Here is a 56,102-nt window from a genome sequence, read left to right on the forward strand (position 1 = left end):
GGGCTTGCCGTCGACGTCGAGGGAGCAGAACTTCTCGACCGTGTACCGGGCCAGCTCCGTCATGGTCTTCGAGGGGTTCGTCTGGAAGACCAGGCCCGGGGCGTGCGAGCTGGAGCCCCCGGTGGCCGGCAGGGGGCCCTGGTCGACCACGGTCACCTCGGTCCAGCCGCGTGCGGAGATCTCGTCCGCGAGGGCCGCTCCCACGACGCCCGCTCCGATGATGACCACTCGGGGTCCCGCCATCGCCCAACCTCCGAACTTGAGACCGGTTCAGTTGCTTGTTGCGCAACTTGACTCAGGTTGCGCAACTCAATGTGCCCGTCGGCATGGAGGGTGTCAAGGGGTCGGTGACGTCGGAAAACGGCCCGGAACACGGCAATGCCCGGCGGGCGGTGCGCACAGCTGCACACCGCCCGCCGGGCGTCACGACCGGCCTGTTCCCGACCCGTCCTATTTCAGCCAGGCGTCGACCTTGTCGCGGTGCGCGTCGACCCACTTCTTGGCCGCCGCGTCGTCCGACATCTTGTCCACGGCGATGTACTTGGCCACGGTGTTCTGGTCGTCGTTCGTCCAGTTGAACTTCTTCACCAGGTTGTAGGCGGGACCACCGGACTTGGCGAACCGGGCACTGACGATCTTGTCCAGGTCGTAGACGGGGTAGTCGCAGGCGACCTTCGCCGCGTCGGCGTCGCAGCCCGTCGTGTACTTGGGCAGGTTGACCTTCACCAGCGGTACTTCCGACATGAACCACTGCGGTTCGTAGAAGTAGCCGATCATCCATTGCTTGTTCTTCTCGGCGGTGCGGTAGGCCTGGATGAGCGCCGTCTCGCTGCCCGCGTACACCACCTTGAAGTTCAGCTTCAGGTTCTTGACCAGGGCGGCGTCGTTGGTGACGTACGACGGGTCGCCGTCGAGCAGCTGGCCCTTGCCGCCCGACTCGGACGTCTTGAATTTATCGGCGTACTTGTTGAGGTTCTTGAAGTCGGTGATGTCCGGGTGCGCCTTGGCCAGCCACGGCGGCACAAACCAGCCGATGACGCCCTTGTTGCCGGTCGAGCCCGCCTCCACGGCGGTCTTCTGCCCGGTGATGTACTTCTTCTTCAGATCGTCGTGGCCCCAGTTCTCCAGGACGGCGTCGACCTCGCCGGTCCCGAAGCCCTGCCAGGCGATCTCCTCCTTCAGGTCCTTCTTCTGGACCGTACAGCCGAGGTCGTGCTGCGCCACGTACGCGACGACCGCCGCGTCCGCCTCGTAGCCGACCCACGGGTTGACGGCCAGATTGAAGGTGCCGCACTTGCCGCCCGAGGACTTCGAGCCTCCGGAGGTGCTGTCGCCGACCTTCGCCCCTCCGCACGCCGTGAGGGTGAGGCCGAGGACGGCCAGGCCGGCAGCGCCGGCTCGCCAGTGTCTTGCCATGGTGTCGTGCTCCTTATGCCTGGTGCGTCTTATGCCCGGGTGCGTCGCGCCGCAGCCTGCGTGATCCGGTCGAACATGACTCCGAGCAGTACGATGGCGAGCCCCGCCGCCAGCCCCTTTCCGTACAGCTGTCCCTGCGAGAATCCGGCCACGACGTCGTAGCCGAGGGCGCCTGCCCCTACCAGGCCGCCCACCACAACCATCGACAGCACATAGATCAGACCCTGGTTGGTCGCGAGGGTCAGGGCACTGCGTGCCATCGGCAGTTGGACCTTGGTGATGATCTGCCAGGTGTTGCACCCGGACGAGGTGGCCGCCTCCACCGTGGACTCGGACACGTTCCGCACCCCGTCCGCGATGATCTTGATGGCGACGGGCGCCGCGTAGACGACGGCGGCGACGATCGCGGTGAACCGGGTGGCGCCGAAGAGGGCCAGGAACGGCACCAGATAGACGAACGGCGGCATGACCTGTGCGGCGTCCAGGGTGGGCCGCACCAGCCGGTCCACGAGCCGGCTGCGCCCCATCCAGACGCCGAAGACGACACCCAGCAGCATCACCAGAACCGTGGCCACGGCGGTCGAGGCGAGGGTCGTCATGCCGTCCGACCACACGCCCGTGCCGACCAGCAGCCCGACACACACGGCGGCGATCGCCCCGGCGCGCCAACCGCCGAGCACCACGCCGAGCCCGGCCAGGACGGCGCCGACCAGCCACCACGGGGAGTCGGTGAGCAGCGTCTGGAACGGGTTGAGCAGACCGGTGGTGATGACGTCCCGCAGGCCGTTGGTCAGGCCGGAGAGGTGGTCCTGCAGCCAGGTGGTCGTCGTGTCGGCGGCCCTGGCGATGTGACTGCCGGTGCTGCCGCTGCCGGGGAACTCGGCCGCCCAGACGTAGGTGTGGGAGAGGTAGACGAGGACGGCGGCGCCGATCCCGCCCGCCGCCAGCAGCGGGCGGCGCCACTTCGTCAGGCGGCCACCGCTGCGCCGGGCCGCGTCGGCGCGTCCGGCCGCCGCCGTGGTGACCCGGTCGAGCACGATGGCCATGACGACGATGGCGAGGCCGGCGTTGAAGGCCGTACCGACGTCGAGGGACTGCAGGGCCTGGACGACGGTCTTGCCGAGGCCGGGCGCGTCGATCAGGGCGGCGATCGTCACCATGGCCAGGGCGGCCATGATGGTCTGGTTGACGCCCATGACCACCGTCCGCTTCGACATCGGCAGCAGTACCTTCAGCAACTGCTGCGTCCGCGTGGTGCCGAGCGAGCCGGCCGCCTCGACGGTGGTCTCGGGCACGGAGCGGATGGCGTGCGCGGTGATGCGGATCGCGGGCGGTGCCGCGTAGATCACCGTGGTGATCACGGCGGAGGCCCCGCCGATGAGGAAGATCAGGGTCAGCGGGGCGAGGTAGACGAAGGTCGGCATCGTCTGCATGAAGTCCAGGAAGGGCGTCATGATCCGGTTGAACCGGTCGGAGAGACCGGCCCACACACCGAGCGGGATGCCGATGAGCAGCGCCACGAGGACCGCCGACAGGGTCAGCGCCAGCGTGTCCATGCTCTCCTGCCACAGGCCCTGGAGCCCGAAGAAGGTGAAACCGGCCACGGCCAGCAGGGCGACCCGCCAGTTGCCCACGGCCCAGGAGACGTAGCCGGTGAGTCCGACGACGCCGAGCCAGCCGATCTGCGGGACCGGGCGGGAGCCGGTGGGCTGGGAGATCAGGGACTGGACGAAGGTCACCAGGTTGTCGATGGCCAGCCGGATCTCGTTGAAGAAGTACAGGAAGAGCGGGTTGGAGTTGCGGTTGGCGCCGATGGTGTCGTTGACGTCGTTCAGCCAGCGGTGCAGGCCGGTGAGGTCGGCGGCGGCGAGGGTCAGCGTCTGCCGCCCGCGCAGCACGGCGAAGAGCACCAGCCAGGCGATCAGGATGGCCGCCACCACCAGGGGGCGGCTGACCTTCTTACGTATCGTCGCGACCGGCGCGGTCGCGTCGGCGACGACGGCCATCACGCACCGCCTTCCTGTCCGGCGACGACCGCGAGGATCTCCTCGTCGCCGACGATGCCGAGCAGCTTGCCGTCCTCGACGACCTTGACCGGCTTCTCGGCGGCCAGTACCGCCCGGGTGGCCTCGCGCACCACGACGTCCGGTCCCAACTCGGGCCCGTCGAGGGCGTCTTCTGGCTCCACCGGACGCATGATCCAGCGCAGGGTGAGGACATCGCCGCGCGGCACGTCCTTCACGAAGTCGCGTACGTAGTCGTCGGCCGGGGCGCCGACCAGTTCGTCGCCGGTGCCGCACTGGACCATCTTGCCGTCGCGCATGATCAGGATGCGGTCGCCCAGCTTCAGGGCCTCGGACAGGTCGTGGGTGATGAACACCATCGTCTTGCCGACCTCGTGGTGCAGGCGGATGACCTCGCTCTGCATGTCGCGGCGGATCAGCGGGTCGAGGGCGGAGAACGGCTCGTCGAAGAAGAGGACGTCGGGGTCGCCGGCGAGGGCGCGGGCGAGGCCGACGCGCTGCTGCATACCGCCGGAGAGCTGGTCGGGGTAGGAGTTCTCGTATCCGGCCAGGCCCACCAGTTCGACGGTCTCCAGCGCGCGCTTGATGCGCTGGGCCTTGCCCATGCCCCGTATCTCCAGGCCGAACGCCACGTTGTCGACGACCCTGCGGTGCGGCAGCAGACCGAAGTGCTGGAAGACCATGGAGAACTTGCTGCGCCTGAGCTCGCGCAGCCGCCTGGCGTCGGCGCCGCGGATGTCCTCGCCCTCGAAGACGACCTCACCGGCGGTGGGTTCGATCAGCCGGGTCAGACATCGCACCAGGGTGGACTTGCCGGAGCCGGACAGGCCCATGACGACGAAGACCTCGCCGGGTGACACCTCGAAGTTGACGTCACGGACGGCGGCGGTGCATCCGGTGCGGTCCATCAGCTCGCGGCGGGTGAGTCCGCACAGCTCCTCGGAGCCCGGCACCTCCTCGGCCTTCGGCCCGAACACCTTCCACAGCCGGCGCACGGAGATGACCGGGGTGCGATCCTTGGGGTCCTGGGACGTGTCGCGCGGCTGCGACACCTCGGTCTGTGCTGGGGTCATGTTCGACCTCTTTCGGCGTTCAGCCGCGGAACCAGTGCTGCGGCCGGGGTTGGATGTTCTGCCAGACGTGCTTGGGCTCTCGGTATTCGTCTAGGCCGGTCGGTCCCAGCTCACGGCCGACGCCCGAGTGCCCGAAACCGCCCCATTCCGCTTGCGGCACATAGGGGTGGTAGTCGTTGATCCACACGGTGCCGTGGCGCAGCCTGCGGGCCACCCGCTGGGCCTTGCCCGCGTCCTCGGTCCAGACGGCTCCGGCGAGGCCGTACTCGGTGTCGTTGGCGATGCGGACGGCGTCGTCCTCGTCGTGGAAGCGCTCGACGGTGAGCACGGGTCCGAAGGACTCCTCGTGCACCACGCGCATGTCCTGCCGGCACTCGTCGAGGACGGTGGGCGGGTAGTAGAAGCCGCCTGCGAGCGCGGGGTCGTCGGGGCGTTCGCCGCCACAGCGCAGTACGGCGCCCTCGGCGAGCCCCGTGGCGACGTACGCCTCGACCTTCTCGCGGTGCTGTGCGGAGATCAGCGCACCGGTCTCGGCCTCGGGGTCGAAAGGCCCGCCCAGGCGGATCCGCCGGGCGCGGCGTACGACCTCGTCGACGAAGGCGTCGTGGATCGAGTCCTCGACGACGAGGCGGGCGCCGGCCGAGCAGACCTGCCCGGAGTGCAGGAAGACGGCGGTGAGCGCGAAGTCGACGGCCGTCTCGAAGTCGGCGTCGGCGAAGACCACGTTCGGGTTCTTGCCGCCGAGTTCCAGCGCGACCTTCTTCACCGTCGCCGCGGCGGTGGCCATGATGCGCCGCCCGGTCTCCAGTCCTCCGGTGAAGGACACCATGTCGACGGCCGGGTGCTCGGCGAGCGGCGCGCCCGCCTCGGCTCCGGCGCCCAGCACCAGATTGGCGGCGCCGGCCGGAAGCCCTGCCTCTTCGAGCGCCTTCATCAGCAGGATCGAGGTGGAGGGAGTGAGTTCGCTGGGCTTGAGGACGACGGTGTTGCCCGCGAGGAGGGCGGGGGCGACCTTCCAACTGGCCTGCAGCAGCGGGTAGTTCCAGGGGGTGATCAGTCCGCACACCCCGACCGGCTCGTAGGTGACCCGGCTCAGCGCGTCGTCGCGGCCCGTGTCGACCACCCGCCCCGCGCTGGTGCCGGCGATGCCGCCGTAGTAGCGGAAGCAGGAGACGACGTCGGCGACGTCGTACTCGCTCTCGACCAGGCGCTTGCCGGTGTCGAGCGACTCGGCGCGGGCAATGTCCTTGGCGTCGCGCTCGAGGATGTCGGCGGTGCGCAGCAGCAGTGCGCCGCGCTCACGCTCGGGGGTACGGGGCCAGGGGCCCTCGTCGAAAGCGCGGCGCGCGGCGGCGATCGCCGCCTCGGTGTCGGGGCGGGTCGCCTCCGAGACCGTGGCGACCGGCGTGCCGTCCGCCGGACAGCGGATCTCCCGGTGACCGCCGGCCACCGGTGCGCGCCATTCCCCGTCCACGTACAGATCTGTCACGGCCGCGCCCTTCGAATGAATTCGTTGCGCATTGTGCATTCAATTGCTTGTGGTGGAACACCCTGGCTGACTGGGCCGACGCCCGTCAAGGGGTCGGCGGATCCCGATTTCAGGCGCCCAGCCGGTCCAGAAGGGCACGGCGCCAACGCTCCGTCTCGGCGATCTGGTTGAAGGTGAACAGGTGCAGCCCGGCCACCGCCGCCTCGGGCCCGGCGAACGCCTCGGCGCCGCGGGTGAGCAGTCGCCCGGGGTCGTATCCACCAGGGGTCGCGAAGCGCAGGAACCAGGAGGGGTGCCGGGTGAGAAAGCGCGTCGACTCCCCCACTCCGATCTTCGTCGCCATGGACAGCAGCTTCGCCCGCTGGACGGGCCCGGCGACGCCCACGTACACGGGCAGGGTGACGTCCCGGCGCCGGATCCGGGCGATCCAGTCGCCGAGGACGCGCGGGTCGAAACACAGATTGCTGACGATGTACGTGGCGTGCGTCCGCTTGTCCCACATCGACTGGATGGTGATGTCGTCGTGGATGAGCGGATGGCTCTCCGGGTAGCCGGTGATGCCCAGGTCGGCGAAGGGGCTGCCCAGGTCGCTCAGCCCGCGCAGCACCGGCAGTGCTCCGCGGTACGGCCCGGCCGGCGGATCGGCGTCACCCGCCGGCACGAAGACGTCCTCGACGTGCGCCGCGCGCAGCCGTTCGGCGACGTCCTTCAGGTGCGTGTCGTCCCGCAGCAGCCGTGCGGGCACGTGCGGGACGACGCGGTAACCGTGTGCCGCGAGCCGTTCGGTGAGGCCGAGCGTCGGCTCCAGGCCCTTGACCGGCGACGCCGTGACCGTGACCACGACCTCGCGGGGCACATGGGCGAGGACCTTCTCCTCGGTCGCCTTCGCCGGCAGCACCTCGTAGCGGACGCGGGTGAGCAGCGCCCGCAGGGCGTCGGCGCCCATGGCTCACCCGGCCTGCTTCTGGGCGTCCCGGTGCCGGTAGTAGGCGGCCTTGGAGGGCGCCGCCGGCTCCTTGCCGAGGATGAGGTCGGCCGCCTTCTCGGCGATCATCATCACCGGTGCGTAGATGTTGCCGTTGGTGACGTACGGCATCACCGAGGCGTCCACCACGCGCAGCCCTTCCAGCCCGTGCACCCGCATGGTGAGCGGGTCGACGACGGACATCTCGTCGGTGCCCATCTTGCAGGTGCACGAGGGATGCAGGGCGGTCTCGCCCTCCTTGGCGACCCAGGCGAGGATCTCCTCGTCGCTCTCGACGGAGGGTCCGGGCGATATCTCGCCGGCGTTGTAGGGGGCGAGGGCGGGCTGGTTGAGGATCCTGCGGGCGACGCGGATCGCCTCGACCCACTCCCGGCGGTCCTGCTCGGTGGAGAGGTAGTTGAAGCGCAGCGCGGGCTTGACCCGCGGGTCCCTGCTCCTGATCTTCACCGATCCGATGGCGTCCGAGTACATGGGCCCGACGTGCACCTGGTACCCGTGGCCGCCGGACGGCGAGGAGCCGTCGTAGCGGACGGCGACCGGCAGGAAGTGGAACATCAGGTTGGGGTAGTCCACGTCCTCGTTGCTGCGGGCGAAGCCGCCCGCCTCGAAGTGGTTGGTGGCCGCGGGACCCTTGCGGAACAGCCACTGCAGTCCGATGAAGGGGGCGCGCCACTTCGCCATGTACGGCTGCATGGAGACGGGCTGCTTGCAGCCGTACTGGACGTAGACCTCCAGGTGGTCCTGCATGTTCTCGCCGACACCCGGCAGGTCGTGGACGACGTCGACACCCAGGGCGCGCAGCTCTTCGGCGTTGCCGACGCCGGAGAGCTGCAGCAGCTGCGGGGAGTTGATCGCGCCGCCGCACAGGATGACCTCGCCGGCGCGGACCTGCTGGGGAGCGCCCCTGCCACGCCGGTACTCGACGCCTACGGCCCGCTTGCCCTCGAACAGCACCCGGGTGACGAGCGCACGCGTCTTCACCGTGAGGTTCGGCCGCTTCATCGCCGGCTTGAGGTACGCCTTCGAGGCCGAGAGCCGGCGCCCGCGGTGGACGTTGCGGTCGAACTTGGCGAATCCCTCCTGCCGGTAGCCGTTGACATCGTCCGTCGGCGCGTAGCCCGCCTCCTGGGTGGCCTGGAGGAAGGCGGTGAAGAGCGGGTTGGTCGCGGGACCGCGTTCGAGGACGAGGGGGCCGTCATGGCCGCGGAACTCGTCGTCGGGGTCGGCCGCGAGACAGTTCTCCATCCGGCGGAAGTACGGCAGACAGTGGGCGTAGTCCCAGGTCTCCATGCCGGGCTCGGCCGCCCAGCGCTCGTAGTCCAGGGGGTTGCCGCGCTGGAAGATCATGCCGTTGATGCTGCTGGAACCGCCGAGCACCTTGCCCCGGGCGTGGTAGATGCGCCGGCCGCCCATGTGCGGCTCGGGCTCGGACTCGTACTTCCAGTCGTAGAAGCGGCTGCCTATGGGATAGGTCAGCGCCGCGGGCATGTGGATGAAGACGTCCCAGGGGTAGTCGGAGCGGCCCGCCTCCAGGACGAGCACCCGGTTGCCGGGATCGGCGGAGAGCCGGTTCGCCAGTGCGCTGCCGGCGGATCCACCGCCGACGATGACGAAGTCGTACTGCAAGGGAGCCATGGTGCCTCGTCTCGCTCGCGCCGTTGATGTGCGGGCATGCTAATACGGGTATCGCTATGCGCACTAGGTTGCGGACGGCGCAACTTGTAAGATCTTTGTTCACACCGCGTTACTTGCCCGTGTGTTGTTTACCGTGCGTATAGTTCCGCTATGAGCAACTACAGTCCGGATAGCGAAACGAACGGTTCACCACCCGGCGGGGTGCAGTCCGTGGACCGCGCCATCAGCGTCCTCGAGATCCTGGCCCAGCGTGGCGAGGCAGGCGTGAGCGAGGTGGCCGCCGAGATCGATGTGCACAAGTCGACCGCGTTCCGTCTGCTCGGCGCCCTGGAGGCGCGCGGGCTGGTGGAGCAGTCGGGCGAGCGCGGAAAGTACCGGCTCGGCTTCGGCATCGTACGACTGGCGGGCGCTGTCACGGGGCGTATCGACATCACCCAGCAGGGTCGTCCGGTGTGTGAGCGCCTGGCCGAGGAGATCGGCGAGACGGTCAACATCGCCGTGATGCAGGAGCACTACGCGATCAACCTCTACCAGGTGCGCGGCACGGCCGCCGTCACCGCGCACAACTGGGTCGGCCAGCTGACCCCGGTGCACGCCACCTCCAGCGGCAAGATCATGCTGGCTCACCTGGCCGCCAAGGAACGCGCCGCGCTGCTCACGGAGGCCGGCCTGAAGAAGCTGACCCCCCACACGATCTCCTCGAAGGCGAAGCTCGAGAAGAACCTCGCCGAGGCCCGGGAGCGCGGTTACGCCTGGACGCTGGAGGAGTTGGAGATCGGGCTGCACGCCATGGCCGCCCCGATCCGTGACCGGGAAGGCCGGGTCATCGCGTCGATCAGCGCATCGGGACCCTCGTACCGGTTCACCGAGGAGCGCATGCACGAGCTGGCTCCGGTGCTCGTCAAGGGCGCCGAGGAGATCAGCCATCGCATGGGATACCTCGGCTGAGCACACGGAGCACGACCGCCGCATGGCCCGCGTACGCCCCCCGCGCGGGCCACGGTCGCCCCTCCGGTACGGCACACCGCCTCCGCGTCACTCCGGCTGCCGCGTGCCGAGACGCTCGTTCACCCAGTCGTGGAAGGCGCCGATGTGGTGCTCACTGGGCACGAGCACGCCACCCTTGGCGTACAGCCGCGAGCCCATCCCCGGCTGGGTGCGTTCGCAGGCGTCGAAGTCCTGGCGGTTGACCCGGTCGAAGAGCTCCACTGACCGGCTGACGTCCTTGCCGCTCTCCACGACGTGCGGGAGGTAGAGCCAGTCGCACTCGACGACCGTGCGGTCGACGGCCACCGGGTACATCCGGTGGAAGATCACGTGGTCCGGCACGAGATTGATGAACACCTGCGGCTTGACGGTGATCGCGTAGTACCGCCGGTCCTGGTCCTCGGAGACTCCGGGGATGCGGTCCAGGCCCTCGGAGCCGTCGACCGTGAAGCCCTGGACGTCCGCGCCGAACTCTGCGCCGTGGCCGACGTAGTACTGGGCGGCGTAGCCGTCGGCGAACTCCGGGAGGACTTCGGTGAGTTCGGGGTGGATCGTGGCGCAGTGGTAGCACTCCATGAAGTTCTCGATGATGAGCTTCCAGTTCGCCTTGACGTCGTAGACGATCCGCTTGCCCACCGAGAGGTTCGCGATGTCGTAGCGGTCGATCGACGCGGTGTCGCCGAGCCGTTCGATCACCGCCCCGATCACGTCCTCCTCGAAGGAGGGCGGGTTCTCCGCCAGGCACACCCAGACATAGCCGAGCCACTCGCGGACGGCCACGCTCACCAGGCCGTACTCGGTGCGGCCGATGTCCGGCATCTTGGTCAGGTTGGGCGCCGCGACGAGCTTGCCGTTCAGGTCGTAGGTCCAGGCGTGGTACGGGCACTGGAAGGCCCGCTTCACCTCGCCCGTCTCGTCGGTGCAGAGCTTGGCTCCGCGGTGCCGGCACACATTGAAGTAGGCACGGACGGCGTTGTCACGCCCCCGGGTGACGAGGATGCTCTCGCGCCCCACGTCCACCGTGCGGAAGGCGCCGGGCTTCGGCAGGTCCGCGGCGCGGGCGACGCAGAACCACATCGTCTCGAAGATGCGCTCCTGCTCCTGGGCGAAGGTTCCGGGGTCCGTGTAGGCGGAGCCGGGAAGGGTGGCGATCAGGCTGTCCGGCAGGCTTGTCGAGGTCAACGCGGCACTCCTCGGGAAACGTCGTGGAAAGTTCAGTCACGTGCCGGGAAGAGCGACTTCATACAACGTTGTACATGAAGCAACAAGGCGTGTCATGTGCAACGCAGCATGAGAGGTCGCCGGCGCGCTGTCAAGATGCCGTGGCGGTGGCGGTGAACTGCTTGCGCCAGCGGGTGAACAGCCGCGGCTGGTTCATGCCGAGCACGGCGACCGGCCGGCCCGCCGTGCGGTACACGGCCAGAAAGCTGCGGTCGTCGGTCGAGCCATCCTCGACCGTCACGCTGTCGGCCCCTGCGGCATGGCCGACGAACTGGATCTTCACGCCATACTGATCGGACCAGAAGTACGGCGGCCTGGGAACGCCCGGCTCGGTCGCACCGTAGGCGAGCAGCACGGCGACGGCGGCGTCCGGCCGTTCCAGTGCGCCGCTCCAGTGCTCGACCCTGCGGTGGGCCCCGGTGTGCGGGTCGTACCAGTTGGCGCAGTCGCCCACGGCGACCACCCCGGCCACGCTCGTGCGGCCGTCGACGCCGCACTTCACGCCGTTGTCGAGCGCGACGCCGGAACCCTCCAGCCACTCGACACAGGGACGCGCACCCACACCGACGACGACGGTGTCGGCGGGGATGCTGCGGCCGTCCTCCAGCAGCACGGCATCGACTCGGTGCTCCCCGCTCAGCCCCTTGACCCCCACGCCGCACAGCAGCCGCACGCCGTGGTCGGCGTGGAGGGCGGAGACGACCCTGCCCATGGCCTCGCCGAGCGGTCCGGCCAGCGGCGTCGGCGCCGCCTCGACCACGGTCACGTCGAGACCGAGGGCGTACGCCGTGGAGGCGACCTCGGCGCCGATGAACCCACCGCCGATCACCACCAGCCGTCCGCCCCGGGCCAGGTCGTCCCGCAGGGCGCGGGCGTCGTCGAGCGTGCGCAGCACATGGACGCCGGCGAGACCTTCGGTGCCGGGGAGGGTGCGGGCGGCCGCGCCGGTCGCGATGACCACGCCGTCGGCGCGAATCTCGCGGCCGTCGGCGAGCCGGACCGCCCGCTCGCCGCGGTCGAGTCCGGCGGCGCGGGCGCCGAGCACCCACTCCGCCCCGAGCTCCTCGTCGTCCCTCTCCAGCGCCAGTTCCGCTTCGCCGAGGGCACCGGCCAGGAACTCCTTGGACAACGGCGGCCTGTCGTACGGGCGGTGGGGCTCGTCTCCGACGAGGACCAGCCGGCCGTCGTACCCCCGCTTCCGCAGCGAGCGCGCGGCCGACAGACCGGCCAGCGAGGCGCCGACCACGGCAACGGTCCTCACGCGGGACCGCCGGCCAGGCGGGCGGCGACGCACGGCGGGAGGTTGGGGGCCTCGGTGGAGAGCCGTACGTGGACCATGCCGTCCTCGACGACGACCTCGTGGGTACGGACCGGGAGCTTGGCCGGCGGTGCGTCCACGGCTCCGGTCCTGAGGTCGAACTTGGAGGCATGCAGGGGGCATTCCACCTCGCAGCCCTCCAGCCAGCCGTCGGCGAGCGACGCGTCCTGGTGGGTGCAGGTGTCGTCGATGGCGAAGAGCTCGCCGTCGTCGGTGTGGAACACCGACACGGGCGGGTCGATGTCGAGCCGGTGGGCCTCGCCTCGCGGCAGATCCGCGAGTCGGCACGCGGGAATCATCATGACACCTCGGTGCGTATAGCGAAACGGATTGCGATTAGCGCAACGTCAGTCTGCTGGCCGCCCGGAAGGCTTGTCAAGGCATCCACAGGCCCGTTCGCACGGTCTTCGACGACCGGTTTCCGGGCATGCCGGAGCGACCCCGAAAACGCAGGTCAGCAGGCGGATCAGGGGGTGTGGCCGGATGCGGCGAGCGGCCCCGCCCCGGTGCCGTCCGCTGCGGTACGTCACCGGGGCAGGGCCGCTTGTCGCCGGGCGGCTAGTGGCCGCGCTCGATCCACTCCTGAAGGTGGGGCGCCTCGGCACCGATGGTGGTGGTGTCGCCGTGGCCGGTGTGCACGACGGTGTCGTCCGGCAGGGCGAGGAGGCGTTCACTGATCGATCGGATGATGGTCGGGAAGTCGCTGTACGACCGCCCGGTGGCCCCCGGCCCGCCGGCGAACAGCGTGTCGCCGCTGAACAGCGCGGAGAGCTGCGGGGCGTACAGACAGACCGCGCCCGGGGCATGTCCCGGGGTGTGCAGCACGGTCAGGTCCGCCCCGGCGACGGTGAGCCGCTGCCCGTCGGTCAGCTCGCCGTCGGGTGCCCGGTCGGGATGGGTCTGTTTCCACAGCGGCAGGTCGTCGGCGTGCAGCAGGATCGGGGCGCCGGTCCGGGCGGCGAGGTCGGGTGCGGCGTCGATGTGGTCGTTGTGGGCATGGGTGCACACGATCGCCCGCAGGCTGCGTCCGCCGAGGGCCCGGGCGATGGCATCGGCGTCATGAGCGGCGTCGATCACGACAGCCTCGGTGTCGTCACCCACGATCCATACGTTGTTGTCGACGTCCCAGGTGCCGCCGTCCAGCGAGAACGTCCCCGACGTGACGAGACGTTCGATACGGGCGCCCGCCATCAGAGGAGCACCACCGAACGCAGTACGTCCCCGCCGTGCATCCGCTCGAAGGCCTTCTCCACCTCGTCCAGCGCGATGGTCTCGGTGACGAAGGCGTCCAGGTCGAGGCGGCCCTGCAGGTAGAGGTCGATGAGCATCGGGAAGTCACGGGAGGGCAGGCAGTCTCCGTACCAGGACGACTTGAGGGCGCCGCCGCGGCCGAAGACGTCCAGCAGGGGCAGTTCGAGCTTCATCTCGGGCGTGGGGACGCCGACGAGGACGACGGTGCCGGCGAGGTCGCGGGCGTAGAAGGCCTGCTTGTACGTCTCCGGGCGGCCGACCGCCTCGATCACGACATCGGCGCCGAAGCCGCCGGTCAGCTCGCGCACCGCCTCGACCGCGTCGGCCTGGCTGGAGTTGACCGTGTGGGTGGCGCCCAGCTTCTTCGCGGTGTCCAGCTTGCGGTCGTCGATGTCCACGGCGATGATCTTCGCCGCGCCCGCCAGGTTCGATCCGACGACCGCCGCGGCCCCGACGCCGCCGCACCCGATCACGGCGACGGTGTCCCCGCGCCCGACGTTCCCCGTGTTGATGGCGGCGCCGATGCCCGCCATCACACCGCAGCCGAGCAGCCCGGCGGCAGCGGGCGAGGCGGCGCGGTCGACCTTGGTGCACTGGCCCGCCGCGACGAGCGTCTTCTCGGCGAAGGCGCCGATGCCCAGGGCCGGCGAGAGCTCCGTCCCGTCGGTCAGGGTCATCTTCTGCTTCGCGTTGTGCGTGTTGAAGCAGTACCAGGGCCGGCCGCGCAGACAGGCCCGGCACTGACCGCACACGGCACGCCAGTTCAGGATCACGAAGTCGCCGGGAGCCACGTCGGTGACCCCCGCGCCGACCGCCTCGACCACACCCGCGGCCTCGTGTCCCAGCAGGAACGGGAAGTCGTCGCTGATGCCGCCCTCGCGATAGTGCAGATCGGTGTGGCAGACCCCGCAGGCTTCGATCTTGACCAGCGCCTCGCCCGGACCGGGGTCGGGTACGATGATCGTTTCCAGGCTGACAGGGGCGCCCTTGCTCCGCGCGACGACACCACGGACCTGCTGAGTCATGGCCACTCCTCGGCTCACAGCGGATCGAGACGTTGCCTATTACGGCACACCTCTCACGTTTCGCAACACAGCATCGCGGAGGCGGAAGCAGCGGTCAAGGATCCGTCAGCGGTCGAGGATCCGTCAGAACAACGAAGGGCAGCGCCGGCCGGTGCCGCGTGGCATCCGGCTCGGGCGCTGCCCCTCTGCGCGTGATCAGGCCGCGTACACGCGCTGGACGAACTCCGCGAGCTGGTCGTCGGTGAGGTGCCGGGCGATGTCGGTCTCGCTGATCATCCCGACCATGCGCTTGTTCTCGACCACCGGGAGACGCTTGATCTGGTGGCTCTCCATCTCCCGCAGCGCGTCCGAGATGTCGGCACCGGCATCGATCCAGCGCGGCGTGCCCTCGCACAGGTCTCCGCACGTCATCCGCGCGGGGTCGTGACCGTAGGCGACGCACTTCACCACGATGTCGCGGTCGGTGATGATGCCGCACATCCGGTCGGCGTTGTCGGGGTCGCTGACCGGAAGCGCGCCGAGCTCGTGGTCCCGCATCATCTGCGCGGCGCGGTCCAGCGTCTCGTACCGGGGTATCCACTGGGCACCCGGGTGCATGATGTCCTTCGCTGTCGTCATCGCTCGTCCCTCCATCTGGAGCGTGGGGAATCCGGGACCGGGACGGCTTCCCGTCGCTTGGGTTCCTGGGTCGTCGAAGCGGCTCGACGCGACCGCCGGCCGACGGCAGCCGCCCGGGTCCGCCCGCTCCGCTCCCTCAGGTAGGTGACCAAGTCGGTGCGCAGGTAACGCCGGGCGGCGGCGGCCGCCTCGCGCGGGTCACGCTCGCCCATCAGCACGCACAGCGTGTAACCCGAGTCCTCGAAGGCGGCACGCGACGCGAGGTCGGCGGGTGCCGCGACGATGGCGCGCTCGCTCACCTGGTACTGGCGCAGCAGTCGGCGCACTTCGGATCTGGCCGGTAGCAGCATGGTGCAGTTCACCGCCCCACGGGGCTCGGCGGACTTCCGGTGGTGGCGCCGGTGCCGCGGCGCACGGGCACATCCCTTGCCCGAACAAGGCCTTCAGCCATGGTGCACGAGGCGCGTGGTCATGTCTTGTTGGCCTTTCAATCGGTGCCGGACGCGCTCAGGCGTGCGCCTCGGGCCCCGCCGGTCCGGACATCCCTCCGAGCGTGGTCGTGTCCCGCGTCCTGCGCCCCCAGGGAGCGCGGTGGCGGCGGTGACGGTGGGTCGTGCTCGCGGCCGTCATCGCCAGGCCCAGGCAGAAGATGAGCGCCAGCGCGAGGCCCGAGCTGAACAGCGCGAGGCCGTTCATCGTGGCGATGTGGTGGTCGAGGACGGAAACGGTGTACTCCGGGCCGCCGGACAGGTTGCCGATGATCGCCAGGGCCGTGAAGGCACCCGTGCCCGCGAGCAGGAGCAGTCCGAGGAACAGCATCCGAGTCATCTCCTCAGGAAACGTCTGCCAAGAGGTCGGGTACCCGCAACTCTCCGGCTATACCACCACTGCGTGGCGTGACCTCCGGCTCCCCCGCGCATCACCGGCCCGCCTCCGCGAACCCGGCTACGACGCCGAGCGTGCCGTCGGCCTCCAGGGCGATGTGCACGCCGCGGCCGATCCGGTCGAGGGTCGAACGCAGCCAGGCGCTGTCCTGCTCCTCAGCCCGCTCCAGCCGCATCCGCCGCGCCTGCAGGGGGAACATCCGCATGCCCGTGGGGCACCCCGTGTCCGCATCCACCGAGACGAGGTAGCCGAGCCGGAGGTCGTCGCGGTACTCCTCGTAGCCCGAGATGCCCTCGTAGTCGTCGATGAAGTCGCCGCAGCCGTAGAGGATCAGCCGGCCCCGGTACACCTCGACGGGGCGCGGGTGGTGCGAGGAGTGACCGTGGACGATGTCGACGCCGCCGTCCACCAGGGCGCGCGCGAAGCGCGTCTGCTCGCGGGGGACGAGATAGCCCCAGTTGGAGCCCCAGTGCACCGACACCACCGCGATGTCGCCGGGTTGCCTCGCCCGCCGCACCCGCTGGACGGCCGCCTCGGCTGCCGACGCCGACAGCTCACGGACGTAGGCGACACCGGGCCGGTCGGCGGCCGCGGCCCAGTCCGGCGGGATGCCACTGGACAGCGCGCCCAGGGCGAACACCAGGATGCGGCGACCGTTTCCGATGGGCACGATCGCGGGCGCGTGGGCCTCGGCGGCGTCGCGTCCCGCGCCCGCAGTGCGCAGTCCCGCACCGGCGAGCGAGTCCAGCGTTTCCTCCAGGCCCGGCCGGCCGAAGTCCAGCACGTGGTTGTTGGACAGGACGCACACATCGGGCCGGGCCACCGTCAGGGCGGGCAGGTTGGCGGGGTGCATCCGGTAGTGGACCGCCTTGCCCGGTGCAAAGGCGTCGCTCTGTGTGACAGCCGTCTCCAGATTCACGATCCGGGCATCCGGGGCGGCCCCGTCCAGCACCCGCAGCGCCTCGCCCCACGGCCAGGCAGGCTCGACCGGCGCCGCGATCGGACCGGCGACCGCCTCGGCCAGCTCCACGTACGACCGGGCATCCGTGACGTAACCCTCGCGCAGCACCGGATCACCGGGGTGCGGAAGGATCTGGTCGACGCCGCGCCCGAGCATCACGTCACCGCACAGAAACAGCGTCACCACGCCGCCCATACACCCACCCTAAGCGGCGTCCACCTGTTCCCGACGGGTTGAACTTGTCCAGACACCTTTTCTCCATGGGGTGATCGAACGAAGTTCCCTCAGCCGTACCGGAAAGCGCCCTAGAGTCGCCCTGTCATGTACGCGACCCGACAGCCGATCACGGGCCGGGGACTACCCACTTCACCAGGAGAGCGCATGGTCTCGCGTCGTACAGCTACCGCCCTCACCTCCGCAGCGGCAGCTGCGCTGCTCGGCTTCAGCGGCTATGCGGCCCCCGCCGCGAGCGCGGGCACCGGCACCGGCACCGGCCTCTCGGTGTTCGCCTGGAACGTCGATCTCGGCACCGCGATCGTCGACACCACCCAGAACGAGAAGGCGGCCCAGCGCACCCCGACCATCGAGTCGATCATCCGCGAGCACAGCGCGGACGTGGTGGTGCTGGACGAGGACTTCAACAACACCTCGACCGCCGACATCACCGCCAAGCTCGCCGACCTCTACCCGTACCACACCCCGGTCGTCGGCCAGACCTGCTCCGGCGGCGGCTGGACGGGCATCAGCGGTGACTGTTCCAACTCGTGGTTCGTCATCAACGGCGGCACGATGATCCTCTCGAAGTACCCGATCACCGCCCAGTACGCCCACGTCTTCAGCAACTCCACCTACGGCACCTGGGACTACCACGCCAACAAGGGCGCTGCGCTGGCGCAGATCGACAAGGGCGGGGTGAAGAGCTGGGTGGTCGGCACCCATCTGCAGGCCGACGAGTCCGGCACCTCCACGGACACGACCCAGTCCACCCGGCTCGCCCAGCTCAGGGAGATCCGCTCCTGGGTGGACGGCATCGCCGGATCGAGCGGGCCGGTGCTGATCGGCGGGGACATGAACGTGGAGTACTACGGCGGCCGGTCGCGCGGTGACTACGCCAATGCGCAGAGCGCGGTGAACGGCGTGCTCGGCACCCCCGCCACCGACCCGGACCAGACCCTGCGGACCATGGACTGCCCGGTCTCCGCCTGGTGCCAGTACATGTCCGGTATCGAGTCCTTCCCGAAGGACTATCGGGACGACCTCGACTACATCGGCTATCTCAACGCCCCGGGCCGCCCGGCGCCGGCCGCGATGTCCACCGTCAAGGTGGACTTCGACCCGCAGTCCGGCTGGACCACCGGCGCGCTCGACACCAACGCGCCCAGCGACCACTACCCGGTCGAGACGACGTTCCAGCTCAACTGACGCCGGCGCACGGCAGCACCCCCCAGGTTCCCGACCTGGGGGGTACTCCGCGGAGCGGATCAGAAGCGGGGCGCTCCCGGGGTGTCCTGCGGCATCGGGGCGATGCGCTGGTTCACGCCATCGTTCCGGCGACCGGGCGCCTCGCAGGTGACGTCCCGCGTCGGAAGCTTGCCGGTGCTCAGATAGGCGTTGACGGTGCGGTTGGCGCAGGAGCGCGGGTCTTCGGAGTAGACACCGTGACCCTCGCCGCCCTCGACGTACACCATGCGCGAGCCCTTCAGGGCGTGGTGCATGCCGAGGCCGCTGGCCAGGGGCGTCTGGGAGTCCCACTGGTTCTGCACGGTGAGCAGACCGACGTGGTTGTCCACCGTGGTGACGGGCTCGGCCGGCTGGCCCCAGAACGCGCAGGGCTTGATGTTGGAGGCGAAGTCGCCGTAGAGGGGGTACTTGGCCTTGTCCCGGATCGCGTCATGCCGGTACTGCTCGGGATCGCGCGGCCAGTTCGCGGTGTCGCCGCAGACCACGCTCCAGAAGGCGGCGGTGCCGTTGTCGGCCGGCGGCTCGGCGGAAGCGGCGGCCGGGAGCCGTCCCTGCCGCTCGTCCGGCGCGAGGGAACGGTGGGAGGCCGGATGGCCGGCGGCGGCCTTCTCGAGTGCGACGACGGCCTCCGCCGCGCCCTTGGGGCTGAAGAACCGGGCCCGCAGGGAGGCCCGGATGTCGTCCCCGGTGAGCTTTTCACCGCCGTCGTCGATGGGGGTGCGGTCGGCGCGGGCGATCAGGTCCCAGAACGTCTTCCTCACCTGGGCCGGGGTGTCGCCGAGCTTGTAGGTGCGGTGGCGCTGCGCGGTCCACTTCGTCCAGCGGGTGAACGCCGGCTCGGTGCCCTCCGCCCAGATCTGGATCATGCCTCGCCAGACCCGTGCCGGGTCCACCGCGCTGTCCAGCACGAAGCGGTCGGTGCGCCCGGGGAACATCTGCGCGTAGACGGCGCCCAGGTAAGTGCCGTAGGAGTAGCCCAGATAGGAGATCTTCTTCTCGCCCAGGACGGTACGGATGACGTCCATGTCGCGGGCGGTGTTGCGGGTGGTGATGTACGGGAGCGTGTCGCCGTTCTTCGCACGGCACTTCTCGGCGACGGTGCGGGCCCACGCGACGTCACGGCTGAACGTCGCCTTCCTGTAAGGGCGTTCGAAGTTCTGTTCCGCGCTGGTGAGACCGCAGGTGACCGGGCTGCTGCGGCCCACGCCGCGCGGGTCGAACCCGATGAGGTCGTATTGCTCACGGACCTTCTGGGGCATCGCGTCCTTCATCATGACCGGCATGTCCAGGCCCTCGCCGCCCGGACCGCCGGGGTTGAAGAGGATCGCGCCGTGCCGCTTGCCGGGAACACTGGTCTTCAGACGGGAGATGGCCAGGCTGATCGTCTTGGCGTCGGGGCGACCGTAGTCGAGCGGGACCTTGATCGTCGCGCACTGGAACGCAGCCGGCTGGGATGCGTCGCAACGGTGCCACGCGGGCTTCTGGTTCTCGAATCTCTTCAGCGGTTCCGCCGCGGATGCCTGCGCCGGGGCGAGGGCGGCGACCAGCGTTGCCGTGACCCCCACGGTGAACAAGGGCGCCACGCGTCCTATGCGCACGATGGCCGTTCCTTTCCGTCAACTTCCTGAGGAGTACGACCATTTCGTGTCTGCGCGGGGGTGCGAATCCCTCTGCCGGGCGATCTCGCTACGACTCCCGGCGTACACAGAAAAAGACGTGCGGAGGAGAACCCACACGCGCCGATCGGCATCCGCACCGGCCCGCCCTGCGCAGATTTCCGACGGCGCGGAAGCCGAACCGGCAGGCGCGAGGCGGGTGTTGGGACGTAGGTTGTGCCATGAATGATCCACGCCTCGACCGAGAAGACGGACACGACTCATGACCGACCCCGCGACGGCGCCCGAAGCGGCGGCGCACCAGAAGATCGACACGTCGGTGCCGCACTCCGCCCGCATCTGGAACTACTGGCTCGGCGGCAAGGACAACTACCGCGTCGACGAGGAGGCCGGCGACGCGTACACCGCCGTCTTCCCCGGCATCGTCACCATCGCCCGCAGCAGCCGCGCGTTCCTGCGCCGCAACATCACATATCTGGTTCGTGAGGCGGGTATCCGGCAGTTCCTGGACGTCGGGACGGGTCTGCCGACGGCCGAGAACACCCACGAGGTCGCCCAGCGGCTCGCCCCGGAGGCGCGGATCGTCTACGTCGACAACGACCCGATGGTCCTGGCCCACGCCCGCGCCCTGCTCTACTCCTCTCCCGAGGGCGCGACCGCCTACATCGACGCCGACGTCACCGACCCGGACCGGATCCTCGCGGTCGCCGGCGAGACCCTGGACTTCGGCCGCCCCGTCGCGCTGATCCTCAGCAACATCCTGGGCCACGTCGCCGACCACGATCAGGCCCGGTCCATCGCCACCCGGCTGATGGACGCCCTGCCGTCGGGCAGTTACCTGTCCATCAACGACGGTTCACGCGGCATCGATCCCGTCTTCGAACAGGCCCAGGACGCCTACAACGACAGCGGCGCCGTTCCGTACAACCTGCGCTCCGTCGACGAGATCACCGCGTTCTTCGACGGCCTGCAGCTCGTCGAGCCCGGCGTCGTCTCGGTCACGCAGTGGCGCCCGGAGCCCGGTTCGCCCGCACCGGAGGTGATCGCCGAGCACGGCGGACTCGCCCGGAAGCCGTAAGGCACCCGAAGCCGTAAGGCACGCGTACGATCACGCGCGTGAGCGAAGAGATGGGCTCCGAGCCTCCCCTGATTTCGGCGATACGGGCCGGGGACAGCGATGCGGTGGAGAGCCTGCTCGAGGCGGGCAGCGACCCGGACGTACGCGATGGTGCGGGAACGCCCGCTCTCTGCCTGGCCATCGAGGGATTCGCGGGAACGGCCGCCGAACTGCTGACCCGGCACGGCGCCGACCCGCACCAGTGCGGGCCGGACGGCGTGCCGCCGTTGCGCAAGGCCGTCGATTCGGGCTCGCCGGCGCTGGTCGGGGCCGTTCTGCGCAATGGGCTTCAGTGGTACCGCCACGAGCCGGAGCTGCTGGACATGCGGGACCTGGCCCGGCGCTGGCACACGCTGGGCGTCGCGGCGGAACTGCGGCGCCGGACGGGCGCGCGCGGTGCCGTTGCGCGTGCCCGCGTCCAGGACGACGAATTCACCAGCATCGAGGAGCTCTCCCTCGGCGGGCTGACGGTGCGCGACGGGCACGCCGCGATCCTCACGCACTTGGAGGCGAAACTCCGCATCCGGACGCCGTTCGGGGAACTGATGGAACGGGCGCTGAGCCGACCCGACCAGGAGCATGCCGTGTGGTCGAGTTCGACCATGCTGCTGGCGGACCGCCGTGACCAGGAGACCTGGGACGCCGCCGCGAGGCTGAGCACCGATCCGGACCCGGCCCGCCGGCTGTTCGGCGCCGAGGTGCTGCGGCTGACCCATCTCTTCGACGAGAGCGACGAGCAGCCCTTCGCCGAGCCCACCCTGGACCTCCTCCTCGACTGGTCGCGCCGGGAGAAGGAGGTCTCCGTGCTCACCGAGGTGCTGCGGGGCCTGGCCGAGCACGCCGACCCGCGTTCCGACGCGGCCCTGCTGCCCTTCGCCGGCCATCCCGACGTCCGGCCGCGGCGAGCGGTGGCCGCGGGTTTCGCCACACCGGCCCTCGGCTTCTCCCTCGCGGTACGGGAGGCATTGCTGCTCCTCATGACCGATCAGGATGCCGGGGTACGCCGAAGTGCCTGCCGCACGGTGGCCGTCGGCAGGGACCGGGATCCCGCGCTCGCCGATGCCATGGCGGCTCTGCTGGACGACACGGTGCGCCAGGTCCGGGTAGCCGCTGTGTACGGACTCGCCCGCCACGACGACGAACGGTGCGTGGAAGGGACGCGCCGCCTTCTGCCGCTGCCGCCCGGCACCACGGAGGAGGAGGACCTCTTCGAGGTGGGACGGTACGAGCGGCGCCGCGACGGCCGCTGACCCACCCGCCGGGCCCGCGGTCGGCGGTGTGCCGACGTAAATCACTTGCGCGCACCGGACCGGTCAAGAGAATCAGCGCGTGCACATTCTGTCCTTCCCCGAGCAAGCCACCCCCGGCCACCTGCGCGTACAGGTGCGGGAACTCCAGGAGCAGGCATGGCCCTCCCGGCCCGGTTCCCCGGCTCCTGCCGACGCCCCGTCCCACGATCCCGCGCTACGACCGCTGTCGATGCTGCTCGTCGACGAGGAGTCGACGGTGCTGGCGGCTCTGGACGTCCTGTCCAAGGAGATCGTCCACACGGGCCGTCGCTATGCGGCGGGAGGGCTGAGCACCGTCGTGGTGGGGCGGGAGAGCCGCGGCCGGGGGTACGGACGTCGCCTGGTGGCAGCGGCCCGGGAGGCGATGATCACACGTGGGCTCGATCTGGGGCTGTTCACCTGTGACAGCGTGCTGCAGGCGTTCTACGAGAGCGCCGGGTGGCGGGTTCTGCCCGGCGCCGTACTGATCGGCGGGACACCGGGGGACCCCTTCCCCAGCGACCAGCCCGGCTTCGACAAGGTCACCATGGCCGACTTCTTCTCGGCCGACGCCCGCCAGGCCGAGCCGTCCTTCCACCACAGCCACATCGAGTTGTACCCGGGGACGATCGACAAGCTGTGGTGACATCCGCGCCGGGAGCGGATGGGGCGGTACGGCTCAGGCCCTGCGGGTGCAGCCGGTTACCGCGCGGCCGCCGCCCGGATCAGGGCAGCGGCAGCCGTCTCGATGTCCCTCTCGTCGCTCCAGCGGCCCAGCGACAGGCGCAGCGCGCCCAGCGCGCGCTCGGCGGGCAGGCCCATGGCGGTCAGGACGGGCGAGGGTTCATGGGTGCCGCTGTGACAGGCCGAACCCGTCGAGGCCGCGATCTCGGGGCAGGCGGCGAGGAGTTCATGTCCGAAGGCCCCGTCGATGCCGACGTTCAGTGTGTTCGGCAGGCGGTCCTTGGGCGGTCCGTTGAGCCGGACCCGGCCGGGCAGGCCCTCGGCAAGTCGCCGGTGCAAGCTGTCGCGCAGTGCGGCGATCCTCCGCACCCGGCCACCGGCGAGATCCTCGGCGGCGAGCCGGGCCGCAGTGCCGAGCGCGACCGCCAGGGCCACGTTCTCGGTGCCGGCGCGCAGGCCGTGTTCCTGACCGCCGCCGTAGACGACCGGTTCCAGCGGAACCCCCTCGCGTACGTACAGGGCGGCCGTGGCCTTGGGCGCGTACATCTTGTGCCCGACCACGCTCAGCAGATCCACGCCCGAAGTCCGTACGTCGAGCGGGATCTTCCCGGCGGCCTGGGCGGCGTCGCAGTGGAAGAGCGCGCCGTGGGCGCGGGCGAGGGCGGCCAGTTCCGCGATGGGCTGGAGGGCGCCGGTCTCGTTGTTGGCGGCCATCACCGACACCAGCACGGTCTCCTCGGTGAGGGCGGCGGCCAGCGCGGCCGGGTCGACCAGCCCGTCCCCGTCGACCGGCAGCACCGTCACCCGGGCGCCGTGCAGGCGCTCAAGGGCACGAGCCGTCTCCAGTACGGCCGGGTGCTCGGTGACCTGAGTGATCACATGGGGCCGGGTACGGCCGGAGGCCAGGACGGCACCGCGCAGGGCGAGCAGGTCGGCCTCGGAACCCGAGGAGGTGAAGACGATCTCGGACGGACGCGCGCCGATCAGGGCGGCCACCTGAGCACGCGCCCCGGCGAGCGCCCGGCGGGGTTCGGCGCCGTAGGGGTGGCTACTGGAGGGGTTGCCGAAGAAGTCGGTCAGGTACGGCGCCGTCGCCTCGGCGACCCGGGGGTCGACGGGTGTGGTGGCGTTGTAGTCGACGTAGACCGGCCCTCCGGCCAGTCCGGGCTGGGGCGGGGGCGCGTCGGGTGCGTCGGTCACGCCGGCTCCGTCGTGTCCACCGGCAGCTCGGCCAGGCGCCATTCGAGCATGCCGTCGTTGAGGCGGATGGCCCGTCGTCCGCGGTCGGTCAGCAGGCGGACGGCGTCGTAGGCGAGGACGCAGTACTCGCCGCGGCAGTACACGACGATCTCGGTGTCCTCGGGCAACTCGTCGATGCGGTCGGCCAGTTCGGCGACGGGGATGGAGAGCGCGCCGGGGATGTGCCCGGCCCGGTACTCCTCGACCGGCCGCACATCGAGCACCACCGCCTCCCCCGCCGCGACTCGGGCGTGGAGGTCCTCACGGCTCACCTCCTCGGCGCCGTCGTCACCGAGGTAGGCGTCCCGGGCGGCCGGCACGGCGGCCTGGTGGTTCTCGGCGACCTTGCGCAGCAGCGCGAACAGCAGGGCGACGTCGTCCCCGGCGAGCCGGTAGTGGATGCGCACGCCCTCCCGGCGGGTGGCGACGAACCCGGCCTGTTTGAGCGTCTGAAGATGCGCCGACGCGGTCGTCAGGTTCAGCCCGGCCGCCTTCGCGAGGGAGTCGACGCTTCGTTCGCCCTGGGCGAGCAGATCGAGCAGTTCCAGGCGTTTTCCGCTGGCCAGCGCCTTGCCGCTGGCCGCGAAAGCGTCGTACAGCCGCGCCTTCGAGCCGGTTGCCGTGGTCTTCGCCATGCGCATCCTCCGTAAAACCCATCCTCCATATATCCATGGAATATCGTAGAGGATGAAGTGGCGATTACGGGACCTTGGAGGACTGCCGTGGGTTTCGCCGACGACCATCTGATCCCGCTGGTGGACGAGGGGCTGGGCAACAGCGCCTACCTCGTCGACCTGGGCGACGGCCGTGCCCTGGCCGTGGACGCGAGCCGTGACCTGCGTGACCTGCGGGCCGCCGCCACCCGGCGCGGGCTACGCGTCGCGTACGCGGCCGACACCCATCTGCACGCCGACTTCCTCTCCGGTGCCGTCCAGCTCGGCCACGACCACGGGGCCACCGTGCTGGCCTCGGCCGCGGGCGGCCGCGCCTTCGAGCACCGGGGCCTCGCGGACGGCGACGAGGTCGCCCTGGGCGGACTGACGCTGCGTGCCCTGGCGACCCCCGGGCACACCGACGAGCACCTGTCCTTCCTGCTGCTGGACGGCAGCCGCGCGCTCGGGGTGTTCACCGGCGGCTCGCTGATCGTGAACTCCGCCGCCCGCACCGACCTCCTCGGCGCCGAACGCACCGAGGAACTGGCCCGCGCCCAGTACCGGTCCCTGCGGCGGCTGACCCGGCTGCCGGACGAGACCGCGGTGTGGCCCACCCACGGCGCGGGCTCGTTCTGCTCGGCCCCGCCCGGCACCGAGCGCACCAGCACCATCGGCACCGAGAAGCGGGCGAACCCGCTGCTCGCCGCAGCCGACGAGGACGCCTTCGTGTCCCGGCTGCTCGCGAGCCTCGGCAGCTACCCCGCCTACTTCGACCGGCTCGCCGAGCACAACCGGCGCGGTCCCGCCGTCCTGACCGCCGTACCGCGGCTGCCTGCCCTGGGGACCGGGCAGGTCAGCGCGCTGCTCGCGGACGGCGGCCATGTGGTCGACGTCCGTCCCGCGGCCCACTTCGCCGCCGGGCACATACCGGGGTCGGTCTCCATACCCCTGCGTGCCCAGTTCGCCACCTGGCTGGGCTGGCTCCTGCCCGGTGAGGACCCCATCGCCTTCGTCACCGGCGAGGACCAGGATGTGCCGGAGATCGTCTGGCAGGCGTACAAGATCGGCTACGAGCGCCTCGCCGGCCGCCTCTCGGGAGGCATGACCGCCTGGCGGGAGGCCGGCCTGCCCACCTCGGTCACCCCGTTCGTCACCCCCGGCCAGGCACCGGCGGCCCCGTACCTCGACGTCCGGCAGTCGGCCGAGTACGCCGCCGGGCACGTCCCCGGCGCTCTCCACCTCGAACTCGGTGCCCTCGCCGCCCACGCGGCGGAGGTGCCCCGGGGCGCCGTGGTGGCCTGCGGGCACGGGGAGCGCGCCATGACCGCCGCCAGCCTCCTGGAACGCGCCGGCCACAGCGGCCTCACCGTCCTGAACGGCGGCCCCGGCGCGTACGCCGCCGCCCACGGCCGACAGCTCACCGAGGGCGACGCCCGGTGAACGCGACCACCAAGTCCGCGGCCAGGCCCGTTCGGCTGGGACTGCGCGAGAACTGGGCGCAGTTCACCCTGCTCGTCATCGTCAACATCTGCGTCGGCGGGCTGGTCGGCCTGGAACGCACCACCGTCCCGCTCATCGGCGCCCGCACCTTCGGCCTGACCAGTGACCTGGCCGTCTTCTCCTTCATCATCGCCTTCGGCCTCACCAAGGCCCTCACCAACCTCGCCGCCGGGGCGCTCACCGCGCGCTTCCGCCGTAAGCGACTGCTGGTGGCGGGCTGGCTCATCGGCGTCCCCGTACCGTTCGCCCTGGCGTGGGCGCCGTCCTGGGGCTGGATCGTCGCGGCGAACGTACTGCTCGGGCTCAACCAGGGCCTGACCTGGTCGATGACCGTCAACATGAAGATCGACCTGGTCGGCCCCGCCCGGCGCGGACTGGCCACGGGTCTGAACGAGGCGGCCGGCTACACCGCCGTGGGCGTCACCGCGCTTGTCACCGGCTACCTCGCCACCGGCTACGGCCTGCGCCCCGTCCCGGAGCTCATCGGCGTGGTGTTCGTCGCCGCCGGACTCGCCCTCGCCCTGGTCGTGCGCGACACCGCCGCGCACGTCGCCCTGGAGCTCTCCCGGTACACCGAGCCCCTGCCCACCCGCGAGAGCACCTCCCTGGCCGCCACCTTCGCCCGGACCTCCTGGCACCACCGGTCCCTGCGCGGCGCCAGCCAGGCCGGCCTGGTCAACAATCTCAACGACGGCCTCACCTGGGGCGTCTTCCCTCTGCTCTTCACCGACCACGGTCTCGGACTCGCCGCCGTCGGCCTCATCAAGGGCCTCTATCCCGTCCTGTGGGGCCTCGGCCAGATCCACACCGGCCACCTCTCGGACCGCATCGGCCGCAAACCCCTCGTCGTCACCGGCATGCTCGTGCAGGCCGCCGGATTCGTCCTCGCCCTCGTCCTGCTGGACACCCCGCTCCTGGCGGGCGTCCTGTCCGCCGTCGCGCTCGGTCTCGGCACCGCCATGGTCTACCCGGCCCTGATCGCCTGCGTCTCCGACCACGCGCACCCCGCCTGGCGGGCGGGCGCCCTGGGCACCTACCGCTTCTGGCGGGACATCGGCTATGCCGTCGGCGCGCTCGTCGCAGGCGTCCTCGCCGACGCCCTCGGCCTGGACGCCACCGTCATCGCCGCCGCCGTCCTCACCGCCGGCTCCGGCCTGCTCGCGGCCCGCTGGATCAGCGAAGGCGGCACCAGCCGCTGACGGACAGCGCCCGCACGGTTCGCGGCGTGGGCGCGCGTCAGTCCGGGGCCGGCGGGATGTTCTGGTTGGCGTGGAACAGGTTGTCCGGGTCGTAGGCGTGCTTGACCGAGGCCAGGCGGTCGTAGTGGCCGCGGTAGGTGGCCCGGACCCGGTCCCGGCTCTCCCCGTGGCCGATGAAATTGACGTAGGAGCCGCCCATGGAGTGCGGGTGCAGGTCGGTCCAGTAGTCGACGCACCACTGCTTGATCGCTTCGACGTTGGCGGGGTCCGGGTCGATGCCGGCGATCACTCCGGACCAGACGGCGTCCCGGTAGGCCCATGCCGTGTCGTCCGCGCCGACCTGGTGGGCCGCACCGTCCACCGGGTACAGGTGCATGGTCGACAGGCCGGTCGGGATGTTCTCCCCGTACTTGTGGTGCACCTCGATCGCGGCGTCGGAGACGGTGTCGAAGAAGTCTCCGCGCCAGTACCACTGCAACCCCTCGAGGAGCAGTTCGTCGAACATGGTCTGCAGGACGGGGTAGGGCATGGGGGTGGTGAAGTGGAAGGCCGGCGGCGCCGGCTCGTTCACCGCGGCGAACACCTCCGTCAGGTGCTCGCCGTCGAGGTCACCCGTGTAGCACCACACGACCCCGCACATCTTCCGGCCGTGGATCGGCTCGGGGAAGGGCGGGCCGGGCGGTACGACGAGCAGGGCGAAGAACCCGCTGAGCTCGTCCGGCGCCGCGGGCACGAACTCCCGGTACCAGCGCAGCACTTCGGGAGTGCGGTCGACCGGCCACAGGGTCACCGCGACACCGACCGCCGCCGCCGGGTGGAGCCGGAAGGTGAACGACGTGACCACGCCGAAGTTGCCGCCCCCGCCCCGGAGCGCCCAGAACAGGTCCGGGTGGTTCCTCGCCGAGGCCGTGACATAGCTGCCGTCGGCGAGCACGACGTCGGCCGACAGCAGGCTGTCGATCGTCAGGCCGTACCTGCGGGTGAGATGGCCGTGGCCACCGCCCAGGGTGAGACCGCCGACACCCGTGGTGGACATGATCCCGGACGGCACGGCGCGCCCGAAGGCATGTGTCGCATGGTCGACGTCACCGAGCCGGCTGCCGCCGCCCACCTGGACGGTGTCCGTCTCCGGGTCCACCCTGACCCAGCGCATCGGCGACAGATCGAGGACCAGTGCGTCGTCGACCAGGCACAGACCCGGGCCGCTGTGGCCGCCGCCGCGCACCGCTAGCTGGGCGCCGGTGTCCCGGGCGAAGGAGATCGTCGCCCGTACGTCCGCCACGTCCACGCACTGGGCGAAGGCGGCGGGCCGCCGGTCGATCATGGCGTTGTGGATACGGCGAGCCTCGTCATAGCCGGGGTCCTGCGGTGTGATCACGGGTCCCCGCAGTGCCTCGCGCAGCCGGGCGACAGCCGTTTCGTCGATGGTGCTCATGGCCGCCCACCTTTCCGGGTCAGCGCTTGGTCGCCACGTAATAGGCGTTGAGCGGGTCGCCCTCCACCGACTTGATGTCGATGTCCCCGAACCCCGCCTCCTCCAGCATGCGCAGGGCCGTCTCCCGGCCCCACACCGTGCCCAGACCGGCTCCGCCCGTACTGAGCGAGGTGGTCATGCAGTAGAAGACCGAGAAGCCGTAGAGCGCGGGGGCGAAGGGATGGCCGATGTTCTGCTCCAGCCTGCTGGAGGCGGCGATGTCGCCCATGAGGAACGTGCCTCCGGGGCGCAGGGCGCGGGCGATCGCCGCGAGGGTCTCGGCCGGCCGGGCCAGGTCGTGGATGACGTCGAAGGCGGTGACGAGGTCGTACTCGGCGGTTATCTGCGCCGAATCGGCGACGGTGTAGTTCAGGTTGTGCAGACGGGCACAAGCCGCTTCGGCCTGTGCGGTCGCGATCGCGGCCTCCGACTGGTCCAGCCCGTGGAAGCGGCTCGCGGGGAACGCCTTCGCCAGCACGAGCGGGGCATGGCCCTGTCCCGTGCCCACGTCGAGCACATCGATGCCGGACCGCAGGCGTTCGGCAAGCCCCGGCACCAGCGGCACGATCACATCGACCAGCGCGGCGTCGTAGACCCGGGCGGTCTCCGCCGCCTGCAGCGCCTGGAAGCGGGGGTATGCCGAATACGGCACTCCCCCGCCCCTGCGGAAGCACCGCACGACCTGCTGCTCGACCTCGCCCATGACCGCGACGAACGGCATCATGGCCGCCAGGTTGTCCCGGCCCGCCGCTGTGGTCAGCGATGCGGCGTGCTCAGGGGGCAACGCGTAGGTGTCGCCCGACGGGTCGTAGTCGACGAATCCGCCGACGACCATGCCGCCCAGCCACTCCCGCACATACCGTTCGTCGAGGTCCGCCGCCTTGGCGATGTCGGCGCCGGACGACGGGGGCAGGCCGGCCAGGGTGTCGAACAGGCCGCACTGGTGGCCGACGCTCGTGAGCAGAGCCAGCGCGGCCTTGTTGAGCACGTCGACCATCTCGGCCGCGAACGCCTCCTGCCCGGCGGGATCCGGTGACGCCTGCGGCTGCTGGGAAACCGACATGTTTCCTCCTTCACCGCGGAAGAAGTCGCCTTTTATCAGGTTATGCCGGAATCAAAAGGCCGGGAGGACCCCTGGCGGGCGGTGGAGCGGGCCGGGGGTCCTCGGTGGGTTCAGGCTGTGTCAGCCGTCGTTCTCCGACGACGGGATATAGGCACCCGGCACGTCGTTCGGTGCGTAGATCTTCTTCTCACCGGGGTACGGCGTCTTCCAGTTGCGCGTCTGGTACCAGGTGAAGTGGTTCATCTGGGCGGGGTTCGCGTAGTCGGCGATGGCGTGGGGGCCGGTCAGATGCTGCTTGGACTTCCAGGCGTCCCACTCGGCGGCGAGCTTCCCCATGTCCGCCGGGACCTTCGCCGACGGGACGGCCGCCGCCTTGGGGTCCTGCGGTGCCGGGGTGTCCACGCCACAGGGGGGCGGGGTCTTCAGGCCGTCGGTCAGCGAGGTCCGGTTGGGCAGCGCGGTGAACGGCGTGAAGTCCGGGTGCCGGGTGAACGCCCCGGCCATCGGGCTGGCCGCACTGTCCTTCTGGTTCATCGGGTGGATCCCGAGGATCTGCTCGATGGTCCGGATCATCGTGATCTGCGAATAGTAGCGGCTGTCGACCGTGTCGTGCTGGGCCCAGGGACTGATGATCTGGATCGGGGCACGGTGCCCGTCGACGTGGTCGAGGCCTGCCTGGGAGTCGTCCTCGACGACGAAGATCGCCGAGTCCTTCCAGTACTTGCTGTGGGAGATCTCGTCGACCATCTTGCCGACCGCGAGGTCGTTGTCCGCCACCTGAGCCGTCGCGCTCGCCGGACCACCGGTGTGGTCGTTGGAGAGCCAGAACATGTTCAGGTTCGCCGGCCCGTTCTTCTCGAAGTCCTGCTTCCAGATCTCGTACTTGTAGATGTCCGGCACGTCGAGGTCGAACATCGGGAAGCCGGGCGCCGACACGGCGTTCAGCGACGGGATCGCCGAGCCCGTCTGTATGGGATAGGCGGTGGACTGGCCGGTCGCGTCCATGTCCTTGGCGTCGCAGTACAGGTTCTGCCAGGTCGCGCCGGACGGCTTGCTCTCGATCGACTGGAACTCGCCGAAGTCCCGCACGGTCTTCCCGGCGGCCTGCGCGCCGGTCCACAGGAAGCCGGACTTCTGGTGGCCGAGAGCGTCGTTCTCGGTGTCGTAGCTGCGCTGGTACTCGCCGGCCGAGGACTCGGTGTACTCCGGGTCGTCGGCCTGCATCAGCCAGTTGTGGCCCTCGGCGGAGTTCGTGCCGATGTCATACGTGTTGTCGTAGAGGCCGAACTGCTGGGCCAGCGCGTGCTGGTTCGGCGTCACGTTCTCGCCGAACTGCGTGACCGACGGGTCGCCGTCGCCCTCCGGCACGTCGCCGAGGACCTGGTCGTAGGTCCGGTTCTCCTTGACGATCATGAAGACGTGCTTGATCGTCGAGGGGTCGCCGAGCCGCCGCGGGACCGGCACCGGCCACGCCTTGCCCCTGCCCCGGGCCACCACGACGGAGCCGGGGGTCCAGCCGTTCTGCTGGAAGACCTTGGCCGTCTCGGACCTGATGACGCTGTCGTCCGGCAGCGTGAACCGCTGCACGCTCGACGTCGTGTCATGGGTGCCGTGCCCGGCGGGATTGTTCGGTCGGCGGGCGTCGATGCCACGGGTGTTGGAGACCAGCACCTGGTCGCCGACGGTGGTGATCTCCGCGGGGAAGTAGTCCGTCGGCAGCAGGCCGACGTAACTCACCGGCTCCTGCGGGCTCTTGTACCGGTAGACGGCGACCGCGTTGGCCCGGCCGAGCGTCACCAGCAGGCGGCCGTCGTCGGTGAGCGTCACCGCGTTGGGCTCGTAGCCCACCGACGCCTCCGGCCACGGCTGGGTGGCTATGGTCTGCACGACCTTGTCCTTGTCGGTGTCGATGACCGACACATTGTTGCTGGCCGTGTTGGTGACGAACAGCGCCTTGCCCTTGGCGTACAGGGCGGTCGGGTGCAGACCGACGTCGATGCTGGAGGGGGCCTCGGCCGGGTTCGCCAGGTCGATGACGCTGACCGTGCCCGTGGTGGTGGCACCCGTCTTCGGGTCGGCGGGCACCTGGGTGCCGTACGAGTTCATGGTGGTGTCGCCGGACTGGGCCGGACGGCCGCCCTCGTTGCCGACGTAGAGCTTGGTGCCGACCACGACCATGTCGCGCGGTGCGTTGCCGACGGTCCAGCTCTGCTTGATGGCGCCGGTCGCAGCGTCGATGGCGACCACCCGGTTCTGGCCGTTGACCGCCGAGTACACGGTGGAGCCGTCGGACGAGAACACCGCCTGGCCCACCAGCGCGTGCTTGGTTCCGTCCGCCGGGATCTTGACGGCCGTCGGATTGGCGACCGTGCCGTCCGGGTTGACCGTGAACTTCGTGTAGCCGTCGGTCTGGCCGAGCCACAGCTGCGTGCCGTCGGGCGAGTATGTGGGGCCTTCCTGGCCCACCGAGTTGCTGCTCAGGCGCGGGGTCGACGACGCGGCGGCGCCGACGACCTGCTGCACCTGCCAGTTCTTCACGTCGACGATGGCCAGTGCGCTCCCGCCGTCGGTGACCGAGGCCGCGAGATGGGTGCCGTCCGGGCTGAGGGAGGACGACATGATCTTGCCGTTGTTGAGGACGAGGCGTTCGCCGTACGGGGCGAGGTACTGGTCGCTGGAGATGACCTGGCCCCGGTCGGTCGCCTGGCCGACCTGATCGGTGCCGAACTGGTGCGTCTGGGCGTAACCGATGCCGGCGGTGGTGGCGAGGACCACCGCTGTGGCGGCCGCCGTGAGGCTGGTCCGGCGTCCGAGGCGTCTACCGAGGAACTCCGTCTCCACAGGCCGGCGGTGGCGGGTTACCTGCATGGAGTCATCCCTTCGAGGTGCTGAGAAGTTCGACGTCGCCGTCGAACTGCCAAAGAGGGTTCGGCGCGTCCCCGGTCGGGGTGCGCACCAGGAAGTAGCCGTTCACTTCCTTCGGTCCGTCGCCGTCGGCCACGAACCGCCCGTCGGAGGTGACGTCGAGCTGGTAGATGGCCGTCCCGGTGGCCTCGACGTCGGGGAGATGCCAGGAGACGACGCAGCGCCAGTCGTTGCCGGGCCCCTCGGCGGCGACCCTGACACTGCCCTTGTTGCACGACGCCGTGGCCTTCAGCTGCGCTTCGGTGACGTCGGGGCGGTTGAGCTGCTTGGTCTGTATGCGATAGAGGTGGGCGAACTCCGTGGCGAGGGAGTGCTGCACCTTGTCCTGCGAGATCCCGGAGCCCGTGGCGCCGGTCGCCGAGGCGACGACGGCAACGGTCACGCCGGCCAGTCCGGCGAGCGGCAGGAGGCCGTGGGTGACCGCACGGCGGCCCGAGCCGTCGTCGGTCAGGTTGGTGAAGTCGCGCCGCAGGAAGAGGAGATAGGCCAGCGCGGTCGCGGTCACGGCCCACACCAGGCTGACGACGATGCCGATCACGAGCGGACCGAGCTCTGCCGGATCGGAGAACAGACCGTTCCAGGCGATGAACGCCCAGCTGGGCAGGGACACGCGCACGGCGACGGGGAGCGGCAGCATCTGGGCCAGCTGCATCGCCAGTGCGACAACCGCTGGGAGCAGCAGTCCCATCGGGGACCGTCCCAACGCCACGGATCCGAGGAGGCCGATTCCGGCCAGGGCCAGGGTCGGTGCGAGTACGCAGGCCCAGGCGAGCAGGACCTTGCCGGCGGCGTCCCCCGGGGAGAGCAGGTGGCCGTCGAGGCCGACGAGCGGATGGTTGCCGATCGCCGCGAGGCCGCCGACCGTGCTCGAGGCGGCCAGCCCGGCCACCAGGAGCAGAATCACCGTCAGACTCGCCAGTGTCTTCGCCGCGAAGATGCGGCGGGGCGAGCGGACGGCCACGAGCAGATGGCGCCATGTGCCGAGCCGGTCCTCGGACGCGAACACGTCGCCGGCGACGACTGAGGTCAGCAGCGGGAGCGCCCAGGTGCCCGAGAAGCCGAGTATCACCAGGGGTCCGGCCCAGCCCGTGGCGAGCATCCAGCGGCCGAAGAGGGTGTCGGCGGGCAGCGTGCTCTGCTGGCTCACCCCGGCGACGAAGAGCGCGGGCGCGATCCAGCAGGCGAGCACCAGCAGGCGGATCCGCCATTGCGAGACGAGCTTGACCACTTCGAAGCGATAGCCACGGGCAACCGAGACGCGGACTGCGGCTCCGGTGGGGGCGAGGGTGGCGGCGGGGGCGTTTGCGGTCATCGGCCGGCCTCCTGCTGCTGGGCGTCGGTCTGTTGCGGCAGAGCGCCGCCGGTTGCCGGCCGCTTGACATCGGATTCCTGCGACGCGCCACGGGACTCCGGCTCCTCGGCATGGGACCCCTCCGGCACGACAGGGGACCCCTCCGGCACGACACCGGACCCCGGCCGCACAGCACCCGACCCCTCCGCCACGACACCGGACCCCGGCCGCACGGCACCGAACTCCTGCTGCCCTCTGGCCCGCTCTCGGTGCCCGGTGTCGGATCCATCCCCGTCGGTGCCCGGCCTCTGCTGATCGGTGAGGGCGAGGAACGCCGCTTCGAGCGGGGATACGACGGGGGCGAGTTCGCGCAACGCGATGCCCGAGTGGACGAGCCGCACCACCAGTTCGTCCACGGCGGCGATCAGGGCGCGTACGACGAGCACCTCGGCGCCGTGGCGTCCCGCCGCGTCGTCGACCACGCGGATCCCGGGCGTGTCGGCAGCCAGTCGGAGGGCGGCCTGCGGGTCGGAGGTGAGCAACCGGTAGTCGAGTTCACGGTTCTCGGCGGCCAGCTTGCTCAGCGGACCGGAGAAGACGACCCGTCCGGTGGCGAGGATGGTGACCTCGGAGCACAGTGCCTCGAGGTCGTCCATGCGGTGGCTCGACAGCACGACGCTGGTGCCCTCCGCCGCGAGCCGGGTCAGGACACCGTGTACGTGTCTCTTGCCGGCCGGGTCGAGGCCGTTGGACGGCTCGTCGAGCACGAGCAACCGGGGCTTGGTGAGCAGGGCTGCGGCGAGGCCGAGCCGTTGCCGCATGCCCAGGGAGAAACCGCGGGTCCGGTCGTCGGCCACATCGGTGAGCCCGACCTGGTCGAGCACCTCGTCGATGCCCGCGGTGCGTGCGTCGTGACCGCGCAGAGCGGCCAGCGCGGCGAGATTCTGCCTGGCGGTGAGCGAGGGGTAGAGCCCCGGGCCGTCCACGAACCCGGCGACACCGTCGGGCGCCGCGAACGTCCTCCCCACCGGCGTACCGAGGATCTCGAGGCGGCCGCTGTCGGCCACGGCCAGGCCGAGCAGGAGCCCGAGAAGCGTCGTCTTGCCGGCGCCGTTCGGGCCGACCAGGCCGTGGATCCGTCCCTGCGCCACATCCAGATCGATGCCGTCGAGTGCGACGACCTCACCGAAGCACTTGGTGATCCCGCGAGCCCGGATCGCAAGGAATGAGTCCATGAGCCCCTTCTTTCGAAAGCCTCAAGGACCCTAGGGAGGGCACACGACACCCACAGGAATCGCCAGTTGAACGCTCATGGAACGGAAGACAACAGGCGTGCACCCATAACCTGACTATACGTCAGTGGGACCGTGACAAACAGTCAGAACACAGCCCGCACCTCCCCCACCGCCCCTCCCCCGCCCAGCACCGGGGCACACCCAACGCGGTCCACGACCGGCGCGGTCACCCCGCTCAGGCACAACGCACGGGCCAGGACGGGACCGAGGGCCCGGACCCCGCCGTCCTGGATCTTGAGCGCCAGGGAACGGCCGTCGGGCAGGGCGAGGGCCTGGACGGCTTCCGCGCCCACCTTCGAGAGAGCGCCCGGTATGTCCCGCATGAGCCAGGTGTCGTGCCGTCGGGTACCGGCGACGTACTCGGGGTGGGCGCGCATGGCGTCGGCGACCCGCCGTTCGGGTGTGCCGGGTGCGGCGAGGACGAAGGAGCGGAAGGCGCGGGCGAGGCCGGTCAGGCTGATCGCCAGCAACGGCGCCCCACAGCCGTCCACGCCGACGGCGGCGACCGGTTCTCCGGCGGTCTCCTCGACGACCGTGCGGATGAGCCGCTGGAGCGGATGGTCCGGGTCCGGATAGGACTCCAGGGGCCAGCCCCGTAGCGCGGCGGCTGCCAGCATCGCCGTGTGTTTGCCGGAGCAGTTCATGGCCACCCGCTCACGCCGGCCGCCCGCCGCCAGATAGGCCTCCTGCTCCTCCTGGTCCAGCGGGAGGGCGGGCGGGCACCGCAGCTGCTCGGGGGTCAGTCCGTGCTCGCGGAGCATCGCCCGCACCAGGTCGCGGTGGAAGGGCTCACCCGAGTGGCTCGCCGCCGCCAGGGCCAGCCGCTCTCCCCCGAGGTCGAGGCCGGCCCGCAGCACGCCCGCCGCCTGCATCGGCTTGTTGGAGGAACGCGGGAAGACGGGAGACGTCACGTCGCCGATCGCCAACTCCACCGAGCCGTCCGCGGCTAGCAGCACCACGCTGCCCCGGTGCCGCCCTTCGACGAATCCGGACCGGACGACCTCGGCGAGCACCGGGATACCCGGCGCCGCGCTCACGGTGGGGGTGACAGCTGGCTGACGCATGCGCGGTTCACCTTCCGGATGGGAATCGGGGCCGACCCGCCCGACCGTCCACCGGGATCGCCGGATACGCCGGCCGGATGAGCGGGTCGCTGCGCACGGTAACCCATGGCCAAGCCTGCGCACCGCAGGCAGGCGTCGCGTTCCAGCCCCGCATTCATTCACATACACGAACATCACACACATGGGTATACGCGAGGCCACTGCCGTGCCAGACTCCCCAACGTCCTTGCCGCATCGCCTACTTGGAGGACCGTCCATGAGCGTCTCCCGGCGCACTGTCCTCGCCGTGGCCGCCGGCGCCACGGCAACCGCCGCCTCACCAGCGCAGGCTGCGGAGGCGACCGGCGTCCAGGACGCCTCGGCGTCGACGGGACGTGTGCTCCGCGCGGCCGCCGACTACGCGGTGGAGAAGTTGCGTGCCGTCGCACCGGGGGTGAGCGCCTTTCCGGTCGGCACGAAATTCGAGAAGTGGGTCTTCTCCCAGAACGGCGACTGGGTCGGCGGGTTCTGGCCGGGGACGCTGTGGATGGCGTATCTGTACAGCAAAGACGACGGATTCCGGACGCTGGCGCTGGACTCCGCCCGCAAACTCGCTCCGCGCCGGTACGACACCACCACCCACGACCTCGGTTTCCTCTTCTATCCGTCGTGGGTCACCGCCTGGCGGCTGACGGGCGACGACAGTTGGCGTGCGGGCGCCGTACGAGCGGCCGATTCACTGATCCGGCGATACAACCCGCGGGGCCACTTCATCCGGGCGTGGGGGGCGCTGGACGACCCGAACAACGCGGGCCGGGTCATCATGGACACGATCATGAACCTCGACCTGCTGGCCTTCGCCAGTCGGCAGACGGGCGACGAGAAGTACCTCCGCATCGCCGTGGAACACGCCAGGACAGCACAACGGGTCTTCCCCCGCGAGGACGGCTCGACGCCCCACGTCTTCGACTTCGACCCCGACACCGGCGCGCCGATCGGCCCCAACACCGTGCAGGGCTACAGCCCGACCTCCTGCTGGTCCCGCGGACAGTCGTGGGGCATATACGGGTTCACCACCATGTACCGCCGGACCGGAGACCGGCAGTTCCTGTCCACGGCACGCAGACTCGCCGACTTCGCGGTGGGAGCGCTCGGTTCGGACCACGTTCCCGTATGGGACTACCGCGCACCACAAGTGCCGTACGACATCAAGGACGCGTCGGCGGGCGCGGTCACGGCCTGCGGACTGCTCGACCTGTCCGCCGCCAGCGGCAGACCTGAATACCGGCAGGTCGCCCTGCGGATCCTCACCGCCCTGTCGGAAACCTGCCTGACGAGGAATTCCACCCGGGCCGAGGCGATAGTCGCCCGCTGCACCCGCAACCGCCCGGCCGAGGACGGCATCGAGATCTCGCTCCCCTACGCCGACTACTACCTGCTGGAAGGCATCCTGCGCGTGCTGCAGCCGGAGGATGTCGACCGGGCCGTCGACCTGTCCACGGTCTGACCCCCGCAACCGTGAACGGAAGCCGGGGGTCCCTGCCCTGACGGGCGTGTGTGCCGATGCCGAGCAGGTGTGCTCGGCATCGGCGTGCACGGGCCGGGCGGCACCGTCCCCGTTTCCGCCCCGACCGGCGCGGGTCAGTTCAAGGTGAGCGCCGCGGAGTCGTTGCGGCTGTTCGGGTCGAACGCGGGCCGCCGCGAGTGGGCCGGGTCCGGGCCCCAGACCAGCTGGACGCCGCCCTTGGCATGCGTGACCACCTTGTCGACCCGGAGGGTCAGGGTGAAGTCGGTGATCTGACCCTTGGGCAGGACGAAGCCCGACGGGTGGCAGACGTACGGGCCGTGCGCCTCGGCCGTCGGGTTGTCCGACTGCCATGGATGACAGTTGGCCGAACGGCCGACGGCGGTGGTGCCGGGCGGGAGCGTCACCCACACGGTGGGCACGCCCTCACCGCCGCTGCGGTCGTACAGGGTGGCCGGGCCGTTGGCGGACAGGTGGAAGGCGAAGGTCGCGTTCTTCCCCGCGCCGGCCCGCGCGCTCGCGCCCGTGACTCCGAAGTCGGCCGTATTGCGGGCCTGGAAGGAGGCGATCCGGTAGTCGGTGATGTTGTCCGTCTGCGGGAGGGAGACGGAACCGGCCGGGGCCGAGGACGTCCGCCCCGCCTTGATCACCTTCAGCTTGAGCGCGGCCCCCTTGCCCCAGGTCCACTTCAGGCCCTGCCCGTCGGGCCAGCCCGGCTGACCGAGAGGTGCGGTCTTCGTGTCCAGGTACGTGTACAGCGCGGCGGAGTTCACGCGCAGCCGCACCGGTGCGGCCAGGGCCGCCGTCTCCCCGATGCTGATCGCGCCCTTGGGGTAGCACTCCGCGAAATGGATCGTGCCGTTGTACGCGTACTTGCAGTTGGAGTAGTGGTCGGCGAAGTCGAGGCCGGGTGCGGCGGCCAGGACCGTCTGGACTCCCTTGGCGGGACGGTTGCCGACGTTGGTGAACCGGACCGGCTCGCTCACGGTACTGCCGACCTTCAGGCCGCTGTGGTCGGTGAGCTTGTCGAGGCCGAAGGAGGGGCCTCCCACCTCGACCTTGCCCGTGCCGCCCACGATCTGCGCGTGCGCGGAGTGGCCGGTGACCTTGTACGTGCCCGTCGCACCGAGCGGGGCGCCCCTGAGCGGGGTCAGGGTCAGCCGGGTCATGGCACCCATGTGGGTGGTGGGAGAGGAGTCGGACTCGAACATCTCCGAGCACGTGGCCACCAGCCCCTGGGCCGTGCAGTTGTCCGAGAAGGTCACCTTGGCGATCTTCGACAGCCCCCGGGCGTCCACGGTCAGGGTGGCGTCGTACGCCTGGAGGTGCCTGGCCTTGGTCTGGAAGTCGAAGGACACGTCCGCCGTGGCGGGTGCGGCCGGCAGCGCCACCGGCGCCGGTGTGTCGAGGGTGATCACCGGCTGGCCGGTGGCGGCGCCGGCCGGGGCGCTGCCCAGCAGCGCGGCGGCGAGCCCAGCAGTGGATATGAGCACTGCGGCCGGCCCGGTGAGAGATCTTCGTCTCATCTACGTCCTTTGGTCTCAAGGAGCTTCACGAGGATCGACTGAACGATCAGGTGGACCTTAACCCGTGTGTTACGCCCCTGTGACGCTGAACGGACGATTCGAAGATCGGGACCTGTCAAGCTCGGCTTCACACAACGACCTGACCAGTCCATGTCCCTGGGGGAATACAAGTCATGACCATGCGTACCCGCACCATGGCGGCCGCCATCGCCGTGGCCGCAGCCGTGACCGGCTCGGCGCTCCTCGGCGCCTCCGGCGCCGCCTCCGCCGCCCCCGCCTCGCACGGGACCCTGACCGTCAGCAACGGCACCAAGTACGTGCTGATCAACGGGCACCAGGTGAACTTCGGGGTGAACGTCCGGGACCTCGCCTGGTCCCCCGACGGCGCCAAGGCCGCCTTCGTCGACGGCTCCGGCAACCTGGACATCGCCAACCCCGACGGCAGCGGGCGCGTTGTCGTCGCCAAGAACCCCGGGAACCAGAACTGGTCCCACCCGACCTGGCAGGTGACCGCGAAGGACACCCAGAACGGCATCCCCGCCAAGGACAACCTCATCTTCGCGGCGCGCGCGGGCGGTGAGTCCCGGCTGAAGTACATCTCCGCCAAGGCCGTCCACGGCACGCCCAAGACGCTGTCCCTGTACGGCGAGCCGGGTCCGGGCGGTGCGCTGCCGCAGACCGGCAACATCTGGCCGAACGCGGCCGGTCACTACGGCACCTCGGTCTACGCCAACGACCACACCGGTGACGTCTACATCCGTGACGACTACCTGCGCCAGCAGGGCGGCAAGCTCACCGCGGGCTCCCAGCCGGCCCTCTCCCCGAACGAGGAGGAGGTCGTCTTCGTGCGCTCCGTCGCCGGCCACGACCACGTGCTCGTCGAGGACTTCACGCACGGCCGGCACATCAAGGACCTCACCCCGCACGCCACGACCGACTACACCGAGCCGGCCTGGTCCCCCGACGGCAAGACCCTCGCGGTGCGCACCCCGTCCGGCACGGTGACCCTGCCGGCCGACGGCACGGGCCACCCGACCAAGGTCACCTCGACGGTCGGACTGCCGGCGTACCGCTCCTGACCTGGGCCGACGGAACGGGCCGGGCGCGTCCGGAGCGCGAAGTGCGGGTCACTTCGCGGTCCGGGCGAGCTCGGCCCGCAGTTCGTCCAGGTGCGCGTCGGCGGTGTCGTGCGGCAGGAACTCGACGACGTCGAGGAACCGGAAGAGCACCCGGCTGCCGGTGATGGCGTACTCGTACTCCGCGAAGCCCACCACCGCGCCCATGGCGCCCCGGACGGCGCCCCGCACCACATGGGAGGTCATGTCGTCCGGTTCGGCCGCCGACATGCCACGCCGGGCGTTGGGCCGGGCCAGATACGGGCACACCATCGAGGCGTACAGCATGCACGCGCGGTGCCCGGGTCCTTCGAGGGTCGGCGCGAGATTGCGATACGGCCGCCCGGCGGCCAGCGCCTCCCCGATCGCCGCGCTCTCCTCGGCCCCCACCACACGCCACACCGGGCCCTGTGGCATGCCCTGGTTGCACACGGAGCACAGCCGCTTCCGCGCGCACGCGGCGCTGCGTTCGTAGTCGGTCAGCGCGAACTGCGGCTCTTCCCCCTCCCAGGGAGTGATCGCCGGTACGGGATACCCACGAGCATCACGGGGCCTGGCCTCGACCGCCACCGGCATGGGAACACTCTCGAATCGCACAAGGCCATGACTACCAGGCCCGACGGCTTCCGGCCAAGGCCATGACCGACTGCGGCGAACCGCTCGTCGACGTCCTGCCGCGGGACCCGGATGATCTGTGGGACCGCCCACCCTCAACCCGCCGCGTGCGGAGGGTGATTGACTGGGCCGCATGGACCTCGCTGATGACACGCCGCCGCAGACCGGTCCACCCGTCTCGGCGGCTTGGCGCGTGCCTCCGTTCGACCCCGAACTTGCCGTGGTGCTACGGGGTTTGGGGGATGCGGCGAGAGAGCCGGTGACCCCGGAGAATCTTGCGGCCAGGCAGGAGCGGGATGCTGCCGGCCGGCCCCGGCCGACGGTCCGGGATCTCCGGGCCGACGGCCGCTTCGAGGTGGCGGAGCTGCGGGTGCCGGGGCCGCCGGGCGGGCCGGACGTCACGCTGGTGAGCGCACGGCCCGTCGGGATCACCGGGCCGCTGCCCCTGCTGTACTACATGCACGGCGGCGGAATGATCACGGGCAATGCCTGGTCCGTCCTTCCACGGCTCCTTCGTACATGGGCTGCCACCCTGGAGTTGGCGGTCGTCTCCGTCGAGTACCGGCTGGCGCCCGAGGCCCAGTACCCCGCGGCGGTGGAGGACTGCTACGCCGGGCTCGCCTGGGTGGCCGCACACGCGGCCGAGCTGGGCATCGACGCCGATCGTGTCGTCGTCGGGGGAAAGAGCGCCGGTGGCGGACTCGCCGCGGCTCTCGCCCTGCTCACCCGTGACCGGGGCGGACCCGGAACGATCGGGCAGCTGCTCCTGTGCCCGATGCTCGACGACCGCAACGACACTTTCTCCAGTCACCAGATGGCCGGCACCGACACCTGGGACCGGACGTCCAACGCGACCGCGTGGCAGGCGCTGCTGGGCGACCGGTACGGCGCCTCGGACCTGCCGCCCTACGCGGCTCCCGCCCGTGCCGACGATCTGTCCGAGCTGCCCCCGGCCTACATCGAGGTCGGGTCGGCCGAGACCTTGCGGGACGAGGCCGTGGCCTACGCCCAGGCGATCTGGCGGGCCGGCGGCCAGGCCGAACTGCACGTCTGGCCCGGCGCCTTCCACGGCTTCGACACCTTCGCGCCGCAGGCGGCTCTCAGCCAGGACGCCCGGGACGCCCGTACCCGCTGGCTTCGGCGTGTCCTCGCACAGTCCGACACGGCTCACGGGCCGGTCTGTTGACGCCGGTCATCGGCATCGCCCGGGCAGGTGCTCCCCGTTCGTGCGGTCACGGTGCTCGAGGGCCTTGCCCGGGCTCGGGGCCGCCGCGTGCGATCCGTGTGAGGTCGGTCGTCAGCGAGCCCAGCCACGACACGGTCGCGTAGTACAGGCGCGGCGCGCCGGGCGGTTCGCTGACCGCCCGCTCGGGGACCGGCCCGATCAGCGGAATCCGGCCGGTCGGGGTGTCGGATCCGGGGTCCAGGGCCGCCGAGACCAGCAACATCCGTCCGGCCACCCGCTCCCCCAGCACGCTCACGGATTCCGCCGCCGCGGGGCCGAGTGGGGTGAGCGGCGGCGTCAGCAGCCGCTCGGAGCCCCACAGCGTGTGGTGACCGGCCATCAGCGTGGCCTGCCAGTCCACGGTGGGCGGGGCCGCGCCGCGCGCCGCGCCGCCGAAGGGTGTCGGCTCGCTCTGGAACTGCGCGTACGCGGACTCGGCGAGGACGACCGCGCGCCGCAGGGACCGGTGGCCGGGCGCCCCGGACGGAGCGACCACCGCTCCTCCGCCCGCCACCGAGGCGCCGGTCGCCACCACGATCTCGGCCGCCCTGCGCAGCAGTTCCGCCGCCGCCTGGCGCAGCTCGTCATGGGCACCGCGCGGCCAGGCCAGCACCCCGAAGACGGCGCCGATCACGCTGCCGACCAGCACGTCCAGCATCCTGACCTCCGCCAGCCGCCACGTCGGCACGGACAGCTGGGCGAAGACCAGGGCCACGAGCACGGTGAACAGGCCCTGAGCCCAGCCGACGCCCTTGACCGGCCCCACCGTGAAGGCGAACAGCATCCACACCGGCAGTACGACGGCGTAGACGGCGGTGTCGGTCCCGGCCAGGCTCAGCGCCCCGGCGGTGACGAAAGCCCCGGCCAGGGTGCCCGCGAGCGCCAGACGGATGGTGTGCCAGGTCTCGTCCATGGTGGTCCGGGTGAGGGTGAGGGTCGCCAGGGTGGCCCAGAATCCATGGGGCAGCGTGTCCACCCCCGCCACGAGCCGTGCGGCGGTCAGCGCCAGCGCGATACGGACCGCGTTCTGGAAGAACACCGACCGGCGCCCGGCGTGCCCGCGCAGCCGGTGCCACCACAGGACCGGCGCCCAGGTCCCGGCGTACCAGAAGCGCCCTTGCCCGACCTCCACCGACGCGCGCCTGCCGTGTACCGCGAGATCGGCCGCCGTGGCCATGGCGAGCGCGGCATCGGCGATCTCCAGCACGGCGGCGTGCCGACGCAGTACGGCGGGCGGGAGGTCCGGCCCGGTTCCGGGTGCGCAGCCGCGGGTGGGGACCGGGCCCGCGGAGGCGGCGGACAGGTGTGCGCGCGCCTCGACCAGGTCCTCGTACGGCGTCACCGGTGACGGACCGGCCTCCAGGCAGGCCGCTGTTGCCGTGGCCAGCTCCGCCACCTTCTGCAGTACGGCGGTCACCTCGGTGCCCGGCAGCCCGCCCGGCGCCGCAGGCAGTTGCGCCAGGCGGGCGAGGAGGGTGCGCGTGGCGAGACCGGTGTGGGCGAGGGCGCGGTCGCGCATCCCGGGTCCGGCCGGGCGTTCGGCCTCCGGCACGGTGAGGGACCGCAGACTCCAGCCGCTCGCCCAGGCCTCCCGGATGTCGGGGCCGGTCAGCGCGTACGGCGGCGTGGCGAGGAGGGTCGCGCAGCGCGCGGCGGTGCCCGCGGCACGGGCGGCCCGTTCCCGGTACGACGGCGGGCCGGGCTCGGGGAAGATCAGTGCCTCGGCGGCGATGAGGAGGGCCAGCCCGGTGGTCGTACCGGTCAGGCGTTCACCGAGCGTGCCGGGGGCGTACGGGGGGAAGGACGGGAGGATGTAGAGGAGTTGCAGGCCCGGCGCCGCCCCTGCCGGACGCGGACCGCCCACGGCGGCGAAGGCCAGCGCGAAGCCGACGACCAGCATGCCGACGACGGCGCTCCAGGTCCGCACCGACAGGCAGGTGCCGACGACGACCAGCAGCCAGCACACGGGCAGCAGCCGCAGTACCGTCGCAGCTCGCTGCCGCCCGGTGCCGGGGATCTTGGCGAGGCCGCCCAGTGCCACGGCCGCGAACAGCGCGTAGGTGGCCGCGACGGGACGGTCGAGGCCGTAGCGGAAGAGGTAGAAACCGGCCGCGGCTACCAGCGTCACCCGTACCGCCCGGCGGCCCGGGACGGCGTAGGCGGCCGGAATCCGGCGGGCTGGGACACCACCCACTCCTACAGAATCGCCCACCGCCGCACGCCCGGCGCGGCGGCGAGCGCCGACGGGCCCGGCGTGTCACCCCAGGGTGAAGCGGATCGGCGTTCCCGCCGCCGCCTGGGCGGCCGCCGCCAGAGCGGTCTCGGCGACGACGCCGATCACCGGGTAGCCGCCGGTGGTCGGGTGGTCGTGCAGGAACACCACGGGACGCCCGTCCGGGGGCACCTGCACGGCGCCCAGGACCATGCCCTCGCTGGGCAGTTCGCCGGACGACACGCGTTCCAGCGGTGGCCCTTCGGTGCGCAGGCCGATGCGGTTGCTGCGCTGCGAGACGCGGTAGGTCGCCGAGGTGAGGGTGCGCAGCGCGGCGGGGGTGAACCAGTCGGTGCGGGGGCCGAACCGCAGCGGCAGCGTCAGTTCGGTGGGCGGCGCGGGCCAGGGAGCACTGTCGGGAAGCGCCGGCTGCGGGGCGGGGGCGCCGAGCGGGACGACGTCCCCGTCGCGCAGGGGCGCCGGGCCGAGTCCGGAGAGCAGGTCCGTCGAGCGGCTGCCGAGGACCGGATCGACGGCGATGCCGCCGGCGACGGCCACGTAGGAGCGCACGCCCGCCGTCACGCCGCCCGCGTTCAGGACGCCGCCCGCGGGCACCCGTACGGGCACTCCCCAGGGCGCCGGCCGGCCGTCGACGCTCACCGGGCAGGGCGCGCCGCCGACCACCACGGTGACGCCGCGGTCGGGGCGCAGGGCGCAGCCGGTCAGGGTCGTCTCCAGGACGGCGGCGTCGGGGGTGTTGCCGAGGAGCCGGTTGGCCAGGCCCATGGCGGGGGCGTCCAGGGCTCCGGAGCGGGGAACGCCCAGGTGGGCGTGGCCGCGCCGGCCGTGGTCCTGGACCGTGGTGAGGGCGCCCGCGCGGACGACGGTGAGCTTGACGGTCATGGTGTGCCGTCCTTGGCCACGAACCGCACCCGGGTTCCCGGTGTGAGGAGGGCCGGTTCCTCCCTGCTGAGGTCCCACAGCGGTGCCGGGTCCGGCATGGTGCCGATCAGCTGCCAGCCGCCGGGGGTGGCGCGCGGGTACACCGCGCTGTAGGGGCCGGCGAGCGCGACCGCGCCGGCCGGGACCCGGGTGCGGGGCGTGTCGCGGCGTGGTACGTGCAGTTCGTCGGGGAGGCCGGTGAGGTAGCCGAAGCCGGGGGCGAAGCCGCAGAAGGCGACGTGGTAGGTGTACGAGGAGTGCCGGGCGGCGACCTCGTCGGCGCCGACGCCCCACAGGTCGGCCACCCGGGCCAGGTCCGGGCCGTCGTAGCGCACGGGGATCTCCACGAGTCCCCCTTCGTCGGCGGCGCGGGCGGGCAGGTCCCAGTCGGCGATCCGGCGGGCGAGTTCCCCGGGATGCGTGACGCCGTCCAGGAGTACGGTCCGGGCGCCCGGCACGATCTCCTCGACCGGCGGCAGGGTCCCCGCGGCACGCCGCCGCAGGAGTTCGGCGTGGAAGGCCGCGGTGCGCTCGGCGTCCGGCAGTTCGACGAGCAGTGCGTGCCGCCCGGCCGGGCGCACTTGCACGGACCGGCTCTCGGTCATGCGAAGGCCCCGACCTCGACCCCGGCCGCCTCCAGGGCCTCGCGTACCCGCGCCGCGATCCGGGCGGCGCCCGGGGTGTCGCCGTGGACGCACAGGGAGCGGGCGGCCACGGGGACGGTCGTACCGTCCACGGCTTCGACGGCGCCGTCCACCGCGAACGCCAGCGCGCGCCGGATCACCGCGTCCTCGTCGGTCACCACGGCGCCCGGCTCGCGGCGCGGCACGAGGGTGCCGACGGGGGTGTAGGCGCGGTCCGCGAAGGCCTCCGGTACGGCGGTGAGGCCGGCCTCCTCGGCGGCGGTGAGCAGCCGCGACCCAGGCAGACCGAGCACCGGCAGCGCTCCGCCGGCCAGTCGTACGCCGGCCACCACGGCCAGGGCCTGCTCGGCGTCGTGCACGGTGCGGTTGTAGAGCGCGCCGTGCGGCTTGACGTAGGCCACCTCGGCGCCGGCGGCCTGTGCGAAGACCCGCAGCGCGCCGATCTGGTAGGCGATCTCGGCCGCCAGTTCGTCGCCGGGCACGTCCATGGCGCGGCGGCCGAAGCCGGCCAGGTCGCGGTAGGACACCTGCGCGCCGATCCGTACCCCGCGTTCGGCGGCGAGGTCGCAGACGCGGCGCATCACCGAGGGGTCGCCCGCGTGGAAGCCGCAGGCGACGTTGGCGCTGGTCACGACGGAGAGCAGGGCGTCGTCGTCGGTGAGGGTCCAGCGGCCGAAGCCTTCACCGAGGTCTGCGTTGAGGTCGATCACACTCCGAACGTAATCGATTGTTGAACGATCCGACAAGGGATGCATTTTCCGAACACCTCTTGTTCGATCGTTGAACGATCCCCTAGGGTCCGGGCATCCCTCACGGATTCGGGCCCCCGGATCCGCGCCGCTCGGGCGTCGTGCCCGCTCACGCCTAAGGCCACCGCATGATCGTTCTCCTCGGCGTCGTCGTGGTGATCCTCGGATTCGTCACCCGCCGCAATCCCGTCCTCGTGGTGGGCGTCGCCGGTGTCTTCACCGGCCTGATCGGCGGGATGAACCCGCTGGAGGTCCTCGCGGCCTTCGGCCGGTCCTTCGCCGACAGCCGCTCGGTCACCGTCTTCGCCATCGTCCTCCCCGTGATCGGCCTCCTGGAGCGCTACGGCCTGCGCGAACAGGCCCGCAGGCTCATCGGACGGCTCGGCAGCCTCAGCGCCGGCCGGTTCCTCACCGTCTACCTGCTGGTCCGTCAGGTCACCGCGGCCTTCGGCCTCAACAGCATCGGCGGTCCCGCACAGACGGTACGGCCCCTCGTCGCCCCCATGGCCGAGGCCGCCGCCGAGCGCTCGACGGGGGCGCCGCTGCCCGAGCGCCTCCGGGAGAAGGTGCGCTCCTACGCGGCCTCGGCCGACACCGTGGGTCTCTTCTTCGGCGAGGACTGCTTCATCGCCATCGGCTCGATCCTCCTGATCACCGGCTTCGTCAACTCGACGTACCACCAGAGCCTCGAACCGACCCAGCTGGCCCTGTGGGCGATCCCGCTCGCCGTCTGCGCCTTCCTCATCCACGGTGCCCGGCTGCTGCTCCTGGACCGGCAGCTGCAGCGGGACATGGCGCTCGCCGCCGCCGAACACGACCTGCCGCTTCCGAAGGGGACCAACAAGTGATCAAGGTCGAATGGCTCTACTGGCTGGTGGGTTTCGTCTTCGTCGTCATGGCCGTGCAGATGGCCGCCGACCGCAGCAACCCCAAGCGGTGGACCTCCGCCGCGTTCTGGGGTCTGCTCGGGCTCAGCTTTCCCTACGGCACCGGCGTCGCCAACGCCACCGCGAAGAACGGCGGCTGGACCCTGCCCGCCGAACCGCTCGGCATCGCCGTCCTCGCCCTGATCGTGCTGGCCGGATTCAACTTCCTCGGCAAGGGTGTCCCGGTCACCAGCACCGCCGAGGAACGTGAGACCTCCGCGACCCGGCTCGGCAGCAGGATCTTCGTCCCCGCCCTGACGATCCCGTTCGTCGCCATCGTCTGCGCCTCGTTCCTCGACGAGTCCGGACTGTTCGAGACCGGCAAGGCCACTCTCCTCGGGCTCGGCATCGGCTGTCTCGTCGCCCTCGGCGTCGGCATGCTGGTCACCGGCGAGCGGAAGCTGTCCGTGCCGCTCCACTCCGGGCGCGCCATGCTGGAGGCGATGGGCTCCGCCCTCCTGCTGCCCCAGCTCCTCGCCGTCCTGGGCTCGATCTTCACGCTGGCCGGGGTCGGCACCCAGGTCGGCCGGATCGTGCACGACGTCCTGCCGGACCACTCGAAGTACCTCGCCGTCATCGCGTACTGCCTCGGCATGTTCCTGTTCACCATGATCATGGGCAACGCGTTCGCCGCGTTCCCGGTGATGACGGCGGCGATCGGCTGGCCCGTCCTCATCGAGCAGATGCACGGCAATACGCCGGCCGTCCTCGCGATCGGCATGCTGGCCGGCTTCTCCGGAACGCTCTGCACACCGATGGCCGCCAACTACAACATCGTCCCCGCCACCCTGCTGGAACTGAAGGACCAGTACGGCCCCATCAAGGCACAGATCCCGACGGCCCTGCCGCTGCTGGTCTGCGCCACCGTGATCATGGCACTCTTCGCGTTCTGACCGATACCGGCCTCTGCTTCTCGTGAAGGAAGTGTCATGCCCCGCGTGCTCATCACCGGCTTCGCCCCCTTCGACGGCCAGAAGGTCAACCCGTCCTGGCAGGCCGCCTCGCTGGTGGCGGCCGAGCCGCCCGCCGGACTCACGGTCACCGCCACCGAACTCCCCTGTGTCTTCGGCGAGTCCATCGACGCGCTCCGCGCCGCCCTCCATGCTTGTGCCCCCGACCTGGTCCTGTGTCTGGGCCAGGCCGGGGGCCGCCCCGGCGTCACCGTCGAACGCGTCGCCGTCAACGTCGTCGACGCACGTATCCCCGACAACGCGGGCAACCAGCCCATCGACGAGCCCGTGGTCCCGGGCGGCCCCGCCGCGTACTTCTCCACCCTCCCCATCAAGTCCTGCGTCGCCGCCCTGCGCGCGGCCGGTGTCCCGGCCGCCGTCTCCAGCACCGCCGGCACGTTCGTCTGCAACCACGTCGCGTACGGCCTCGGCCATCTGATCGCCACCGAGTTCCCGCACGCCCGCGGCGGTTTCGCGCATGTGCCGTGGGCCCCGGAGCAGGTCACGGACGGCACCGCCCCGGCGCTGGAACCCACCACGGTCGCCCACGGACTGCGCGCCCTGCTGGTCGCCGCCGCCGGCACCCCCGCGGAGCACGACCTGAAGGTCACCGAGGGAGCCACCCACTGAATCTCCTCGGCCACCCTTCCTTCGAGCGGCTGTACGACTGGGCCTGGCCGGTGGCGCTCGCGGCCGACGACACCCTGCCTGCCTTGTGGCTGGCTGGCTGGCTGCCGAGGGCGCCTTCGCACCGGGCCTCCCGCTCGGCGCGGCGAACTGCCCTCCGTGACCACCAGGGTGGTACGGCCTCGATGCCGGATCCGATGCCGCCCCGGCCGACGGTGTCCGGCCGGCGGCGACTTGCTCCACGACCTGGCTTCGAAGGCCGCCGCCCGCGCCGGAGACGGGCTCAGCCGCTCAGCACCCCGCTCATGCTGGTGGCCGGGACCGTGTCGCCGGGCGGGGGCGTCTTCACCGACACCGGTGTGCCAAGCCCGGACAGCTCCATCGTCACCTTCACCTGGCCTGCGACGAGGCCCAGGGTCATGCGGGCCTGCACGAGCCGGCCCCGGGCGTCGACCCAGGCGTCGGCGAAAACGGGAAGGTCGTCCCCGAGCATGTCCCGAGCCCGGTCCATCTTCGAGCGCACCTCACGGGCCATCCTGAGCGTGAGGGTCTTGTGGTCGAGCATCCCGCGGTAGTGCACGGCCCGTACGCCGTGGACGGTCTCCTCGCCCTGGCGGGAGACACGTTCCATCGCGGATATCTGGCGGAAGACGTGCTCGGGGTCGTTGACCGGGGCTCGAAGGGCGTAGTGCGCCTCGGTCTTGTCACGGGGCATCACGCCCCACACCCCGGCATCGACGCCGGAGGCACCTTTGACATAGACCTTGCCGTCCGCGAAGGTCTCGTCGAGGTGCGAGATGCCGCCCTCCGGGAAGTCGACCGCGAGGGAGCCCCGGTCACGGGCGAAGTCGAACCCACCCGTGACGGTCAGCACGTACGTCTCTCCCCGACCCGTGACCTCGATGCGCTCGTGCAGGCGCGCGCTGGTCGTACCGGTCTTGGTGACGGCTGCGCGCACGGCGCCGCCGGCGGCCGGTGAGGACGAGCCGGTCTCCGGCTTCGCTCCATCGCTCGCGGCACAGCCCGCGCACAGAAACGCGGCAACGGCGGCCAAGGGCAGGGCACGGCGCATCGGCTCTCCAGAAGTCGAGAATTCGTGAATGAGCACTGCCTCAGATGCGTCGTTAGATGCGTCCTGCGGGGCTCGAGGTGGGGACACTGCCGGTGGTCCGGCCGGCGCGCCTCATCGAGTGACTTTACAACGATCTTGCTGTGCGGGTCAGGCTTTCTCCCTCCGGGCCGGCGCCGCAGGCAACACAGTGATGCCTCAGCCCAGTTCGTTCTCGAGCCATTGCAGGACATCCGGGGTCACGGGGTCGGTGATGTCGGCGAACTCCTCATGTTTCTTCAGGAACTTGGCCACGTACGGGCAGACGGGCACGATCCGCTTGCCGGACGCGCGCACGTCGGTGAGCGCCTCCTGGACCAGGCGGGAGGCCAGGCCCTGTCCGGCGAAGGCGTCGTCGACCTCGGTGTGGTAGAAGACGCACTGAGCACCGTGGTCGAGGTAGGCGGTCAGTCCGGCACGCGTGCCGTCGACCAGGATTTCGTACCGGTTCTTGACGTCATTCCGCTGGACGGTGGGGGCGGCGGCGTGCTGGCTCATCGGGTGCCTTTCACAAGGGATGGGTGAGGCGTCGGACGTTTCAGTGGCGCGGTGGATTCCTGCGCGGTGTGATGACGGCGTTCGGCAGGGCGGGGGCGGGCAGCCGCTGTCCCGGATACCCTTCGACGGCGCCGAAGCGATCGGAGGAGTTCTGCCAGTCGTCCCGGGCCTTGGCGATGTCCTCGTGGCTGCGCCCGATGAAATTCCACCACATGACGATCTCCTCCTCGAACGGGGTTCCGCCGAGCAGCACCGTTCGGGCGATGTCGTCCGACTCGTTCGTCAGCGTCAACGCGTCGGCACCCGTGGGGACATAGCCCAGCTCCGCCCGGCGCACCAGGGTGCCGGCCAGGCGCACCTCCCCCTGGTCGACCAGGAGGCCGTGCTCGAAGCCGGGGTCGACGGCGAGCGTGAGGGTCGTGCGCGGCTGGAGGACGATCTCGGCGCCGAGCAGGGGCGTGAACGTCCGCACCGGGGAGACCCGGCCCGCGAGGGAACCCAGGAAGACCCTGATCTCGGCCCCGTCGATCAGCGTGGGCTCGGGTGCGTAGTGCTGGAAGTCCCGCCCGGTGTCGCGGTGCCCCTCCGGCAGGGCCACCCACAGCTGCACGCCGTGCAGGAGGGTGGTCCGCGGGGTGGAGACCTCCGAGTGGGCGATGCCGTACCCGCCCGTCATGAGGTTCAGCTCGCCGGGCCGTACATAGGCGTGGTTGCCCATGCTGTCCCGGTGCTCGATCTCTCCGGTGAACAGCCAGCTCACCGTCTGCAGGCCGGTGTGCGGATGCGGGGCGACCACCATGCCGCCCGTCACCGAGACGTCGTCGGGGCCGTAGTGGTCGGCGAAACACCAGGCGCCGATCAGGGTCCGGGCGCGTTGCGGCAGTGTGCGGCGTACGGTCATCGCCCTGGGGCCGCCGAGGGGCACATCGCGCGGCGTCAGCACGTCGACCTGCACCGTCTCCGCCGACTGCCGACCGTCCACCGCTCCCCCGCATCGCACTTCCGTGGGTTTCGTTTCGACGTTGCTCACCGTGGACCGCCTCCCGACACATATTGTTCTACCTTCAACTATCACCCTGCGGTCAGCGGCCGTCAACACGGGATCGCTCCGGCAATCATCAAGGGCGCTGCTCGGCCGTCGGCAGGCCTTCCGCCGGGCCGGCCCGACCGGCTCCCCGCACACCCAGGAAGCTCCCCGTGCCCCTGACACCGAACCCCACCCCACGCTGCTGCGCCGCGCCCTGTAGCAGGCGGCGATGTCCAGTGCCTATGCACCCGATGTGGACCTTCCTGAACGGCCCCGGCTGCCGCGTGGACATCCCCGCCCTGCACACCGCGCATCCGGAGATCCGCTGGACGACGTTCGCCGGCTGGGCGCGCAGCACGTTCGCGCCGGCCCGCCGGCGCGGCTTGATCGCCGTCGTCAACGAGTCGCGTACAGCAGCGAGGTGAGTGTCTCGGTGAAGGCGGTCGCCGAATGGTCGGCGTGGTCGCGGATCCGCGCGGCGACGGCGTCGGCTCCGCCGCCCTCTACGAGGTGTACGACCCGGTCGGCGCGACGCTCGTGGGCCTCCCGGGTGTCGGGGAGGGTGGACAGATAGAAGTCCGCCGCGTCGTAAGCCATGTGGAACACATGCTTCTTCACATCGCTCAGCGTCAGGTAGTCGTCCTCGGCCGTCGGAGCCGGTCCGGGGGCGCCGACGCACAGCACCGGGGTGCCCGCACCCCATGCGTTGACACACAGGTGGTAGGTGTCGGTGATCACCAGCCGGTACCTGGACAGAACCCGCACCAGGTCGCCGACGGTGTGGTCACCGGGACGGGGCGCGATGTGGCCGACCTGGGATGGGATGTCCCGGTCGAACCAGGGCAGCCATTCCAGCGGGGCTCCGAACCGATCGGCAAGGCCCTGGCAGAAGGCGGGGAGCCAACCGGGGATCGGGGTACGCGCGCCGAGGAAGACACCGATCGCCCCATCATCCGGGAGATCCACCGACCATGGTGTGGTCGGCAGGTGGTCGAGGTCACCCGGACGGGACAGCAGCGCCGCGTCCGCACCGAAGTACTCGGTCGTATGGTCCCCACGGAAGTGCGCGATCTTGGCAGCCGACAGCGGGTCACGCATCCAGACTCGGTGGCTTCGCGTCATCAGGCGTGAGAACGGGGGTCCGTATTCCCTGTCCTCGTAGTCGGACTGCGCGTTGTGCAGGATCGTGCCGCCGTAGCTGAGGGTGCGCGCGAGGAGGTCGTCCGGCTGGTCCGCGAGCAGCAGCGTGCGGTTGAGCAGAGTACGGGCGGCGGCGCGGTCCGCCGCCATGCCGAAATCGAGCAGACGGTTCGTCGCGTCCTGTGTCAGATAGTGCCGTGCGTGCAGGAAGTCGCCCCAGAAGACGACCGCGTCGTGGTCGCGGAGCGTGTCGAGGTGCTCGGCCAGTGCACGGAAGCGGAACGGGAATCCGGTGCCCTGCGCACATGCGCGCAGGGGTACGGTCTCCGGCGGGTGAAGGGTGTACCAAGTCGTGTCGATCTCGGTGCCCATACGCCGGCGCAGGGACTCGAAGGCCAGGTCGACGGTCAGCATTCCTGTGTTGCGGTAGCCGAGGTTGGGCGCGGTGACGACGGCGACACGTGCCACGTGTTCAACGGCTGCGCCGCCGGGGATGCATCGTTCGCTCGGGCTGTCCGGATTGATCACCTGATCTCCAAGCCCCCCTGTTATGGTGCGCCGATGTCATCGATCAAGCAGTTCCAAGTCACCTTTGACTGCGCGGAACCAGAGCGCCTCGCTCGCTTTTGGTGCGAGGTGTTGGGGTACGTCGTATCGCCGCCACCGGCGGGGTTCGCCACGTGGGACGATTTCGACCGCTCCCGGCCTCCTGAGGATCAGGGTTCATGGTTCGCATGCAGTGATCCCTCGGGCGTGGGCCCGCGACTGTTCTTTCAGCGTGTTCCCGAAGGCAAGGTCGTCAAGAATCGGGTGCATCTTTGCGTGCGGGTCGGCACCGGCCTCGTGGGTGAGGAGCGCCTGGCCACGCTCGAAGCCGAGTGCGCCCGTCTGATCCCGCTCGGCGCGGTACGGGTGCGACTCCTGTATGACGGCAACGATTCGTGCATCGTGATGCAGGACATCGAGGGCAACGAGTTCTGTCTCGACTGAGTATCCTCCGGGCCGGTGATGACAGCGGGGCGAGCCGCCTCAGCGTCAAGTTCGTACGAACCCCTGGCCCGGACCGACCCGTTACCAGCGCACAGCGGTGAAGTCGATGGGACGGGGCCTCAGTTCGCGGGTGCGCTTTGTCAGGTGGTGCAGGCGGCGGGCCATGTCGTCGGCGGGGAGGCGGCGGCGGTCGCCGTGGCCGGGCAGCAGCCACTCGAAGCGCAGTCCGCTCGCGGTCCGGGCCAGGGAGGCGGCCAGTTCGCTGATGGAGTACCAGGTGACGCTCTCGGCCACCTCGATGTCCGCCGTGGTGCGCGACCAGTAGAAGCTGTCGCCGCTGAAGCAGTACCGCTCGTCCGCCAGGAAGAGGACGCTGCCTCGAGTGTGGCCGGGCAGGGGGTAGGCGATCACCCCTTCGGCGATCTCCGCCGGGTCGGTGCCGCGCAGTACGCGGTCGGCTTCCGGGGCGGCATCGAGATCCCCCTCGTGGATCCACAGCCGGGCGCCGAAGCGGTCGGCGTAGCGGCGGCCGTGCGCGGCGTGGTCGCGGTGGGTGAGCAGGACGTCGGTGACCGGGCCCAGCCCCTCGTAGCGCGCGGCCAGCGACGTGCTCCAGCGCGGCGTGTCCACCATCATCGCGGTGCCGTCGGGGCGGCGTAACAGGTAGGAGTTGGCCCCTGCGGTGTGCGTGGAGTTGTGTCCGCACAGGTACACGGTGTCGTCCAGCGCCATCGGGAAGGGATCCAGTGTCGCGTCCAGCCGCCCGCCCGGGGGCCGGACCGACCGGGTGGGGCAGGCATGCGCGGCGGCGTGGAGCTGCCGGACCTCGGTTCGGTCGCGCGGCTGGCGCAGAACGGCCGAGCGGCCGTCGACCTCACCGATCAGGCCGGGCGCGAGCTGCCGCGCGACGTCGCAGTTCGTGCACCGTTCGTCCACATGCCAACCGCCCTCGAGCCGTTCGTCGCTCATGGCCTGTTCCTCTCCGCATCGCGTTCGTCGAGCCGGTTCGTCACCCCCAGTCGTATCCGTGCCGTGCGTGGAAAAGGAAGGGGGTCCGGATCTTGTGCTTGCGGCCACACCCGTCTCTCTGCGGTTCGGTCGGAGTTTCAGCGGCTACGTCGCCGGCGCCGACGTCAGCATCGAGAACCCGGGCGGCGACACGTCTCTCGCCACCCACCTGAAGTACCGATTCGTCAAGTGACCCGGCAGACGGACACGGTCGGCGCGGTCAACGCCTCGGCTCCGCGCCCTCGGCGCCGAGTGCCCAGGCCCCGTAGGCCGCCCCGGCCGTCTCGAAGGAGAAGATCACGTGGGACGCGGCGGTGTTGACGTCCCGCCAGAACCGCTGGACCGGGTCGCCCTCGAAGTGTCCGGTCGTCCCGGTGCCGCGGAAGAGCCGCTCTACGGCGGACACGGACAGTTCCACCGCCAGTGCCAAGTCCCGCGGACCGCGGGCCGCCGCCTCGCCCTCCTTGGTCGCCTCGACGCCGTCGGCGACCCGCGCCGCCCGCTGGACGAGGAGTTCGGCGGCGTCCACCTCGGCGGCCGAGCGCGCCAGGTCGATCTG

General features: G+C 70.7%; 52 protein-coding genes and 1 pseudogene (2 of these 53 running past the window's edge). 16 read left to right on the forward strand and 37 right to left on the reverse strand.

What is annotated here, in order from left to right; all coding sequences use genetic code 11:
* The 7 genes from ACWC0C_RS27560 to betA form a co-directional block, all read right to left on the reverse strand.
* A protein-coding gene (locus ACWC0C_RS27560) for a GcvT family protein (RefSeq protein WP_450866546.1) crosses the window boundary here: on the reverse strand, positions 1-243 show its start. The gene continues 2,196 nt to the left of window position 1, outside the view; 243 of the gene's 2,439 nt are visible here — the first part of the coding sequence; the start codon lies at positions 241-243; its stop codon lies beyond the left edge, outside the window.
* Positions 244-450: 207 nt separating this feature from the next.
* On the reverse strand, positions 451-1,416 hold the full coding sequence (locus ACWC0C_RS27565) for an ABC transporter substrate-binding protein (RefSeq protein WP_449194456.1): 966 nt from the start codon (positions 1,414-1,416) through the stop codon (positions 451-453).
* Between the two features lie 29 nt (positions 1,417-1,445).
* Positions 1,446-3,422 (reverse strand): ABC transporter permease, encoded by a 1,977-nt coding sequence (locus ACWC0C_RS27570; protein WP_450866547.1) that lies wholly within the window; start codon positions 3,420-3,422, stop codon positions 1,446-1,448.
* A complete protein-coding gene (locus ACWC0C_RS27575; RefSeq protein ID WP_449194458.1) occupies positions 3,422-4,513 on the reverse strand; it encodes a quaternary amine ABC transporter ATP-binding protein in 1,092 nt (363 codons plus the stop codon). Before ACWC0C_RS27575 ends, ACWC0C_RS27570 begins: the two co-directional genes overlap by 1 nt.
* A gap of 19 nt (positions 4,514-4,532) precedes the next feature.
* Positions 4,533-6,002, reverse strand: coding sequence for an aldehyde dehydrogenase family protein (locus ACWC0C_RS27580; protein ID WP_450866548.1), 1,470 nt, complete (start codon positions 6,000-6,002; stop codon positions 4,533-4,535).
* Between the two features lie 109 nt (positions 6,003-6,111).
* Entirely contained in the window at positions 6,112-6,948 is an 837-nt protein-coding gene (locus ACWC0C_RS27585) for a 5,10-methylenetetrahydrofolate reductase (protein WP_450866550.1), read from the reverse strand.
* A 3-nt stretch (positions 6,949-6,951) separates the two neighbouring features.
* Complete coding sequence (betA, locus tag ACWC0C_RS27590) at positions 6,952-8,622, reverse strand: choline dehydrogenase (protein ID WP_449194461.1); 1,671 nt, start codon at positions 8,620-8,622, stop codon at positions 6,952-6,954.
* A 150-nt stretch (positions 8,623-8,772) separates the two neighbouring features.
* Here betA and ACWC0C_RS27595 point away from each other — a divergent pair, with 150 nt between their 5' ends.
* The gene (locus ACWC0C_RS27595; RefSeq protein WP_449194462.1) at positions 8,773-9,570 is read left to right on the forward strand and encodes an IclR family transcriptional regulator; all 798 of its coding nucleotides are present in this window, start codon (positions 8,773-8,775) and stop codon (positions 9,568-9,570) included.
* Between the two features lie 87 nt (positions 9,571-9,657).
* Here ACWC0C_RS27595 and ACWC0C_RS27600 read toward each other — a convergent pair whose 3' ends face one another.
* From ACWC0C_RS27600 to ACWC0C_RS27640, 9 genes are all read right to left on the reverse strand, one after another.
* Positions 9,658-10,791 (reverse strand): aromatic ring-hydroxylating oxygenase subunit alpha, encoded by a 1,134-nt coding sequence (locus tag ACWC0C_RS27600; protein WP_449194463.1) that lies wholly within the window; start codon positions 10,789-10,791, stop codon positions 9,658-9,660.
* Between the two features lie 130 nt (positions 10,792-10,921).
* On the reverse strand, positions 10,922-12,091 hold the full coding sequence (locus ACWC0C_RS27605) for an NAD(P)/FAD-dependent oxidoreductase (protein WP_450866552.1): 1,170 nt from the start codon (positions 12,089-12,091) through the stop codon (positions 10,922-10,924).
* Positions 12,088-12,450, reverse strand: a complete 363-nt coding sequence (locus ACWC0C_RS27610) for a bifunctional 3-phenylpropionate/cinnamic acid dioxygenase ferredoxin subunit (RefSeq protein ID WP_388629857.1) — start codon at positions 12,448-12,450, stop codon at positions 12,088-12,090. The genes ACWC0C_RS27605 and ACWC0C_RS27610 overlap by 4 nt, the downstream gene beginning before the upstream one ends.
* A 256-nt stretch (positions 12,451-12,706) precedes the next feature.
* Positions 12,707-13,339: an MBL fold metallo-hydrolase gene (locus ACWC0C_RS27615; protein ID WP_449194465.1), complete on the reverse strand. Its 633-nt coding sequence runs from the start codon at positions 13,337-13,339 to the stop codon at positions 12,707-12,709.
* The gene (locus ACWC0C_RS27620; RefSeq protein ID WP_450866555.1) at positions 13,339-14,424 is read right to left on the reverse strand and encodes an S-(hydroxymethyl)mycothiol dehydrogenase; all 1,086 of its coding nucleotides are present in this window, start codon (positions 14,422-14,424) and stop codon (positions 13,339-13,341) included. Before ACWC0C_RS27620 ends, ACWC0C_RS27615 begins: the two co-directional genes overlap by 1 nt.
* A 195-nt stretch (positions 14,425-14,619) precedes the next feature.
* On the reverse strand, positions 14,620-15,042 hold the full coding sequence (locus ACWC0C_RS27625) for a CBS domain-containing protein (protein WP_449194467.1): 423 nt from the start codon (positions 15,040-15,042) through the stop codon (positions 14,620-14,622).
* On the reverse strand, positions 15,039-15,404 hold the full coding sequence (locus ACWC0C_RS27630; protein ID WP_449194468.1) for a DUF5133 domain-containing protein: 366 nt from the start codon (positions 15,402-15,404) through the stop codon (positions 15,039-15,041). The genes ACWC0C_RS27625 and ACWC0C_RS27630 overlap by 4 nt, the downstream gene beginning before the upstream one ends.
* A gap of 145 nt (positions 15,405-15,549) precedes the next feature.
* Positions 15,550-15,861, reverse strand: a complete 312-nt coding sequence (locus tag ACWC0C_RS27635) for a hypothetical protein (RefSeq protein ID WP_450866557.1) — start codon at positions 15,859-15,861, stop codon at positions 15,550-15,552.
* Between the two features lie 100 nt (positions 15,862-15,961).
* Positions 15,962-17,083, reverse strand: coding sequence for a CapA family protein (locus ACWC0C_RS27640; RefSeq protein WP_450866559.1), 1,122 nt, complete (start codon positions 17,081-17,083; stop codon positions 15,962-15,964).
* Between the two features lie 186 nt (positions 17,084-17,269).
* Between ACWC0C_RS27640 and ACWC0C_RS27645 the strand changes: the two genes are divergently transcribed.
* Positions 17,270-18,310 carry a sphingomyelin phosphodiesterase gene (locus ACWC0C_RS27645; RefSeq protein WP_450866561.1) on the forward strand — a complete coding sequence of 347 codons (1,041 nt, stop codon included), beginning with the start codon at positions 17,270-17,272 and terminating at the stop codon, positions 18,308-18,310.
* A gap of 59 nt (positions 18,311-18,369) precedes the next feature.
* On the opposite strand, the gene ACWC0C_RS27650 is transcribed toward ACWC0C_RS27645, so the two are convergent.
* On the reverse strand, positions 18,370-19,947 hold the full coding sequence (locus ACWC0C_RS27650; RefSeq protein ID WP_450866563.1) for an alpha/beta hydrolase: 1,578 nt from the start codon (positions 19,945-19,947) through the stop codon (positions 18,370-18,372).
* A 280-nt stretch (positions 19,948-20,227) separates the two neighbouring features.
* On the opposite strand from ACWC0C_RS27650, the gene ACWC0C_RS27655 reads away from it, so the two are divergent.
* From ACWC0C_RS27655 to ACWC0C_RS27665, 3 genes are all read left to right on the forward strand, one after another.
* The gene (locus ACWC0C_RS27655; RefSeq protein WP_450866565.1) at positions 20,228-21,043 is read left to right on the forward strand and encodes an SAM-dependent methyltransferase; all 816 of its coding nucleotides are present in this window, start codon (positions 20,228-20,230) and stop codon (positions 21,041-21,043) included.
* Between the two features lie 38 nt (positions 21,044-21,081).
* Positions 21,082-22,332 carry a hypothetical protein gene (locus ACWC0C_RS27660; protein WP_450866567.1) on the forward strand — a complete coding sequence of 417 codons (1,251 nt, stop codon included), beginning with the start codon at positions 21,082-21,084 and terminating at the stop codon, positions 22,330-22,332.
* Positions 22,333-22,411: 79 nt separating this feature from the next.
* Entirely contained in the window at positions 22,412-22,996 is a 585-nt protein-coding gene (locus ACWC0C_RS27665) for a GNAT family N-acetyltransferase (protein ID WP_450866569.1), read from the forward strand.
* A 56-nt stretch (positions 22,997-23,052) separates the two neighbouring features.
* Here ACWC0C_RS27665 and ACWC0C_RS27670 read toward each other — a convergent pair whose 3' ends face one another.
* Both ACWC0C_RS27670 and ACWC0C_RS27675 read right to left on the reverse strand, forming a co-directional pair.
* Positions 23,053-24,234 (reverse strand): cysteine desulfurase family protein, encoded by a 1,182-nt coding sequence (locus tag ACWC0C_RS27670; RefSeq protein ID WP_450866570.1) that lies wholly within the window; start codon positions 24,232-24,234, stop codon positions 23,053-23,055.
* Entirely contained in the window at positions 24,231-24,908 is a 678-nt protein-coding gene (locus ACWC0C_RS27675) for an ArsR/SmtB family transcription factor (protein WP_450866572.1), read from the reverse strand. The genes ACWC0C_RS27670 and ACWC0C_RS27675 overlap by 4 nt, the downstream gene beginning before the upstream one ends.
* 87 nt (positions 24,909-24,995) lie before the next feature.
* Here ACWC0C_RS27675 and ACWC0C_RS27680 point away from each other — a divergent pair, with 87 nt between their 5' ends.
* Entirely contained in the window at positions 24,996-26,366 is a 1,371-nt protein-coding gene (locus tag ACWC0C_RS27680) for an MBL fold metallo-hydrolase (protein ID WP_450866573.1), read from the forward strand.
* A complete protein-coding gene (locus ACWC0C_RS27685; protein ID WP_450866575.1) occupies positions 26,363-27,625 on the forward strand; it encodes an MFS transporter in 1,263 nt (420 codons plus the stop codon). Before ACWC0C_RS27680 ends, ACWC0C_RS27685 begins: the two co-directional genes overlap by 4 nt.
* Before the next feature lie 37 nt (positions 27,626-27,662).
* Here ACWC0C_RS27685 and ACWC0C_RS27690 read toward each other — a convergent pair whose 3' ends face one another.
* The 6 genes and pseudogenes from ACWC0C_RS27690 to ACWC0C_RS27715 all read right to left on the reverse strand — a co-directional run bounded on the left by ACWC0C_RS27690 (position 27,663) and on the right by ACWC0C_RS27715 (position 36,737).
* Complete coding sequence (locus ACWC0C_RS27690) at positions 27,663-29,060, reverse strand: FAD-binding oxidoreductase (RefSeq protein WP_450866577.1); 1,398 nt, start codon at positions 29,058-29,060, stop codon at positions 27,663-27,665.
* A 19-nt stretch (positions 29,061-29,079) separates the two neighbouring features.
* Positions 29,080-30,162: a class I SAM-dependent methyltransferase gene (locus tag ACWC0C_RS27695; RefSeq protein WP_450866579.1), complete on the reverse strand. Its 1,083-nt coding sequence runs from the start codon at positions 30,160-30,162 to the stop codon at positions 29,080-29,082.
* Between the two features lie 120 nt (positions 30,163-30,282).
* Positions 30,283-33,030, reverse strand: coding sequence for a bifunctional YncE family protein/alkaline phosphatase family protein (locus ACWC0C_RS27700; protein ID WP_450866580.1), 2,748 nt, complete (start codon positions 33,028-33,030; stop codon positions 30,283-30,285).
* Positions 33,031-33,034: 4 nt separating this feature from the next.
* Positions 33,035-34,399: an ABC transporter permease gene (locus ACWC0C_RS27705; RefSeq protein ID WP_450866582.1), complete on the reverse strand. Its 1,365-nt coding sequence runs from the start codon at positions 34,397-34,399 to the stop codon at positions 33,035-33,037.
* A 278-nt stretch (positions 34,400-34,677) separates the two neighbouring features.
* A pseudogene (locus tag ACWC0C_RS27710) lies at positions 34,678-35,613 on the reverse strand (ABC transporter ATP-binding protein); the annotation flags it as partial.
* Between the two features lie 143 nt (positions 35,614-35,756).
* A complete protein-coding gene (locus tag ACWC0C_RS27715; protein WP_450866584.1) occupies positions 35,757-36,737 on the reverse strand; it encodes an asparaginase in 981 nt (326 codons plus the stop codon).
* A gap of 256 nt (positions 36,738-36,993) precedes the next feature.
* Between ACWC0C_RS27715 and ACWC0C_RS27720 the strand changes: the two genes are divergently transcribed.
* On the forward strand, positions 36,994-38,223 hold the full coding sequence (locus tag ACWC0C_RS27720; protein WP_450866586.1) for a glycoside hydrolase family 88 protein: 1,230 nt from the start codon (positions 36,994-36,996) through the stop codon (positions 38,221-38,223).
* A 134-nt stretch (positions 38,224-38,357) separates the two neighbouring features.
* Here the strand turns inward: ACWC0C_RS27720 and ACWC0C_RS27725 are convergent, their stop codons facing one another.
* Positions 38,358-39,767, reverse strand: coding sequence for a hypothetical protein (locus ACWC0C_RS27725; protein WP_450866588.1), 1,410 nt, complete (start codon positions 39,765-39,767; stop codon positions 38,358-38,360).
* Between the two features lie 173 nt (positions 39,768-39,940).
* On the opposite strand from ACWC0C_RS27725, the gene ACWC0C_RS27730 reads away from it, so the two are divergent.
* Positions 39,941-40,846: a hypothetical protein gene (locus tag ACWC0C_RS27730; protein ID WP_450866589.1), complete on the forward strand. Its 906-nt coding sequence runs from the start codon at positions 39,941-39,943 to the stop codon at positions 40,844-40,846.
* A 48-nt stretch (positions 40,847-40,894) separates the two neighbouring features.
* On the opposite strand, the gene ACWC0C_RS27735 is transcribed toward ACWC0C_RS27730, so the two are convergent.
* A complete protein-coding gene (locus tag ACWC0C_RS27735) occupies positions 40,895-41,458 on the reverse strand; it encodes a hypothetical protein (protein WP_449194488.1) in 564 nt (187 codons plus the stop codon).
* 298 nt (positions 41,459-41,756) lie between these two features.
* On the opposite strand from ACWC0C_RS27735, the gene ACWC0C_RS27740 reads away from it, so the two are divergent.
* The gene (locus ACWC0C_RS27740) at positions 41,757-42,683 is read left to right on the forward strand and encodes an alpha/beta hydrolase (protein WP_450866591.1); all 927 of its coding nucleotides are present in this window, start codon (positions 41,757-41,759) and stop codon (positions 42,681-42,683) included.
* Positions 42,684-42,729: 46 nt separating this feature from the next.
* Here ACWC0C_RS27740 and ACWC0C_RS27745 read toward each other — a convergent pair whose 3' ends face one another.
* From ACWC0C_RS27745 to ACWC0C_RS27760, 4 genes are all read right to left on the reverse strand, one after another.
* Complete coding sequence (locus tag ACWC0C_RS27745; protein WP_450866592.1) at positions 42,730-44,916, reverse strand: FUSC family protein; 2,187 nt, start codon at positions 44,914-44,916, stop codon at positions 42,730-42,732.
* Between the two features lie 63 nt (positions 44,917-44,979).
* Entirely contained in the window at positions 44,980-45,837 is an 858-nt protein-coding gene (locus tag ACWC0C_RS27750; RefSeq protein ID WP_450866594.1) for a 5-oxoprolinase subunit C family protein, read from the reverse strand.
* On the reverse strand, positions 45,834-46,481 hold the full coding sequence (locus ACWC0C_RS27755) for a 5-oxoprolinase subunit B family protein (RefSeq protein WP_450866596.1): 648 nt from the start codon (positions 46,479-46,481) through the stop codon (positions 45,834-45,836). The genes ACWC0C_RS27750 and ACWC0C_RS27755 overlap by 4 nt, the downstream gene beginning before the upstream one ends.
* The gene (locus ACWC0C_RS27760) at positions 46,478-47,230 is read right to left on the reverse strand and encodes a LamB/YcsF family protein (RefSeq protein WP_449194493.1); all 753 of its coding nucleotides are present in this window, start codon (positions 47,228-47,230) and stop codon (positions 46,478-46,480) included. Before ACWC0C_RS27760 ends, ACWC0C_RS27755 begins: the two co-directional genes overlap by 4 nt.
* A 167-nt stretch (positions 47,231-47,397) precedes the next feature.
* Between ACWC0C_RS27760 and ACWC0C_RS27765 the strand changes: the two genes are divergently transcribed.
* The 3 genes from ACWC0C_RS27765 to pcp are packed head-to-tail and all read left to right on the forward strand — an operon-like array spanning position 47,398 to position 49,775.
* A complete protein-coding gene (locus ACWC0C_RS27765; RefSeq protein WP_449194494.1) occupies positions 47,398-48,117 on the forward strand; it encodes a DUF969 domain-containing protein in 720 nt (239 codons plus the stop codon).
* The gene (locus ACWC0C_RS27770) at positions 48,114-49,088 is read left to right on the forward strand and encodes a DUF979 domain-containing protein (RefSeq protein ID WP_450866598.1); all 975 of its coding nucleotides are present in this window, start codon (positions 48,114-48,116) and stop codon (positions 49,086-49,088) included. Before ACWC0C_RS27765 ends, ACWC0C_RS27770 begins: the two co-directional genes overlap by 4 nt.
* A 36-nt stretch (positions 49,089-49,124) precedes the next feature.
* The gene (gene pcp, locus ACWC0C_RS27775) at positions 49,125-49,775 is read left to right on the forward strand and encodes a pyroglutamyl-peptidase I (protein ID WP_450866599.1); all 651 of its coding nucleotides are present in this window, start codon (positions 49,125-49,127) and stop codon (positions 49,773-49,775) included.
* 280 nt (positions 49,776-50,055) lie between these two features.
* On the opposite strand, the gene ACWC0C_RS27780 is transcribed toward pcp, so the two are convergent.
* From ACWC0C_RS27780 to ACWC0C_RS27790, 3 genes are all read right to left on the reverse strand, one after another.
* A complete protein-coding gene (locus tag ACWC0C_RS27780; RefSeq protein ID WP_450866601.1) occupies positions 50,056-50,844 on the reverse strand; it encodes a hypothetical protein in 789 nt (262 codons plus the stop codon).
* 195 nt (positions 50,845-51,039) lie between these two features.
* Positions 51,040-51,378: a GNAT family N-acetyltransferase gene (locus ACWC0C_RS27785; RefSeq protein WP_450866603.1), complete on the reverse strand. Its 339-nt coding sequence runs from the start codon at positions 51,376-51,378 to the stop codon at positions 51,040-51,042.
* Between the two features lie 40 nt (positions 51,379-51,418).
* Positions 51,419-52,408, reverse strand: a complete 990-nt coding sequence (locus tag ACWC0C_RS27790) for a pirin family protein (protein WP_450866605.1) — start codon at positions 52,406-52,408, stop codon at positions 51,419-51,421.
* A gap of 248 nt (positions 52,409-52,656) precedes the next feature.
* Between ACWC0C_RS27790 and ACWC0C_RS27795 the strand changes: the two genes are divergently transcribed.
* Entirely contained in the window at positions 52,657-52,830 is a 174-nt protein-coding gene (locus ACWC0C_RS27795) for a hypothetical protein (RefSeq protein ID WP_449194500.1), read from the forward strand.
* Here the strand turns inward: ACWC0C_RS27795 and ACWC0C_RS27800 are convergent.
* Entirely contained in the window at positions 52,802-54,013 is a 1,212-nt protein-coding gene (locus ACWC0C_RS27800) for a hypothetical protein (protein ID WP_450866607.1), read from the reverse strand. The genes ACWC0C_RS27795 and ACWC0C_RS27800 overlap by 29 nt on opposite strands.
* A 93-nt stretch (positions 54,014-54,106) precedes the next feature.
* On the opposite strand from ACWC0C_RS27800, the gene ACWC0C_RS27805 reads away from it, so the two are divergent.
* On the forward strand, positions 54,107-54,535 hold the full coding sequence (locus ACWC0C_RS27805) for a VOC family protein (RefSeq protein WP_450866608.1): 429 nt from the start codon (positions 54,107-54,109) through the stop codon (positions 54,533-54,535).
* Between the two features lie 81 nt (positions 54,536-54,616).
* On the opposite strand, the gene ACWC0C_RS27810 is transcribed toward ACWC0C_RS27805, so the two are convergent.
* Positions 54,617-55,504: an MBL fold metallo-hydrolase gene (locus ACWC0C_RS27810; protein ID WP_450866610.1), complete on the reverse strand. Its 888-nt coding sequence runs from the start codon at positions 55,502-55,504 to the stop codon at positions 54,617-54,619.
* Positions 55,505-55,598: 94 nt separating this feature from the next.
* On the opposite strand from ACWC0C_RS27810, the gene ACWC0C_RS27815 reads away from it, so the two are divergent.
* Positions 55,599-55,736, forward strand: a complete 138-nt coding sequence (locus tag ACWC0C_RS27815) for a hypothetical protein (protein ID WP_450866612.1) — start codon at positions 55,599-55,601, stop codon at positions 55,734-55,736.
* Between the two features lie 27 nt (positions 55,737-55,763).
* On the opposite strand, the gene ACWC0C_RS27820 is transcribed toward ACWC0C_RS27815, so the two are convergent.
* Positions 55,764-56,102, reverse strand: the 3' end of a protein-coding gene (locus tag ACWC0C_RS27820; RefSeq protein ID WP_450866613.1) for an acyl-CoA dehydrogenase family protein. 852 nt of this gene lie beyond the right edge of the window; only the last 339 of its 1,191 coding nucleotides appear in the window; its start codon lies off the right edge, out of view — the gene reads right to left on this strand; it ends in the stop codon at positions 55,764-55,766.

The sequence above is a fragment of the Streptomyces sp. NPDC001709 genome, from assembly GCF_053596375.1.

What these genes read in the sequence shown, in the direction of transcription:
- ACWC0C_RS27565 (WP_449194456.1), bottom strand. Translation starts at nt 1,416, where the DNA reads ATGGCAAGACACTGGCGAGCCGGCGCTGCCGGCCTGGCCGTCCTCGGC.
- ACWC0C_RS27570 (WP_450866547.1), bottom strand. Translation starts at nt 3,422, where the DNA reads ATGGCCGTCGTCGCCGACGCGACCGCGCCGGTCGCGACGATACGTAAG.
- ACWC0C_RS27575 (WP_449194458.1), bottom strand. Translation starts at nt 4,513, where the DNA reads ATGACCCCAGCACAGACCGAGGTGTCGCAGCCGCGCGACACGTCCCAG.
- ACWC0C_RS27585 (WP_450866550.1), bottom strand. Translation starts at nt 6,948, where the DNA reads ATGGGCGCCGACGCCCTGCGGGCGCTGCTCACCCGCGTCCGCTACGAG.
- betA (WP_449194461.1), bottom strand. Translation starts at nt 8,622, where the DNA reads ATGGCTCCCTTGCAGTACGACTTCGTCATCGTCGGCGGTGGATCCGCC.
- ACWC0C_RS27595 (WP_449194462.1), top strand. Translation starts at nt 8,773, where the DNA reads ATGAGCAACTACAGTCCGGATAGCGAAACGAACGGTTCACCACCCGGC.
- ACWC0C_RS27610 (WP_388629857.1), bottom strand. Translation starts at nt 12,450, where the DNA reads ATGATGATTCCCGCGTGCCGACTCGCGGATCTGCCGCGAGGCGAGGCC.
- ACWC0C_RS27615 (WP_449194465.1), bottom strand. Translation starts at nt 13,339, where the DNA reads ATGGCGGGCGCCCGTATCGAACGTCTCGTCACGTCGGGGACGTTCTCG.
- ACWC0C_RS27620 (WP_450866555.1), bottom strand. Translation starts at nt 14,424, where the DNA reads ATGACTCAGCAGGTCCGTGGTGTCGTCGCGCGGAGCAAGGGCGCCCCT.
- ACWC0C_RS27625 (WP_449194467.1), bottom strand. Translation starts at nt 15,042, where the DNA reads ATGACGACAGCGAAGGACATCATGCACCCGGGTGCCCAGTGGATACCC.
- ACWC0C_RS27635 (WP_450866557.1), bottom strand. Translation starts at nt 15,861, where the DNA reads ATGCTGTTCCTCGGACTGCTCCTGCTCGCGGGCACGGGTGCCTTCACG.
- ACWC0C_RS27640 (WP_450866559.1), bottom strand. Translation starts at nt 17,083, where the DNA reads ATGGGCGGCGTGGTGACGCTGTTTCTGTGCGGTGACGTGATGCTCGGG.
- ACWC0C_RS27645 (WP_450866561.1), top strand. Translation starts at nt 17,270, where the DNA reads ATGGTCTCGCGTCGTACAGCTACCGCCCTCACCTCCGCAGCGGCAGCT.
- ACWC0C_RS27655 (WP_450866565.1), top strand. Translation starts at nt 20,228, where the DNA reads ATGACCGACCCCGCGACGGCGCCCGAAGCGGCGGCGCACCAGAAGATC.
- ACWC0C_RS27675 (WP_450866572.1), bottom strand. Translation starts at nt 24,908, where the DNA reads ATGGCGAAGACCACGGCAACCGGCTCGAAGGCGCGGCTGTACGACGCT.
- ACWC0C_RS27690 (WP_450866577.1), bottom strand. Translation starts at nt 29,060, where the DNA reads ATGAGCACCATCGACGAAACGGCTGTCGCCCGGCTGCGCGAGGCACTG.
- ACWC0C_RS27695 (WP_450866579.1), bottom strand. Translation starts at nt 30,162, where the DNA reads ATGTCGGTTTCCCAGCAGCCGCAGGCGTCACCGGATCCCGCCGGGCAG.
- ACWC0C_RS27700 (WP_450866580.1), bottom strand. Translation starts at nt 33,030, where the DNA reads ATGCAGGTAACCCGCCACCGCCGGCCTGTGGAGACGGAGTTCCTCGGT.
- ACWC0C_RS27705 (WP_450866582.1), bottom strand. Translation starts at nt 34,399, where the DNA reads ATGACCGCAAACGCCCCCGCCGCCACCCTCGCCCCCACCGGAGCCGCA.
- ACWC0C_RS27715 (WP_450866584.1), bottom strand. Translation starts at nt 36,737, where the DNA reads ATGCGTCAGCCAGCTGTCACCCCCACCGTGAGCGCGGCGCCGGGTATC.
- ACWC0C_RS27720 (WP_450866586.1), top strand. Translation starts at nt 36,994, where the DNA reads ATGAGCGTCTCCCGGCGCACTGTCCTCGCCGTGGCCGCCGGCGCCACG.
- ACWC0C_RS27725 (WP_450866588.1), bottom strand. Translation starts at nt 39,767, where the DNA reads ATGAGACGAAGATCTCTCACCGGGCCGGCCGCAGTGCTCATATCCACT.
- ACWC0C_RS27730 (WP_450866589.1), top strand. Translation starts at nt 39,941, where the DNA reads ATGACCATGCGTACCCGCACCATGGCGGCCGCCATCGCCGTGGCCGCA.
- ACWC0C_RS27735 (WP_449194488.1), bottom strand. Translation starts at nt 41,458, where the DNA reads ATGCCGGTGGCGGTCGAGGCCAGGCCCCGTGATGCTCGTGGGTATCCC.
- ACWC0C_RS27750 (WP_450866594.1), bottom strand. Translation starts at nt 45,837, where the DNA reads ATGACCGTCAAGCTCACCGTCGTCCGCGCGGGCGCCCTCACCACGGTC.
- ACWC0C_RS27755 (WP_450866596.1), bottom strand. Translation starts at nt 46,481, where the DNA reads ATGACCGAGAGCCGGTCCGTGCAAGTGCGCCCGGCCGGGCGGCACGCA.
- ACWC0C_RS27765 (WP_449194494.1), top strand. Translation starts at nt 47,398, where the DNA reads ATGATCGTTCTCCTCGGCGTCGTCGTGGTGATCCTCGGATTCGTCACC.
- pcp (WP_450866599.1), top strand. Translation starts at nt 49,125, where the DNA reads ATGCCCCGCGTGCTCATCACCGGCTTCGCCCCCTTCGACGGCCAGAAG.
- ACWC0C_RS27780 (WP_450866601.1), bottom strand. Translation starts at nt 50,844, where the DNA reads ATGCGCCGTGCCCTGCCCTTGGCCGCCGTTGCCGCGTTTCTGTGCGCG.
- ACWC0C_RS27785 (WP_450866603.1), bottom strand. Translation starts at nt 51,378, where the DNA reads ATGAGCCAGCACGCCGCCGCCCCCACCGTCCAGCGGAATGACGTCAAG.
- ACWC0C_RS27795 (WP_449194500.1), top strand. Translation starts at nt 52,657, where the DNA reads ATGTGGACCTTCCTGAACGGCCCCGGCTGCCGCGTGGACATCCCCGCC.
- ACWC0C_RS27805 (WP_450866608.1), top strand. Translation starts at nt 54,107, where the DNA reads ATGTCATCGATCAAGCAGTTCCAAGTCACCTTTGACTGCGCGGAACCA.
- ACWC0C_RS27810 (WP_450866610.1), bottom strand. Translation starts at nt 55,504, where the DNA reads ATGAGCGACGAACGGCTCGAGGGCGGTTGGCATGTGGACGAACGGTGC.